Here is a 56,136-nt window from a genome sequence, read left to right on the forward strand (position 1 = left end):
AGATAAACCTCTCTGTTCCTAGAATGTGGTTGGCAAACCCACACTCTATTCTACGGGGAGGTTTCTCTTTGTCTAGGTCTAGGGCTAAAGCCGTTTTTATTCCACCAGCTTAGCTGGTGGTTGTCGCTCGCTCAAGCTACCCAATACGAGAAAAAGGCCACCTTTCGGTGACCTTTTTCTTTTCGGATAAATTGACCGCGCATTCGCCAGTCTTTCGATCATTAAAGAATAAATCGAAATTGGGCAAATGCGATCAATCTGCTATCAAAGAGGATTTTCAAGAGCCGCAAACCCAGTGTTTATGCGGGTTTGCGGGCTCTCATATCCACTTTTACCTTATTCGAACTCGATGGTTGCCGGGGGCTTGCCGGTGCAGTCGTACATGACGCGGTTGATATGAGGAACCTCGTTCACGATACGGCTGGTCACCTTGGCGATCAGATCCCAGGGCAGGTAGGCAGGCTCGGCGGTCATGAAGTCGGTGGTGGTCACCGCACGCAGGGCCACAGCGTAATCGTAGGTGCGCTCGTCGCCCATAACGCCCACGCTGCGCATGTTGGTCAGCGCCGCGAAGTACTGGCCTAGGTTCTTGTCCTCACCAGCGGCGGCGATCTCCTCGCGCCAGATGGCGTCGGCATCCTGCACCATCTTGATCTTCTCTTCGGTCACTTCACCGATGATACGGATGGCCAGACCGGGGCCCGGGAAGGGCTGACGGCTCACCAGGTACTCGGGAATACCCAGCTGACGGCCGGCATTGCGCACCTCGTCCTTGAACAGGTCGCGCAGGGGCTCGATGATCTCCTTGAAGTCCACATAATCCGGCAGGCCGCCCACGTTGTGGTGGCTCTTGATCACGGTGCTTTCGCCGCCGGCGCCGCTCTCCACCACGTCGGGGTAGATGGTGCCCTGCACCAGGAAATCCACGGTGCCGATCTTCTTGGCCTCTTCCTCGAATACGCGAATAAACTCCTCGCCAATGATCTTGCGCTTCTTCTCCGGTTCTTCCACGCCCTTCAGCTTGTCGTAGAAGCGCTGGCGGGCGTTCACGCAGATGAAGTTCAGGTCGTAGGGGCCCTCGGGGCCGAACACGCTGCAAACCTCTTCGCTCTCGTTCTTGCGCAGCAGGCCGTGATCCACGAACACACAGGTGAGCTGCTTGCCCACTGCCTTGGCCAGCATAACGGCAGCCACAGAGCTGTCCACACCGCCGGACAGGGCGCACAGCACCTTGCCATTGCCTACCTTGGCGCGGATGGCCTCGATGGACTTCTCCACAAAGGAATCCATGGTCCACTCGCCCTTGCAGCCGCAGACGTTGTACACGAAGTTGGAGAGCATCTTGGTGCCTTCCTGAGTGTGCAGAACTTCCGGATGGAACTGCACGGCGTACAGGTTGCGCTCGGGCCACTCCATGGCAGCCACGGGACAGTTGACGGTGTGGGCACTGATGGTAAAGCCGGGGGCCGCCTTCTCGATGTAATCGTTATGGCTCATCCAGCAGATGGTCTTTTCGCTCACGCCCTGGAACAGCTTGCTGCTGGTATCCACAGTGACCTCGGTCTTGCCGTATTCCCGCTCGGGGGCAACGCATACATGGCCGCCCAGCAGATGCATCATCAGCTGCGAGCCGTAGCAGATGCCCAGCACGGGGATGCCCAGCTCGAACACTTCGGTGCTGATGGAGGGGGAATCCTCCAGATAAACGCTGTTGGGGCCACCGGTGAAGATAATACCGGCGGGCTTTTTCTCCCGGATGGCCTCCATGGCCTTGGTGTAGGACACGATCTCGCTGTAAACGTGGCACTCACGCACACGGCGGGCGATCAGCTGGTTGTACTGGCCGCCAAAGTCCACAACTAAGATGGTTTCTGCCATTGATTTTCCTCCCTTTGCGACTGGTTTGCTTCACAGTTTACCCATGATTATAGCACATCTTTTGGGGCAAGAAAACAGCAAAACCGAAAATTTGCCGGTATTTCGCCGCTTTTTCCGTTTTTCCAGTGCACACAGCGTTTATCTGGCCGATACTGGTAAAAGCGCCCAAAATCGCCCCCATCCTGCGCTTGACAAAGCCACCTCATATCCTGTATTATCTAGGCATTCCCATAAAACCCGAAAAGGAGAGCTTTTGACTTATGGACGACGGCGACCCTGCCCGATGCCCCATTGCAACTGAATCAGACCGGCGATACAAGACACACCTGTTTTCTGCTTTTACGGGAAACGGGCGTGTCTTCTTGCGTTTTCGGCGGATGCTGCGTTAGGATTTCTTCTCCGCTCCGGGACGCCTTCCGCCCCCTGGCTTCCGGCCTGCTTTCATTTTTATCCTGATACACGAAAAAGGAGTTATATTCATTTATGAACCCCATTGTATGGCAGATTTTTCTGCAAATCATTCTGATCGCCCTGAACGCGGTGTTCGCCTGCGCTGAGATTGCCGTGATCTCGGTAAGCGATGCCAAACTGGCCCAGCTTATTTCCCAGGGCGACAAGCGTGCCATGCGCCTTGCCCGGCTTACCAGCCAGCCTGCACGTTTTCTGGCCACCATTCAGGTTGCCATTACCCTGTCCGGTTTTCTGGGCAGCGCCTTCGCGGCGGACAACTTCGCCGGTATTCTGGTGGATGGCCTGCTCCGTCTGGGCGTACCGGTGCCCGCCCAAACCCTGAACGCGGTTTCGGTGGTTCTGATCACCCTGATTCTTTCCTACTTCACTCTGGTATTCGGTGAGCTGGTACCCAAGCGTCTGGCCATGAAAAAAGCCGAGAGTCTGGCGCTGGCCATGTCCGGCATGATCTCGGCGCTGGCCCGGGTGGCCTCGCCCATCGTGTGGGTGCTTACTGCCTCCACCAACTTTGTGCTTCGGCTGTGCGGCCTGGATCCCAACGCCGAGGAGGACGAAGTGAGCGAAGAAGAGATCCGCATGATGGTGGATGCGGGCAGCAAAAAAGGCGTGATCGACCAGGAAGAACGGGAGTTTATCCAGAATGTGTTTGAGTTTGACGACCGCACCGTGGCCGAATTTGCCACCCACCGCACCGAACTGACCGTGCTCTGGCAGGAGGACAGCGACGAGGTTTGGGATACCACCATCCGGGAAAGCCGCTTCGCCAAATACCCGGTGTGCGGCGAGACTGCCGATGATGTGATCGGCGTGCTGAATGTACGGGATTATTTCCGTTTGCAAAACCGCAATCGCGCTCTGGTGATGGAGAAAGCCGTTCGCCCGGCTTACTTCGTGCCCCAGCATCTGCGGGCGGACGTGCTTTTCCGGGACATGAAGCGCACCCGCAATCATTTTGCCGTGGTGTTGGATGAATACGGCGGTGTGACCGGCGTGGTGACCATGAACGACCTGCTGGAGCAGCTGGTGGGTGATCTGGAGGATGACCTGGAAAAGGCAGCCCAGCCGCAGGAAATCGAATCGCTGGCTCCCGGCCGCTGGCGGATTCAGGGCTCCGCGCCTTTGAAAGAGGTAGCCCGCAGCCTTTCGCTGGATTTTACGGAAGAGGTGCTGGATACATACGACACCTTCGGCGGCTTTGTGTTCGGTCAGCTGGGCACAGTACCGGAGGATCAGGCGCATTTTTCCGTCAAGCTGCCGCCGGTGACCATTCACACCGCCCGTGTGCGGGAGCACCGTCTGGAGGATGCGGTGGTAAGCCCTCTGACCCAGCCGGAGCCTACCAAAGCGGATGAGAACGCCGAAAAGGTCTAATTTCTCCGTTCTTATCCTTTCATAAGCAATAACGAAAACGCCCGTGACCTGGCAAACCACACAGGTCACGGGCGTTCTTTGTTTTCTTATCCGATGCTTTAAAACTCCACGCCCTTGCGGCCCGGGATACCCCGGTCAAAGGGATGGCGATGGCAGCGCATTTCAGTGCAGTAGTCCGCCGCATCCAGCAGCCACTGAGCGGGCTCGTGGGCGGTGATCACCAGCTCCAGCCCGGCGGGCTTGTGCTCTACCAGCTGACGCAGGGTATTCATATCCTCCAGCATATCCAGCTGGCAGAGAGAACCTGCCTCATCCAGCACCAGCAGATCCACCTGACCCTCATCCACCAGACGGATGGCCTCGTTCAGCATCTTCTGCTGCACAGCCCGGGCAGCCTGCTTCTCCTCCTCGGTCATTTTAAACACGAACTTCATGGTCTCGGTGCTGCGGATTACTTTGGCGCCCAGCTTTTCCAGCCCGGCAACCTCGCCGCTGGGGTGGCTTTTCAGAAACTGGACCACCACTATCCGCCAGCCATTGCCCAGCGCCCGCAGCGCCAGACCCATGGAAGCAGTGGTTTTGCCCTTGCCGTTGCCGAAGTAAAGATGTGTCAAACGTTCTTTCATGTAGTTTCTCCTTTTTCGTTCCCGGTCAGCACAGATTGCAGCCGGGCACGGTTTTTCCAGTAGTATACAAAGCCCACCGCGTCTGCCAAAAACCAGCCGATGGGAACCGACCACCAGATGCCAACGACGCCGATGGCCGGGATCGCAGAAAGGCCATAGGCCAGAATCACCCGGGTGCCCAGCGAAAGGACAGTGAGCACCACCGACATGCCCGGCTTTTCCATGGCACGGTAAAGGCCGTACAGCAGGAACAGGCAGCCGATGCCGCAATAGAAGCTGCCCTCAATGCGCAGATACTGCACGCCGATGGACAGAATCTCGGTCTCTTCGGGGACCACGAAGATGAGCATCAGCGGCTTTGCGAACACAAATACCAGAACGCTCACCGCCACGCAGAACCCGGCCGAAATGGCCACTGCCCGCCGGATGCCCTTCTGGATACGGTCCGCCTTGCCCGCCCCGTAGTTTTGGGCCACAAAGGTGGAAAAGGCGTTACCCAGATCCTGCGCAGGCATATAGGCAAAGGTGTCAATCTTCACCGCGGCCGCAAAGGCAGACATTACCGCCGGGCCGAAGCTGTTCACCCTGCCCTGCACCATCAGGATGCCGAAGTTCATAATGGACTGCTGCATACAGGTGAGCAGCGAATAGCTGGCCACTTCCGCCAGACGGGCCCGGCCAAAGCGCCAATGCTTTCGCCGTGGCAGCAACTCCCGGGCAGCAAACAGGCTGTACACCGCCAGCCCGATACCGGACAGATACTGGCTGAGCACGGTGGCGAAGGCCGCACCTGCCACGCCCCATTCAAAGCGAAGAACAAACAGCAGATCCAGCCCGATGTTCATCACCGAGGAGATCCCCAAAAAAGCCAGCGGCACTGCCGAGTTCCCCACCGCCCGCAGCATGCAGGCAAAATAGTTGTACAGGAAGGTGGCGGGGATGCCCGCGAAGATCACCAGCAGATACACCCGCATCAGCGCCCAGACCTGCTCCGGCACCTGCAACAAAGCGAGAATGGGATCCACCAGCAGATAAACGCCCACGGTGAGCAGAGCTGCCAGCACACCGATCAGCGAGAAGGACGCCGCCACACAATAGCGCATCCGCTCGCCATCCCGCTGGCCCCAGCAGATGGACACCAGCGCCCCGCTGCCCATGGCAAGGCCAAGCAGAATCGAGGTGAGAAAGATCATGAGGGTGTAGGCCGAGCCCACCGCTGCCAGAGCATTCGCCCCCAGAAAGCGACCCACAATCAGAGTGTCGGCAATGTTATACAACTGCTGCAGCAGGTTGCCCGCAATCATGGGCAGGGAAAACAGAACCAGAGTCTTTGTGATGCCGCCCTGGGTCAGATCTTTCGTCAACGAAAACCGCCTCCATACCAAAACAAAAAGCACTCGCCCCGCGCGGGTCAAAGCCGGACATCTGGGCTGAGTGCTTTTTATTATAGCATACTTTTTCCAGTTGATACAGCGTGATCATAAACAATAAAATCCCCGCTGTGAAACACACAGCGGGGATACAACAGACATCGTTTTCTTTGACCGCTCAGCAGCCCAGATAGGCCTTGCGCACTTCGATGTTGTTGGCCAGCTCGTCGGCGGGGCCTTCCATCTTCACGGTGCCGGTTTCCAGCACATAGGCGCGGTCGGCAATCTCCAGCGCCATCTTGGCGTTCTGTTCCACCAGCAGAACGGTCACGCCGTCCTTGTTCACGTCCTCGATGATCTTGAATATCTCCTTCACCAGCAGGGGCGACAGACCCATGGAGGGCTCATCCAGCAGCAGCATCTTGGGCTTGCACATCAGCGCACGGCCGATGGCCAGCATCTGCTGCTCGCCGCCGGACAGGGTACCCGCCTGCTGCTTGCGCCGCTCTTTCAGGCGGGGCAGGCGGTCAAACACCATCTCCAGATCCTGCGCGATGGCGGAAGCGCCGTCCTTGCGGGTGAACGCACCCATGGACAGGTTCTCCTGCACGGTCAGATGGCTGAACACCCGGCGACCTTCCGGCACCTGGGCCAGGCCCAGCCGGATGATCTTGTGGGCTTCCATCTGACTGATGCGGCTGCCCAGAAAGTCGATGGTACCGCTCTTGGGTTTGAGCAGGCCGGAAATGGCGTGCATGGTGGTAGTCTTGCCGGCGCCGTTGGCGCCGATCAGGGTCACGATCTCGCCCTCGTCCACATGGAACGAGATATCCTTGATGGCATGGATGGAGCCATAGAACACATTCAGATCGCTTACGCGAAGCATCTCACCCATGGTCAGTCACCTCCCAGATATGCCGCAATAACCTTGGGGTTATTGCGGATGGATTCGCCGTTGCCCTGAGCGATGACCCGGCCGTAATCCAGCACATAGATGTATTCACAGATGCCCATCACAAAGTTCATGTCGTGTTCGATGAGCAGAATCGCCACACCGAACTCCTTCTGCACAAACTTGATGGTATTCATCAGTTCCTCACTCTCGCTGGGGTTCATACCGGCAGCGGGTTCGTCCAGCAGCAGCAGCTTGGGATTGGTGGCCAGCGCACGAGCAATCTCCAGCTTCCGCTGTTTACCGTAGGGCAGGCTGGAAGCGGGCAGATTGGCCTCCTTGTCCAGATCAAAGATCTTGAGCAGTTTCATGGCCTTGTAATCCATCTCCTGCTCCTTTTCACGGAAGCCGGGCAGGCGGAAAATTCCCGTCCACATGGAGTACTTGACCTGATTATGCAGACCGATCTTCACGTTATCCAGCACGGTCATCTGGCTGAACAGGCGAATGTTCTGGAAGGTACGGGCAATGCCGGCCTGATTGATCTTGGCCGGTGCCTTGCCGGTGATATTTTTGCCATCCAGAATGATATCGCCCTCGGTGGGACGGTACACGCCGGTAAGCATGTTGAATACGGTGGTCTTGCCCGCACCGTTGGGGCCGATCAGGCCATACAGGTGGCCCTTTTCGATCTTCATATCCAACTGAGCAACCGCCTGCAGACCGCCGAAAGCGATGCCCACGTTCATTACTTCAAGCAGAGCCATGGATCATGCCTCCCCCTTCGTTTGTTTTTTTGCCCGGGCCAGCTTCTGGAACGGGCCGGTGGCGGAGAGCTTTTCCCACACCTGATGACGCCAGGCGACCACCTGGGCGCTCTGGTTGAAGATCATCATAACGATCAGGATCACCGCATAGATCAGCATGCGGTAATCGTTCAGACCGCGCAGCAGCTCAGGCAGCACATACAGAACAGCTGCCGCGATCACCGAGCCGCGGATGTTGCCGATACCGCCCAGAACCACGAACACCAGAACCAGAATGGAGGTGTTGTAGTCGAACTTCTTGGCCGCCAGAGCGGACATATTCAGTGCATACAGCACGCCCGCCATACCGGCCAGGAAAGCAGAGGTGATGAAGGCCATCAGCTTGTACTTGGTCACGTTGATACCGGTGGCCTCGGCAGCGATACGGTTGTCGCGGATGGACATGATCGCACGCCCGGCACGGGAATTGATCAGATTCAGTACCACAAACAGGGTGATCAGCACCAGAATGATGCCGGCGGTAAAGCTGGAGGCTTTGGTCATGCCGCTGATACCGATGGCGCCATTGATGATGACCTCGCCATCCTCACCCATATTCAGAGAGGCAGCATCCTTCATGGAGAAGTGGAAGCCGTTGCTGTCCCACCCCAGGTAGATGGCATTCAAAATATTCTTGATGATCTCACCGAAGGCCAGGGTCACGATGGCCAGATAGTCGCCACGCAGACGCAGCACAGGGATACCGATCAGAAAGCCGAATACACCGGCCATCACGCCGCCAATGAGCATGGCTACCGCCAAGCCCAGAGCGGAAGGCAGGTTCTGCCCCGCGATCATCCAGTATACCGCACCGGAGAAGGCGCCAACGCTCATGAAGCCCGCATGGCCCAGGCTCAGCTCGCCCAGAATACCGACAGTCAGGTTCAGAGAGACCGCCAGCACCACATAGGTACAGATGGGCACCAGCATACCCTGCATGGAGTTGCTCAGCACGCCGCCGCTGGCCAGCAGCTGCATCACCAGATAAAACAGCACCACAATGCCATAGGTGATCAGGTTGCTGCGGGTGGACTTTTTCATGGTTTTCAGGATATTCATAACCGCCACCTCACACCTTTTCACTGATTTTCTTGCCCAGCAGACCGGTGGGACGCACCAGCAGCACAATAATCAGCACTGCAAACACGATGGCATCCGCCAGCTGGGTGGAAATGTAAGCCTTGCTCATGATCTCGATCACGCCCAGCAGGATGCCGCCCACAAAAGCGCCGGGAATGGAGCCGATACCGCCGAATACCGCGGCAGTGAAGGCCTTGATGCCAGGCATGGCGCCGGTGGTGGGCTGCAGAGTGGGATAAGCCGAACACAGCAGCACACCGGCCACTGCCGCCAGCGCAGAGCCAATGGCGAAGGTCATGGCAATGGTGGAGTTTACGTTGATGCCCATCAGCTGCGCCGCACCCTTATCCTCGCTCACGGCCAGCATGGCGCGGCCCATTTTGGTGTTGTTTACAAAGAAGATCAGGCCCGCCATGATAACGGCGCTCACCACAATGGTCACTATGGTCTCGCCGGAGATAACCAGCCGGCCGCCTGCCAGCTGCACCGGAGCCAGACCCACCACAGAGGTGAAGGACTTGGGATCCGCGCCCCAGATCAGCAGCGCCAGATTCTGCAGCAGGTAGCTCACACCGATGGCGGTGATCAGAACCGCCAGCGAAGAGGCGCTGCGCAGCGGCTTGTAGGCAAACCGCTCGATCACAATGCCCAGCAGCGTGCACAAAGCCATGGAAATGATAATGGCCAGCAGCGGCGGCATGCCCATCTGGTTCACCGCAATGAACACGATGTAGCTGCCCACCATGATCACATCACCATGGGCGAAGTTCAGCATCTTGGCGATGCCATACACCATGGTGTAGCCCAGGGCGATGATGGCATACACACTGCCCAGGCTGATACCGTTGATTAAGTAGGACAGAAATTCCATACTCGATTCCCCTTTTTTCGCGGCGGCGGACCGGTGCATGCCTACACCTGTCTGCCACCACCGCACAGAATATATGGATTATTATAGCACTGCTGTAAAGTGCGCACAAGAATCCCGCAGCATTTTCTGCCGGATCTTGCCGGATTTTTGAATAAAAAAGGGCTGCTGCGCCCCCGGCGAGCAGCCCTTTCAGCACCGGACCAGGCCGGACTGTTTGAATTACATTGCGGTGTAAGCGCCGTTCTGAATCTTAACGGCACGAGGAGCCTTGTTCACTTCGCCGGTGGCTTCCCACTTCATGCCCTCACCGGTCAGACCGTCCACAGTGATCTGAGTCATGGCAGCTTTCAGTGCATCGCAAACAGCGGAAGCGTCCATATCAGCGGTTACGCCGCCCTGCTCGCAGGCAGCCAGGATGGTGTATACGCCGTCGTAAGCGTCAGCAGCAAACTGGTTGGGAGTCTCGCCGTACTTCTCTTCATACTTGGAAACGAAGTTCTGGGTCTTTTCGTCCTGCGCGTCGGCAGCGAAAGGAGTCAGCAGCATTACGCCCTCGAACAGAGAGGTATCCGCGCCTTCGATGGTCAGCAGGCCATCCAGACCGTCACAACCGAATACGGAAGCGGTGCAGCCCTGCTTGTTCATCTCCTGGATAATCAGGTTGGCTTCGCTGTAGTAGATGGGCAGGAACACCAGCTCAGCGCCGGAGCTCTTGGCTTTCTGAACCTGCACGGAGAAATCGGTCTTGTTGTCGGCGGTGAAGGCCTCGTCGGCTACGATCTCCAGGCCCTTGGTAGCAGCCTCTTCCTTGAACTTGTCGTGGATGCCGGAAGAATAGGCGTCGGAGCTGTCGTAGATGATGGCAATCTTGGTGGCCAGGCCGTTCTCAGCGATGTAGTCTGCGGAAGCAACGCCCTGGTTGGGGTCGGTGAAGCAGACCTGGAAAGCATTGTCCTCCTTGATGACGTCTACCGCAGAAGCGGAAGGAGTCAGCAGGAACATATTGTCAGCAGCAGTCTCGGGCGCTACGGTCAGGCAGGGCTGAGTGGTAACGGTGCCCAGCAGAGCCTGCATGCCCCAGTCCTTCAGGTTGTTGTAAGCGTTCAGGGACTTTTCGGGGTCGTTTTCATCGTCCTGGAAGTTCAGTTCGAACTGCAGGCCGCCCTGTGCGTTAATTTCTTCCACAGCCAGCTCGGCGCCATTCTTAACAGCGTTGCCGTAGATTGCAGCGCCACCGGTCAGGGGGCCGATGCCACCGATCTTAATGGCTGCCCCGGAGGCAGTGCCGGAAGCGGTGGATGCTGCACCGCTGGTGCTGGATGCGCCGCCACAAGCAGCGAAGCTGAATGCCATTGCGGCCGCAAGGACCAAACTCATTGCTTTTTTCATGTGGATTCTCCTCCGATCTTCCCCCGCACACCCCTTATGCGTTTTCTGTGGGGGGAATTTTTTGCTTTTCTAAATTATACGGACATCAGTGCAAAATTGCAATTCGCTATTTTCACATACTTTTTATCGTTGTAAAGCGTAAACGTAGTGATAATGCACAGTATTCTTTGTTTTTTTGGACAAACAAAACTGTTCGTTTGGCAATTTGTAATGCTTTCGTTATTATTATTCTGCTAAAAAGCCGTTTTTTCGGCAAAAAAGAGCGTTTTAAGCATTGCAAACCCTTCGCTTTTCTGTATAATAGGTGTATTACCTTTTTCCGTGTGTGCATTTTGCCCGCGGTGGGGATACTTTTGTGTAGGGAGCGTTATGAAAGTATGAAACTGCTGGAAGAGCGAATTGTAAAGGACGGTCAGGTCCGCCCGGGCAATATTATTAAGGTGGATTCCTTTTTGAACCATCAGCTGGATGTGAACCTGCTGGACGAAATCGGCAAGGAATTCTATCGTATTTATAAAGACGACGGGATCAACAAAATCCTGACCATTGAGGCTTCCGGCATCGCCATTGCCTGCATGACCGCCCGTTACTTTGATGTGCCGGTGGTCTTTGCAAAAAAAGCAAAGAGCAAAAATCTGGACGGCGAAGTCTTTACTTCCACCGTGCATTCCTTTACTTACGGAAAAGATTACGATATTACCCTGGCCAAAAAGTTCCTGGGCCCCGAGGATCGGGTGCTGATTCTGGACGACTTCATGGCAGTGGGCAAAGCAATGCATGGTCTGCTGGATGTATGCGAGCAGGCCGGCGCTACCGTGTGCGGCATCGGCATCACCATTGAAAAGGGCTTCCAGAGCGGTGGCGATTCCCTGCGTGCAGCGGGCTACAAGCTCACCAGTCTGGCCATTGTGGAAGGCGTGGATGAAGAAGGCAATATCATCTTCCGCCCCCAGGAGGACTGAGGAATTTTTCTCTGCTGCACGGAGTGATTCTCCGAAGCGGCAAACCGCAAAAAATAAAAAGAACACCCGGCTTGCTCCGGGTGTTCTTTTTTGTACTTATCAGGAACCTGTCCGCTTATTCAGCAGCCGCTTCGCCTTCCGGCTGGGCATTCTGCTGCACACGATCGATAATCAGCTCGTAGCCGCCGTTGCCATACTGGATGCAGCGGTTAATACGGCTGATGGTAGCCGTGCTGATCTCCACGCTCTTCACGATCTGCTCATAGGTCTTGCCGTCCAGCAGCATCTTCGCAGCCTCCAGGCGCTGAGCCATATCGGCCAGCTCCTTCATGGTACACAGATCTTCGAAAAAGGTATAGCACTCTTCCATGCTCTGCAAAGAAAGGATGGCCTCGAACAACGCGGTGGTCGCGGGGTTTCTCAGATGATTCTTGTCAGCCATTACGCACCTCACAATTGCTTTCTTGTTTTATTTGACTAAAGTGTATCACATAAAATCCCAAAAAGCAAGCCCGCATCATGGAATTTTTACGTTAATTTACACAAAACTTTTGCTCATTTTGCCCAGTGGTAACGGGCAAAAAAACAGAGCCTGCCCCGCCTTCTTCAAACGGACGGCTCTGCTGTCTTATGAGCAGGAATTATTTTAGCACGACTTTTTGCCAATTGCAAGTGATTTGGTCGAATTAACACTTTATTATTGCAAATTAGTACATTGCAACAATGTGTATGTGCCAAAAGGACAAAAATTCCAATAAAAAATGGATCCGAAACGTTTTTCTCCTGTTACAGGCTCCGATCCGGATGCAGCTCACCCCCGGCAAATTACCTGGTCAGCCCTGCTCTTGCGCATGCCGTTCCGGCTTTTTCTCTCCTTTCGCCCGCTTCCGGCGTAGAAGAGAAAACTACGCCCTGCTTTTGTAAACTGGCCCCTCAATCAAAACCACCGGCTTAGCCGGTGGTTTGAGTAAGCCCTATAAGGGCATTATACTAGCAAAGCCCCTTAAGGGGCCACGAAAAATTCTGCCATCTGCATTTCTTGCCCTACGGCTCGTAAACGAGCAAAATCCCAAAACCATATTTTCTCTCTATATGGTAGGCAATTAGTTTGTCATCTCGCTTCGCTCGCAAACTAAATGCTAAAGCAAGTAATTCGCACCAGCGTAGCTGGTGGTTGCTTTACACTCAATGCAAAAAAGAGCGGTGCTCATTATGAGCACCGCTCTTTCACAGCTGTTGCCGGCCCTTTTGCGTTTGACTCGCGATGTGCGACTTAAAAACACCGCGAACGCCGGGCCGAAGCCGTTTTATTTACAATCGAATCGCCGCGCAGCACCGCTCCGCCTGTTCTCCCAAAGGCTTGCGCCCACAAAAACGGAACCGGCGCCACATGCGGCAGGATGAAAGCGATTGGTTGCGCCCCAACGGGGCAGAAATCAGCCAGATGTGAACGTTTCTCACATGTTGTCCAAGAGTGACGTCTAGTTTGTCCAAAGGCCAGAATGCCCTTGTAATACCTCGCAAAGAAAGAATAGCGGAGTCGAAGGAAGTAAATAAAGAAGGGAGCGCGAGGAAAAACAAGGGTAAATGGGCAGCCGGCAGAAGGAAAGAGAGCCGGGGGCCGAAGGAAAAACGAGGTGCAAATGAAAGAGGTAAGCTTCGAGGCTTCTCAAAGGCTCAGAGAGAGAAGGAAGAAAGCTAAGAGGAGGTTAAAAGAGGAAATGGGGAAAGGGTTGTGCAGCGCCAGAGAGGGAGCGGTGGTGTAGGGGGCACCAGCTAACCTCCTGGGCTGCTTCAAATCCCCAAAAAACCGCGAAAAGCGGTAATTGGTGGTGATAGCAGGGTATCTTAGACAATAAAAAAAGAGAGAGAAATGCTCCTCACGGAACACTTCTCTCTCTCTCGGTTATTCCAAACTGCCTCTACAAGGCAATCTGTGTTCTGATTCCTGTTATCCCTGTCAATGTCGAAACTCAGTTTTCTCTATTTTGGGCTTTTTCTCCCCAGTGCGCGACTTAAACACCGTGGAACCCATCAGATTTACCGGTTTCTGTTGCCTTCTTCCTCGACTTTTAATGGTTCACTCTGTTCTCCCATGGGTTTTCACCCTCAAAGTAACCCTGTCTTTGGACAAATTAGGCGTCATTCTTGGACAATCTGGATATTTCTGAACAAGACTGGCTTATTTCATCATGCTGGCAACTTCAGCAGCGAAGTCGTCGGACTTCTTCTCCAGGCCCTCGCCCTTCTCGTAGCGAGCGAACTTGGTGATCTTGATCTCGCCGCCCAGCTCCTTGGCCACCTTATCGGTGTACTTGGCAACGGTCAGGTCGTTATCCTTAACGAACTCCTGATCCACCAGGCAGTTCTCCTTGTAGAACTTGCCGATGCGGCCCAGAACCATCTTCTCCTTGATGGCGTCGGGCTTGTTGGCGTTCTTGGGATCGTTGGCGATCTGAGCCAGCAGGATCTCCTTCTCCTTCTCGATTACCTCGGCGGGCACGTCAGCCTCGCACAGGTAGCCGGGGTTGGCAGCAGCGATCTGCATGGCAATGTCCTTGCCGTAAGTCTCGAACTCGGGCTTCGCAGCGATCTCATCGCTGGTATCGAAGCCAACCAGAACGGCATGGGTGCCGCCGGCATGGATGTAGGCAGCGCATACACCTTCGTAACGCTCGAAACGACGGATCTTGATGTTCTCGCCGATGACCAGGATCTTCTCCTTCAGAGCAGCCTCAACGGTATCCTCGCCCATCTTGCAGGCCAGCAGAGCTTCCACATCAGCGGGGTTCTGCTCGGCAACAACATTGGCAACGTCCTTTACGAAGGTCTGGAACATATCGTTCTTGGCAACGAAGTCGGTCTCGGCGTTCACCTCAACCACAACGCCCACCTTGCCGCAGACAGTGGCGTAAACCATGCCCTCGGCAGCGATGCGGCCAGCCTTCTTCTGAGCGGCGGCCAGGCCCTTCTCACGCAGGTACTCAACAGCCTTGTCAAAATCGCCGCCGGACTCGGTCAGAGCCTTCTTGCAATCCATCATGCCGCAGCCGGTCTGCTCGCGCAGATTCTTAACGTCTTGTGCAGTAAAAGCCATTTTGATTATCCCCTTTCGTTATCGGTGGAAAATGGTGCTCAGGCCTCGGCAGCCTCAGCGGTCTCCTCAGCGGCGTTCTGCTCGCCCTGACGGCCTTCCATCACAGCGTCAGCCATGGCGCCGGCGATCAGCTTAACAGCACGGATCGCGTCGTCGTTACCGGGGATCACGTAGTCGATCTCGTCGGGGTTGCAGTTGGTGTCGACGATCGCAACGATGGGGATGTTCAGCTTGCGGGCCTCGGCCACAGCAATGCGCTCCTTGTGGGGGTCAACGATGAACATCGCCTTGGGCAGGCCGTGCATGTTCTTCACACCGCCCAGGAACTTCTCCAGCTTCTCGATCTCCAGCTCCAGCTTGGCAACTTCCTTCTTGGGCAGCAGATCAAAGGTGCCGTCCTCGCTCATCTGGCGCAGCTGCTCCAGGCGGTCGATGCGCTTGCGGATGGTGCGGAAGTTGGTCAGCATACCGCCCAGCCAACGAGCGTTCACATAGTGCATGCCGCAGCGGGTAGCCTCGTCCTTAATGGACTCCTGAGCCTGCTTCTTGGTGCCGACGAACAGGATCTCGCCGCCCTCGGAAGCAACCTCGCGAACAAAATTGTAAGCCTCGTCCAGCTTCTTAACGGTCTTCTGCAGGTCGATGATGTAGATGCCGTTACGCTCGGTGAAGATGTACTTCGCCATCTTGGGGTTCCAGCGACGGGTCTGATGACCGAAGTGCACGCCGGCTTCCAGAAGCTGCTTCATAGATACTACTGCCATGTTTAAATCCTCCAAAAAATTGTTTTTACCTCCGCATTGCATGCATGATCTCCCACCCTTGCGGGCACAGGGGAACAAAGCAATGCGTGTGTATTGCCGGTATAGTATACCACAAGGGATGCGGGAATACAAGCACTTTTTTCGTATTTTCCCGTTGAAATTCCAATAAAAAGGCGGCGAAAGCCCTGTGTGCCTCCGCCGCTCCTTTTCTATTCATTTTCCAGGGCGTATTCCTGGCCGAACATCAGATCATATTGCAGCATCCAGTGCTCGTCGAACCACTGACTCTGCTCGTCGGTCAGTTCCTCGGTATCGGCGGAACCGTCCGGCTGGATGGTCACGCCGTGGGTACGGCTGCGATAAGCCGACAGTTGATCGATCAGATGATCAAACAGTCCCGGCTGTTCCAGACCGTACAGTTCAAAGGTTACCGGACTGATGTTGTAGGCTGCCACCGTGCCGATGTCCACCGGTTCGTCCCAGTAGTTGGACCAGATCAGCAGCGGCATCTTGTGCAGTTCCGGCGCCTCGCTGTTGGATGCAGAGGAGTAGCCAGTGGCGGTGTAAACCTCATAACCGCTTCCGATGGGATTGTAGTGATCGCCCCAGAACACCAGGATCACAGGTTCGTCCACCTGAGAGAAGTAATCGGTAAGCTCGCCCAGCATGGCGTCCGCTTCCTTTACGCCGGTGGCGAAGTCCCGCAGCGCGCCCAGCGTCTTTTCGCTGATTCCCTCGGGAGCGCTCACAATATCCACCAGTTCCTCTTCCGGATAGTTGCCCTCGTTGTAGCTGGTGTGATTCTGCATGGTCACTGCGTGCATGAACAGCGGCGTATCCGTATCCCGTTCTTCCCATTCCTGAATGATGCGGCGGGTCATCTCCGCATCGGTCACAAGGCCGCTTTTCCACTCGGTAAAGCGCTTCTTCTCCGGGTTTTCAAAATCCTCCAGCGAGATGAATTCGTCAAAGCCCAGATTCGGGTAAGCGGTGTTACGGCTCCAGAACTTGGCGTAATAACAATGGATTGCCTGGGTGGCGTAGCCCTGTTCCTTTAAATAGGAAGCGATCGAGAACATGGGCCGGGTTACATGCTGCTGGAAGGGCTTGCATCCACTGGGCAGAAACTCCATCGAGTAGCCGGTAAGCGCCTCAAACTCCACGTCGCAGGTGCCGCCGCCGAAGCTGGGGCTGTAAGCCTTGCCATAAGCGGCGCTTTCCATCAGCCGGTGAAGATTGGGGGTGACCTCCTGATCGAACTCCACCCCGTATTCCTCCAGCTCGGCCACATCCCAAAAGGATTCGTTCATCACAAAAATGATGTTGGGCTGCTTCACGGCCCCATCACCCTCGTTTTTGTAGCTGCCCGCAAACTCCGGGCCCAGATCCTGACTGGCAGCCTTATCCAGAATCTCCTGCACCGCTTCCTCGCTGTATCCTTCGGGTTTATCCACCTGCAGGTTCTGAATATTGGTCAGAAAGCCGGCGATAACGCCATAATTGCGGTAGTAACGGTTCTGCATCCACATATCCGGCGTGATCCCCACCAGCTGGGAAACCGTGGGATTGATGAATACGCCAAACACCAGCACAAGCGCACCCGCTGCAGGAATTCCCGCGGCCAGCGCCCTTGTGCGGAGTGCGGTTTTAGGCTCCCGAATAAAGCAGGCCAGCACAAACAGCACGGCGAAAATTACCCCGCTGACCCACATGGAGGTCTGCAGCTCCAGACCGGCCTTTCCCATCACATCGCTGGCTTCCGAAACCTGAGACAGATCCCAGGGAAAGAACGGCTCGCCCCGCAGCTTCAGCTTATAATATGTAACCGCCGCCGGGATGCAACCCAGCGCCCCGGTGACCAGAACCGCCAGCGGATGCAGCCGTGTGGCTCTGGCCAGGGCCTGATAAATACAGCCCAGCAGCAGCCAGGTGAGCAAGAATGCCGGCAGGTGCGGCAGAACATTCTCGGTGAGCACTTCCGGGGTAAACTCCTCACCCCGATGGATCCATTCGGTGCACACAAGGGTGATCAGGCTTACAATCGGAGCCATAACCAGCCGCAGTGCACTCAACCGCCGGATTACTCCGGAAAGGTATGATGGTTTTGTTTTGACGTCTTGCAACGAATTGTTCCTCCTTTGGCCGGGCACACCGCCTGTACCGGTGCCCTTCCCCGCGCTTCGATGTTTCTGTTTACTTTGCTGAAAAAGAAAACGAAACAACAGCGGTATTTTTTTCATTTCCCGGGCAATCCCACCTTTGGGGGTGTTTTTCCTGCAAATCCCGTAGTAAATGGAAACGCTGTTTATTATACGCCGTGCCCTGTGGGCCGCGCAAGTTATCAGCTGCTTACAAAATTGTGAAAAATCGCCCGAAGCCCATCTTCCTCCGGCCGTGGAGGTAGATCCTGCACCGGGCAGTTCACCAGAATCACGTCCTCGCCTATGGTCTCAATCTGCTGCCAGGGGATGACCATATCCTCTCCCCGGCCCAGCAGCCCGAACCAGCGGGGCCGCCCCCGCAGAATCAGGCTGCACACCTGCGCGCTGCCCATCTCCAGCTCCAGATCATCGGCCCGGCCCAGTTTTACGCCGGAGCCCAGCTGCACCACATCCTTTTTACACAGCTGCCGCAATGTCATGGTCCATCGCCCCCTCTTTCTATTTTCTTTCATTGATATGCTCAAAACCGACGCCCGATTCCCAAAGTTTTGTCGGGGCATTGGCCCGGCGCAGAAAATCGTGTATAATAAAAACAATATCCCCGGGCCCTGCGCCCTTGGATGATTGCAAAGGAGAAAAAGGAGAATCTGGCCTTATGTATAAAAACATCATCTTCGACCTGGGGGGCGTTGTGGTTGATTTCAATCCCCGGGAGTTTTTGCTGGAACGCTTTTATAATGAGGAAATTGAGCACAAGGTGTTCGATCTGACCTTCGGCAGCGAAGAATGGACGCTGCTGGACGCCGGGCAGCTGAGCCGGGCCGAGGGCAACGCACGCATGCTGGAAAAAGCCAGGGCTGAGGGCTGCGCCTTTGAAGTACAAAGCGTACTGGACGACTGGGCCCGCATGCTCAAAACCCGCCGCAAAACCGTGGAAGTAATCAAGCGGCTGAAGAAAATGGGCTTTTCCATCTATTACCTGTCCAACATCCCGCAGGACGTGATCGACGAGATTCGCCAACGGGATTTCTGGCCCCTGTTCGACGGCGGTATCGCTTCCTGTGAAGTAAAGCTGACCAAGCCGGATCCGGCCATTTACAAGCTGCTGCTGGAACGCTGCCAGCTGATCCCCTCCGAGACCATTTTTGTGGACGACAGCAAGCCCAACACCACTGCCGCCTTTGATCTTGGCATCACCGGCATCCACTACAAGGGCAGCTCCTCCTTCATCCGGGCGCTGAACACCTGCGGCATTCCCATCAAGGAACATCTGCTCTGGTAATCCCCCCAAAAACAGCAGGACGCTGTGCACTTTCCCTCTCATCGGGAAGGCGCATGGCGTCCTGATTTTTTTGACAGTTTTTTCTCCGCTGCCGCGCTACAATCGAAATCACAGCGGGTGAACATGCCCTGTGAAAGGAGCGGGATGCAGCCGTGAAAACCGTGATCTATCTGGATGTCCTGTTGCTGGTGAATTTTCTGGTGGCATATCTGCTTTTGCGTGCCGTGGGGTTTCTCTGCGGCGCGCCCCCGGGCTTTCTGCGCACCTGCGCCGGGGCTGTGCCGGCCGCGCTGTCCACCCTGATTCTGCTGGCTCCGCCCATGCCCGCTGCCGCGTGCATCCTCTATCAGGCGGTCAGTGCCGCCGGAATATGCCGGGCAGCCTTTCCTTTCCGGGGCTGGCGGGGCTTTGCCCGCCAGACAGTGTGGTACTTTCTTCTGAACATGGGGCTGGCAGGGGCGGTACTGCTGGCTTTGAGCCGGGATCTGCCACTGGGCGTTCAAACCAACAATCTTGCCGTATACTGGGCGGTTTCCCCCACCCTGCTTGTGGGAAGCGCCGCCGGGGTATATTTTGTTCTGCGACTGGTGCTGGCGCTGTTCGGCGCGCCCAAAGACACCGAAAACTGGCAGCTGCGCCTTTCGCTGAACGGGGCAAACGCCCCGCCACTGAACGCCCTGCTTGACACCGGCTTTCTGCTGCGGGATCCTTTGAGCGGTCAGTCCCCGATACTGGTGAGTTATAGCAGCCTGCGCGGCACGTTGCCCCCGGCCATTTCCGTCTTTCTGGAGCGTTATTTTGCCGGGGCCTGCCCGGAGTTCCCTCCCGGGATACCGGTACGGCTGATTCCCTGCAAAACCGCCGGGGGCATGCGCACGCTTCCCGCCGTGGGGGGATTTTTTGCCCGGCTTTCCGGCCCGGGGAACCCCCGTCAGGCCGAACGGGTGCTTGTGGTGTTCACCGACCAGACTCTGGCAGACGGTTCGGTGCAGGCACTGTTTGGCAAAGAATTTTATCACACCACCCGGCCCCTGCGAGAGCCTGCCGCATCGGCCGGACGGGAAAGGAGTGCTGTTGAATGAAATGCAGTTGGTTTTTGCGCGTCTGGCACGCATTGCTTCGCTGGCTTTGCCTTCCGGACGCAGTCTACTACATAAACGGGCCGGAAACTCTGCCTCCTCCCCTGACCCCCGCCGAGGAAAAGCTGGTGTTCGCCGGGCTGGAGGAGGGCCGCCAGAGCTGCCGGGACATCCTGATCACTCACAACCTGCGGCTGGTGGTATACATTGCAAAAAAATTTGAGGGCAGCAATGTTTCGGTGGAGGACATCATCTCCATCGGCACCATCGGGCTGATCAAGGCGGTAAACACCTTTGTGCCCTCAAAAAACATCAAGCTGGCCACCTATGCCAGCCGCTGCATCGAAAACGAAATTCTGATGTATCTGCGCAAAAGCAGCAACCGCCGCCAGGAGGCCAGCATCGACGAGCCTCTGAACACCGACGGCGACGGCAACGAGCTGCTTCTCTCGGATGTATTGGGAAGCGACCAGAACCAGATCAGCGCTCAGCTGGAACAGGACGCGGAAAAAGACATGCTGCGTCAGGCGGTGGCCCGGCTGGCGCCTCGTGAGCGGCAGATCATGCAGATGCGCTTCGGTTTGGCCGACGGCATTGAGCGCACCCAGAAGGAAGTGGCAGATGCCATCGGCATCTCGCAGAGCTATATTTCCCGGCTGGAAAAGCGGATTATCCTGCGGCTGCGCCGGGAGCTGGAAAAATCCCTGTGAACATCAGAGCCGGGGCCGGGCAGAAAGATTTGCCCGGCCCCGGTTTTCAGCGGGTAATTTCACACCGGCAGTCCGCTGCAAAGAGCTCCAGCAGACTGCCCGCAAGGCCCATTTCCCCCGCCGGCAGATACAAACCGTAGCAGAAGCCGTCCCGCTGCCAACAGGCCAGCGCCCCGCCGCCCGGTGCCTGCCGCAGCTCGGTGCGCACCCCGCTCACCGGCCGCACCGTAAGCTGGTCGTATTCCGGCAGATCCAGCTCCCACATCCGCAGCTCCTCATTTTCCGGAGCTACCCGCAGCACCGCCGTCCAGTTGGGCTGGATAAAGAACTCCAGCTGCCCCACGCGCCGCCCCAGAAGATAGACCCGGTCCAGCCGCAGATAGGGGGCACCGGGCAGCCGCGTCACCGCAAAGCCGGCCTTTTCGGTGAAATCCGGTCGTTCCAGCATCCGTTTTTCCTTTGCGCAGCGGTCATAAAACACCGCCCACAGAAAGGCCAGCCCCGCCGTGAGCAGAATCACCACAGCCATACAGCATAAAAGCCAGAGTTCCGAGGTCATATTTGCATCCACTCCCTTGCATCGTTTGTGTTCACAGTATGCCGGAAAACGCTTTTATGTGAACGCTATACGTATATTCCTGCTTTTTTGCGGCTGTGCGCCCTGATTTTGCCAGCCACTACGCTGACTGCTTTTCTCCTGGCGCGGCCATACTCTGAACAGGCACCCTTGCCTGTTTGGAGTGTGAATGAGCTTGTATTACAACAAAGTGGAGCTGTGCGGCGTGGATACCTCCCGCCTGCCGGTGCTGACCGAAGCGGAGAAACGGCAGCTGCTGCGTGCCGCACACGAGGGCGACGACAACGCACGGCAGACCATGATTCGCGGCAACCTTCGGCTGGTGCTCAGCGTGGTACAGCGTTTTTCCGGCCGGGGCGAGTGCATGGACGATCTGTTTCAGGTGGGCTGTATCGGGCTGATCAAGGCCATCGACAACTTCGACCCGGAGCTGAACGTGCGTTTTTCCACCTATGGTGTACCCATGATCGTGGGCGAGATCCGCCGCTTTCTGCGGGATAACAATCCTCTGCGGGTGAGCCGTTCCATGCGGGACACCGCCTATCGGGCCATGCAGACCAAGGAGCAGCTGCAAAAGGAGCTGGGGCGGGAACCCCGCATCCGGGAAATTGCCGCCCGGCTGGAAATGCCCGAGCGGGCAGTGACACTGGCGCTGGAAAGCGTGGTGGAGCCGGTAAGCCTGTACGAGCCGGTCTACAACGACGCGGGCGACGCCATGTATGTGATGGATCAGGTGGGCGAAAACGACGGTGAGGACAGCTGGATCAGCGAAATTCTTTTCAGGGACACAGTGCACCAGCTCAGCGAGCGTGAGAAAAAAATCATGGCTCTGCGGTATCTGGCGGGCAAAACTCAGATGGAGGTGGCCCGGGAAATCGGCATCAGTCAGGCCCAGGTGAGCCGACTGGAGAAAAACGCGCTGGGCCGTATCCGGGAACAGCTGTGAAATGCCTGGCCGCAAGCAATCGGAACACGAAAAAAGGGTGTGCCCCGAATTCCGGGGCACACCCTTTTGCCATTCAATTTTATTCTTCGTAATAATAGCAGCCCACACCCAGCGCACCCGGGCCGGTGTGGCAGGCAATGCTCAGGCCCAACGCACTGCACTGCACCTTGCAGCGGGGGAAGCGCTCCTGCACGTACTTCTGCCATTTTTTGCCCACCTCCGGTGCGCCGGAATAGGCCACGCCGATGTGCATGGGCATCCCGGCAAAACGTCCGGTCAGATCGGCACAGATGGCATCCAGCAGCTTGTCCTGTGCCTGTGCCAGCCCGCGCACCTTTCCGTAGGCATCGATGCCGCCGCCCTGAATCTGCAAAAGAGGCTTGATGTTCAGAACGGTGCCGATGGCAGCCGCCGCCGGGGTAACCCGACCGCCCTTTTTCAGATATTTCAGGGTATCCACCGTCAGATAAACGCTGGCCTTTAACGCGTTCTCCTCCAGATTCTGCTTGATCTGAGCCGCAGTCAGGCCGCGCTTTGCCAGCACCTGCGCATCCAGCACCGACTGGCGCTGGGGCAGCGAAATGCGCTTATTATCCACCACCTGCACCCGGCCACCATATTCCGTTGCCAGTGCTGCCGCGGTGGCGGTGGTTCCGCTCAGCCCACTGCTCATGGGAATGTGCACCACCGCCTCATAATCGTTCAGAAGCCGATCCCACAGGTTGGTCACCGTTTCCGGGCTGGGCTGACTGCTGGTAATGTTGGCGCCGGCCGCCTGCAGCCGGTAGAACTCCTCCGCTGTCAGATCCACGCCCTCCAGCATCCACTGCCCGTCCACCGAAAAGGGCATGGGCAGGCAGTAAACCCCCAGCTTCTGGGCTTCCTTTTCCGAAATGCCACTGTTTGTATCGGTCACGATTGCGATCTTCATCTTCTCTATCCGCCTCTCCGCCCCGGCGCGGGCACTGGTTTCCCCTACTGCCGTTCTATAAATAAATGGTACACGTCCCGGGCCGGTTTGTCAATTCGTCCTCCTTTGCCACCCCTTTCTCCCGGCTTTTTTTGCCGTCTGGCACTGGTCAGCACAGCGATTTTGTGGTATGCTTTATGATGTATTTTTATGGGCTGCCGGCGGCTTTGCCGTATGCCCGCCGCATTCCATGCCTGTTTGAACAAAAAGGAGCCCTTGCCCTATGACCTACCGCCTGCGCAGCCAGACCGGCGATTCCATCGCCGTGCCACAGCTGATCTTCACCAACCTCACCCGTGCCACCGGCGACCACATGCGGGTGGCCCTTTACATTCTGGCCACCCACAGCACCGATCCCAAGGACATTGCCCACGCTCTGGCCCTGAAGAACGTGCAGGCCGCCCAGAAGGCACTGGATTTCTGGCATGGAGTAGGTCTTCTGGAGCTGGAGCGGGACGCCACCCCTCCCGCCCCTCTGCCTGTCAAGCAGCCGCCGCTCACCGCTGAGGAGCTGCGCATGGCCGCCATGCGTGACCCCATGGTGAGCACTCTTGCCACCGAGGCGCAGACCTATCTGGGCCAGAGCCTGGGCCAGAAGGACATCCAGCGGCTGGTGTCGCTGTATGTGAATGAAAGCATCCCGGTGGATGTGATTCTGCTGTGTGCAGCCCACATCGCCAGCCAGGGCCGCCATTCGGTGACCCAGCTGGAACGGGAGCTGGATCGCTGGGCGCAGGAAGGCGTGACCACCGGTCAGGAGGCGGAAGAATACCTCCAGCGGCTGAAGGAGCGAAGCCAGCGGGAGGAAAAAGCCGCCGCCATTCTGGGCATGCCTGTGGGCGCGCTTACCCTGGCGGACAAGCGGTGCATCCGCCGCTGGTATGAGGAATTCGGTTACTCGGACGCCATGGTGGAGGAAGCGGTGCTTCACGGCAACGGCAGCAAGGACCCCAAATACATCAATGGTATTCTGAAAAGCTGGTACGCCAAGGGCTGGCGCACCCCCACCGACGCCCGGGGCGGCGGATCGCTGGCTGGTGCAAATGTGCGGGTAGACCGTCAGGCCCCCAGCGGCAACGACATCCTGCAGCGGCCCGCACGCCGTCCGCTGCGCCTGAAACGGGAGGAATAAGCCATGCGCACCAAAAATGAACTGTATCGGGAAGCTCTGCGCCAGGTGGCCAGCCGCCGCCAGCGGGCGGTAACTCAGGCCCAGGAACGCCGGGCCGGAGCACTGGCTGCTCTGCCCCGGCTGGGTGAACTGGAAGCGCAGGTGCGGGCTCTGGGGCTGCGCACCATGGAGCTGGCCGCAAAAGGCGCACCGGAAGCCGAGCGTCAGGCAGTGGCCGAACAACGCCGCCAGACCCAGGCAGACATCAACCGGCTGCTTGCCGAAAACGGCTACGGCCCCCAAAGCCTGGAACCCCGCTATGTATGCCCGGACTGCCAGGACACCGGCATGGTGAACGGCCGCCTGTGCCCCTGTGTGGGCAAGCTGGCAAGGCAGCTGCGCTGGCAGGAGATCAGCGAGGAAACACACCTGAGCCTGTGCAGCTTTGAGAGCATGGATCTTTCGCTTTATCCGGATGCCGTCGACCCGGCCACCGGCGAAAATATCCGCGCCCTGATGCGGGACAATTTGAACTATCTGCAGGCATACGCCCGGGAGTTTGATCTGAAAAGCGCAAATCTTCTTCTGTATGGCAACGCGGGGCTTGGCAAAACCCATGCCGCGCTTTCCATCGCCAAAATCGTTCTGGAAAAAGGCTTCAATGTGGTGTATATCTGCGCCCAGAATCTGTTCAGCCAGCTGGAACGGGAACGCTTTGCCGACAGCTGCCCTCTGCTGGAAGCCGTGATGGAAGCGGATCTTCTGATTCTGGACGATCTGGGCACCGAATATGTAAACCCCTATATGTCCAGCTGCTTCTATAACCTTTTGAACACCCGCATTCTGGAAAAGCGGCCCACCATCTACACCACCAACATTGTGGACGGCAAGGCCTTTGAAGCCCGCTATACCGAGAAGATTGCCAGCCGTCTGGGTGGCAGCTGTGAGCCGGTTCTCTTTCTGGGTCAGGACATTCGGGGACTGAAAAGCCGGATGTGACCAAAAACGGGGCGCACTGCCCCTATCTGCTTGCAAAAAAGGAAACGAGCCTTCGGGTCCGTTTCCTTTGTTTTGCCCCAAATCGGGGCGCTGATTTGTGTGAGAAAACGGAGGATTGTGAAATGAAGGAAAACATCATGGGAACCAAGCCGATGACCCCGCTTTTGCTGGGCATGGCCTTCCCCATCATGATCAGCATGCTGGTGCAGGCGCTGTATAACGTGGTGGACAGCATCTTTGTGGCCCGTCTCAGCGACGCGGCCCTCACCGCTGTGAGCTTCGCCTACCCGGTGCAGATGCTGACCATCGCGGTGTCGGTTGGCACCAGCATCGGCGTAAACGCTCTGCTCAGCCGCCGGCTGGGCGAGGGCGACCGGCAGGCAGCTGACCGGGTGGCCCACAACGGCCTTTTGCTGATGGTGGCAAGCTGGGCGGTATTCGCCGTATTCGGCCTGTTCTTTTCGGAGCTGTTTTTCAGCTTCTTCACCAAAAATCCGGAGGTTGCCGGAGGCGGCGCGGCCTACCTGCGCATCTGCCTGGTGTTCAGCCTGGGCATGTTTTTACAGATCTGCCTGGAGCGGCTGATCCAGGTGACCGGTAAAACCGTTTACCAGATGGCCAGCCAGCTCACCGGCGCTGTGGTGAACATCATTCTGGACCCCATCCTGATCTTTGGCATGTTCGGTATGCCGAAGATGGGCGTTGCCGGCGCAGCCGCAGCCACCGTGATTGGTCAGTGGATCGGCTGCGGCGTGGCTCTGGTGCTGAACCTGCGCCACAACAACGAGGTTCGGCTCCGTGCCAGCGCCCTCCGCTTTGATTTGCCCACTGTAAAGAGCATCTATTCGGTGGGGCTGCCCAGCATCATCATGCAGAGCATCTCCAGCGTGATGACCTTCGGCATGAATTTCATTCTGGCCGGCTTTTCCGAAACCGCCGTCTCTGTGCTGGGAATTTATTTCAAGCTGCAGAACTTTGTGTTCATGCCCGGCTTCGGCCTGACCAGTGCTCTGGTTCCCATTGTGGGCTATAACTATGGCGCAGCCAAAAAGCAGCGCATTCTGGCCTGCACCAAAACAGCCATGATTTCCATTACCGTAATCATGATCTTTGGCACTGCTCTGTTCCAGCTGTTCCCCGGCCAGCTGCTGGCACTGTTCAGCGATGGTGGTGATCTGGCCCGCACCGGTGAGCCGGCGCTGCGCATTATCTCGCTGAGCTTTGTGTTCGCGGGCATTGCCATTGTGCTCAGCAGCCTGTTCCAGGCGCTGGGTGAAGGGCTGCACAGCCTGCTTATGAGTGTATTCCGCCAGCTGGTGCTGCTTTTGCCCATCGCCTGGCTGCTGTCGCTTTCCGGCAATGTGGATCTGGTGTGGTACTCCTTTTTGATTGCTGAAGCAGTTTCGCTGTGCTTTGCGCTCACACTCTTCCGGCGCAGCTACAACAAAAAGATCAAACATTTAGCCGGCGTTTGATTTCCGCCTTTTGCCCGGAGCGGTTCCTGTTTGGCAGCCGCCCGGGCTTTTTTGTTGCGCAACCGGGCCGGGCTGTGCTATACTTTTTCTAAAGTATGATTTATTTGTGTGCAGGAGGCAATTGGATATGGCAAAAGCAAAAACCGGTGAAGCGGGGCCGCTGGGCGGTGCGGTGATCAGTCAGCAGATCGCAGCCCAGCTGCTGCGCGAAATGCGCACCGGCCCCTACGAAAGCTGTGAGCGGCTGCCCGCCGAGGTGGAGCTTGCGGCCCGCCTGGGTGTCAGCCGCACCGTGATCCGGGACGCACTGGCCGAACTGGAGCGGGAGGGCTATGTGGAACGGGTACGCGGCATCGGCACCGTGGTAAACCGGCGCATCGTTGCACTGGATAACCGTCTGGACCAGAAATTTGAATACAGTGCCATGATCCGGGCCGCCGGCTACACGCCTTACGCGGACAGCATCTCGGTGCAGCAGCTCACGGCAGACAGCCACCTGGCTCACCAGCTGGAGCTGGAGGTGGGTGATCCGGTTCTGATGGTGCGCAAACGGGTGCTGGCAGGCGAGATGCCGGTGATCTACTCGGTGGACTATCTGCCCGCAAAGCTGCTGGATCATGAAAGCGCCCAGCGGCAGGATTTTGCCCGCCCCATCTTCGATATTCTGGAGGAGGTATGCGGCGTTTCGGTGACCAGCACCGTCACCCACACCAGCGCTGTGCTGGGCGATGCTGCCATCCGGAAAACGCTGGAGGTGCCGGACCACGAAGCGCTTCTTCTGATGGATGAGATCAGTTTTTCAAAGCTGACCCGGCCGGTGATGTATTCCCTTTCTTATTACACCAACTTCTTCTCCTTCTCGCTGCTGCGCAAGAAGGTCTGAAAACGCAAAAAGGCAGGTCTGCATGACCTGCCTTTTTCGTTACACCTGTACCGGTTGAGGGGTGTCTGCCTGCGGCTGACCGGGCAGAAGGCACACCTGCCCCTGCTGCACACAGGCAGTATAGCTTGAGCCTGGCTGAGCCTGCCCGCTGGCAATGCTGTCGGCCAGAGCCTGCTCCACCGCCCGGCTCACCTGACGGCGCAGCTCCCGGGCTCCGTAGGCGCTCCGCCCCCGCCGGGCAAGCTCCTGCGTCAGCTCCCGGGTATGGCTCAGCCGGTAGCCGCTGCGGCCTGCCCGCTGCTCCAGTTCATCCAGAAGCTGTTCGGTAATCTGTTCCAGTGCCGCCCCTTCCAGTGGCGAAAAGACCACTGCCTCATCCATCCGGCCCAGCAGCTCGGGCCGGAAAAAGCGTTTTGCTTCCTCCAGCGCCAGCTCCTTCTGCCGGGCAAGCTGTGCCGCCTGCCCGGCCGCAAAGCCCAGTGCTCCCGCCTGCCCGCACAGATGCCGTGCGCCCAGATTGCTGGTGAGCAGCACGATGCAATGGCAAAAGCCGGTTTTTCGGCCCTCACTGTCGGTCAGCTGGCCTTCCTCCAGAATCTGCAACAGCAGGTTCTGCACGTCCGGGTGGGCTTTTTCGATCTCGTCGAACAGCACCACACTGTACGGGCGGCGGCGCACCGCCTCGGTGAGCTGGCCACCCTCACCATGCCCCACATAGCCCGGAGGCGCACCGATGAGCCGGGCAGCAGCATGAGCCTCCATATATTCGCTCATGTCAAAACGGATCAGTGCCTTTTCGCTGCCGAACCACTGGCTGGCCAGTGCCCGGGCCAGATGCGTCTTGCCCACGCCTGTGGGCCCCAGAAACAGAAACGCCCCCATGGGCCGGGTCTGATCCCGCAGACCGGTGCAGGCCCGGCGCACCGCTCCGGCCACCGCGTGCACCGCCTGCGGCTGCCCCACCACCGCCTGGGCCAGCCGCTCTTCCAGCTTGTCCAGCTTCTGGCGCTGGTGCTCGGTAATGCGTTCGGCAGGCACTCCACTGGCTCTGGCCACCACTGCCGCCAGCTGATCCGGTTCCAGCGTGGGCATACCCGGCTGGCCCTGATTCTGAATGTGCAGCGCGGCGGCGGCTTCGTCGATCAGATCGATGGCCTTGTCCGGCAGAAAGCGCCCCGGCAGATATCGGACCGACAGCTCCACCGCCGCCTCCAGCGTGCGCTGGGGCAGCACCACCTGATGAAACCGCTCATATCGGGAAGCCAACCCCTGCAAGATCTGCACCGCCTGCCGGGGTTCCGGCTCCTCCACCAGCACCCGGCCAAAACGCCGTTCCAGCGCCGGATCCTTCTGCATGCAGCGGCGATATTCCTGCTGGGTGGTGGCGCCGATCATCCGCAGCTCGCCCCGGGCCAACAGCGGCTTCAGAATATTGGCCGCGTCGATGGCGCCTTCCGCTGCGCCCGCCCCCACTACCGTGTGCAGTTCATCCACAAACAGGATGGTGTTGCCCTCCCTGCAGATTTCTTCCAGCAGGTTTTTCAGCCGCTCCTCAAAATCGCCCCGATATTTGGTGCCCGCCACCAGGCTGGCCATGTCCAGACTGAGCAGCCGGCGGCCCTGCAATGTATCCGGCACCCGGCCTGCGGCAATTCGCTGGGCCAGCGCCTCGGCCAGCGCGGTTTTGCCCACCCCCGGCTCACCCACCAGACAGGGGTTATTCTTCTGGCGGCGGCAAAGGATTTCAATCATCCGTTCCAGCTCGCTTTCCCGGCAGAACACCGGGTCCAGCCCGCCCTCCGCCGCAATCCGGGTCAGATCCTTGCCGTATTTATCGCTGGCCCGGCTGCTCCGGCTGGGGGCCGGGGTACTGAATTTTGGCTGCAGCGGCAGCACCAGCTGGCCCGAAAGCTGGCGACACTCCTTGGCGGCGGCATTCACGTCCACCCCCAACTCAGCCAGCCAGCGACTGGCAGTACAGGTGGGGTCCTCCAGTATGGCGCAGAGCACATGCTCGCACTGGGCCTCCTTCATGCGGGCAGCATGGGCCCCCAGCACCGCAAAATCCAGTGCCTTGCAGCTTTCCGCCATCATATTTTTCGGGCTCAGGCGGCAGGCGGCATCCCCCGACTGCTGCTCCACCCTTCCCAGAATCTTTGCCGGAGTCACACCACGGGCCGCCAGCAGATTGGCCGCCGGGCTTCCCCCCTGGGTCAGAATCGCCAGCAGGATATGACCGGTGCTCACCTGCCGCTGCCCCCGCTGCCCTGCCAGCGAAAGGGCCAGATTCAGCATTTTCGCCGCGCTGCGGGAAAAGCCTTTGAACCGGTAGCTCATTGCCATCGTTCTCCCTTCGTTTGTTCGTTCCGGCAAGAGTATGGCCCGCCGAATACACGTTTTAAACCGGAACGATGCAAAAAGCCCGCCTTCCGGCATCCGCATACCGGAAAGAGGACTTTTTTCCTGCTTGCTGAGCTGTTTTGAATCACACGCAGATATCCCGACGGAAAAAAACCATCACACCGGCGACAAAGAGAGCCAGTGCCCCCAGATACAGCCCCGCCAGTGGAAAAATGTTTTCTCCATTTGCCAGCGCCACCGGGTCATACATCGTCACCGGGGTAAACCAGCGCAGAAACTCCGCTTCTTCCCCCACACCGGCCAGCATATCCAGCAGAACAAAGGCCACACACAGGCCTCCACCCGCCCACAGGGCCGGGCTGCTGCTCTGAAACAGGCAGGCCGAACAGAAGCACAGCCCCGCAAAGAACAGCAAAAGCCCCAGATCGCCCAGATTCACCAGAGCAAAACGGTCGAATTCCAGCTCACCGGGGAACAGTACTTCCGCCAATCCCCCGCACAGGCCGGTCATATAGCCCACCAGCAGCACCACTGCCGCCACAAGCACAAAGGCCTGAGTAACAGCCAGCTTCCAGCGGGGCACCGGGCTGGCCAGCAGCCAGGCCATGGCTCCGCGCTCCATATATCGCACCAGCAGCCGCTGCACCAGAATCAGAATCATTACCAGCGGCAGCGCAACCAGCAGAAAGCCGTAAAGATAATTGGCCAGAAACTGGGTCAGACTGGCTCCCGGATTGCTCATGCCAAAAGCCGCAAACAGCTCCGGCATGCTCTCCATCATGGTATTCAGGCTGTCGCCCAGTTTTGGGTCGAACATGCTGGTGATCATGGATCCGTACAGAGTGACCACCCCAAGGAAAATCACCACCAGCAGGCCGTTTGCCCGCAGCTCCTTTTTCAGCAACGCTCCGCTCATTTGTCCTGCCCCCCATACATCCGCAAAAACATATCCTCAAGGTTTTCCTGCCGGGTCTGCAGATCCTGCACGCCGCTTTGCGCCGCCTGTGCCAGCAGCCGGGCCACCGGTTCACCCCGGCCAAGGCGCAGCTGCACCCACTCGCCCTTTGCCGCCGCACCGGGCCAGCCCTCCGCAAACACCGCCGCCCGCGCCGCAGTTTCAAACCGCAGCTGATACGCCCGGCTGGCCTTGGTTCGCAGTTCGCCCAGCTGTTCCACCGCCGCAACACGTCCGCTGCGCAGAAGGGCCGCCCGATCGCACAGGCGCTCCACCTCTTCAAAGATATGACTGGACAAAAGGATCGTTACGCCCTGCTGTTTTTCCGCCAGAAGAATTTCCCACAGCTGGTTTTGCATCAGCGGATCCAGGCCGCTGGTGGGTTCATCCAGAATCAGCAGCCGGGGACGGTGCATCAGCGCGCACACCAGCCCCACCTTCTGTTTGGTTCCCTTGGACATTTTTCGAATCTTCTGATTCGCATCCAGCCCGAACCGGGCGCACAGCTGCAGGGCATGGGAAAGATCACGCTGCCCCCGCAGCCCCGCCATCAGCCGGATAAAGGCCATACCGGTCATATCGTCCATCAGCGCCAGTTCTCCGGGCAGATATCCCACCTGCCGCTGTACCCGGGCTGCCTGTGTAAAACAGTCTTTTCCGAAAATACGGGCGCTACCGCTGTCCGGCCGGACGAAACCCATCAGCTGGCGGATGGTTGTGGTCTTGCCCGCGCCATTCGGCCCCAGAAGGCCAAACGCTTCGCCCTGCTTCACCTCAAAATCCAGCCCGAACACACCCCGACCCCTGCCGTAATCTCTGGTCAGATTGCTGACTGTGATCACCGATTCGCTCATTGATATTCCTCCTTGTAGGCATAGCTGCGCAGAATGCCCCGCCACACCATGTATTCCCTTACCAGCTCCTCCAGTTCCAGAGGTTTCTGCTCCATACGGCGGCAGTGGATGTAACCGTCGGTCAGATAGACCAGCATATCCAGCACCTGCCGCGGCTGCACACCGGGGCGGAATTTCTCCAGATCCACTCCGGTGAAGTACCGCTCCCACAGCTCCTCCAGCACCCGCACCTGGTATTTTTGCAGCGCCGGGCCGATATCCCGCTCAGCGGTGTAGTACATCCGCACCGAGAATTCCAGCGCCCAGGGCAGCTTTCGCAGAATGGCCAGCTTTTCCTCCATGCCGTAATCCAGCAAATCGAAAAAGTCGGTGATGCCCACCATCTGCTCCATCTTCATGTTCTGTTCAATAAACGACTGCAAGTACCGGGCCAGATATAAGTACAGTGTCTGCTTGTTTTTGAAATAATAGAACAAAAGCCCTTTGGAAATGCCTGCCTTGCGGGCAATCTCCTCGGTGCTGGCCCGTTTATAATCGCTTTGGGCAAACACCTCCATGGCGGCGTGCATCACCGCCTTTCGTTTTTCTCTGGGCAGCTGACGCATCCGGTCCATTCTGCCATCCCCTTTCCCTCTTCGTCCCCTTGACCTGCCGGTCAGGGTTTCTGGCTTCATTGTACCCCATTGACTCGATTTTACAAGACCCCTTCCGCGCACAAAAAAGCCCGCCCCTGTTTCCACAGAGGCGGGCTTTTTCAGAACTTTTTCAAACGCCGGCTTTACAGGCCCTCTTCCTGCAGAGCGGCCTTCAGGGCCTTGGCGATCTGATCCGGGCAGGAAGTGGCACGGGGGCCGCAGGTGGTGCCCTCCATGCGGCGGATGGCTTCGGCAGCGGGCATGCCCTGCAGCAGCTGGCAGATGCCCTTCAGGTTGCCATTGCAGCCGCCCACCACGCTTACTTCCTGAATAATGCCATTTTCACTCAGGGTAACAGTGGTGCTGCGGGAACAGACGCCCCGGTTCTGATAGGTATGGGTCATGTTGGGTTTCTCCTTTTATTGTGCGTAACTGTGTGTTCTATCAAACGGGCAGGCACGCAAATACCTCTCCCGTTCCAACCGGCGGATACTGCAGAGCAGCCCGCCGGGTATGGCTTGATTATGGGCAGCGACGCCGGAAAATACGCGCCGCTTCTGTATTTTCATCCCTTCCGGGCCTGCGCCAGCTGTTCCAGCCGCTCCAGTGCATCGTCACCGGTACGGCACATGCCCAGCGCCCGTGGGCTGCCGGTGTTGCGGCCGTGAAAATCGCTGCCACCGGTGACCAGCAGATTGCACTGAGCCGCCAGTTGATACAGCACCTTTTTATCCTCAGGGGTATTGCGGGGATGCTCAATCTCAATACCGTCAATCCGGCCCGCCAGTGCCAGCTCGGTGACCAGCTCCATGCTCTGGTACACACTGGGGTGGGCGAACACCGCCACACCCCGGGCCTTGCGGATAACTTCCAGCACCTGATCCACCGTCTGGTAGTCCGGATCGTGGAGCACCTTGCCCCCCTTACCGAACAGCGGCTTATAGGTTTCCTTATAAATGCCGTCCGCCAAGCCGTAGTCGCACAACACCTGCATCAGGGTGGATTTATACAGCACACCGCCGTCCTGAGCCAGGGCCAGCGCGTCCTCCAGCCGGAACTGGGGATAGATCTGTTCCAGTTCCCGGCCGCTCTGGCGGCAAACCGCGTTGCGCCGGTCCGCCATCAGCTGGCAGTGCGCAATCAGATCCGGGCAGCTTTCGTCCGGCCAATAGCACAGAATATGCACCCGCCGCCCCCGCTCAAAATCGAATGCGGTGAGCTCGGTGGCGGGAATCAGGCGCACATTCTCGCGCATCCGGTTGGCATAGCCGTACCGCACCGAGTGCATGGAATCGTGGTCCGAGATGGCCAGATGGCTTAAACCGACACGCGCTGCCAACCGGGGCAGCCAGTCCGCCTTCAGCGAACCGTCGGAAAATGTGGTATGAGTATGCAGATCGCCGGGCATGGGCAGTTCCCTCCTTTGACCGGAATGGCAGATACGCCGCACCGGCACCGGCCGTGGGCGTGAAAAACGTATTATTTTGCAATTAACTTTTATTATAGCATACTTTTTGCGTCACGCAAACAATTCTTGTGTCGGATACCTCCGGACGCAAAACGCCCCGGTGGCTGCGTTTGGGCAGCACCGGGGCATAAAGCGGCCAATCAGCCGTGCTTATAATAGTTGATCAGGCAGCCGTCCAGCAGAATCTGCCGTTCATCCGCAGTCAACGGAGCCAGGCTCATGTGGAATTCCAGCGGCCCTTCCAGGCTGAGCACATAGGCTTTCACACAGGAAAGATCACCGGCCAGAGCTTCCCGCACATTGGGAACCAGCACATAGTCACCAAGGCCGAAGGGGGTGGGGCCGGCCAGCTGGAAAGGCAGCATACCCCAGTTGATCAGGTTGGAACGATACCGCTTGGTGGCATATTCCACCGCGATGTTTGCGCCTGCACCCAGCACGCGCTGGCAGCTGGCAGCCTGCTCACGGGCAGAACCGTCGCCGGGCTTCACCGCGTAGATGCTGGAGGCAATGCCCAGCTGTTTCCAGTCAAGCTCACCGCAGCCAGGCACCTGATGGATGCGCTCCAGCAGATCCGCATTGCCCTCACCGGCAGCACGGGCAGCCTCCTCGGCCTGAACCGCTTTGGCGCGGCCCACATATTCCGGATCCTTGCGGCTGAGGGTGAACTCGGCCAGACCCAGAGGATTGGAGCGGTAGGAGCTGGTCTCACCGCTGGGAATCAGCTCATCGGTGGTGGTCACCGGATCGGTGATGTAGCTGCTGATCTTCAGCAGCAGATTCTCGGGCAGAGGCTGGATGGCCGGCCAGTCCTTGATGTTGGGCCCAAGGCGCAGCAGCTCGTCGTAATTGCCCTTGCCGTAGCCGGAATAAACGCGGCTGCGGTAGCTGGAATCGTCGAACTCATAGGGCGGAATGGTGGGATCGTAATCGATGTCGGTGGCGGGGGTCAGGATGCCACCGTTGCGGGTGGTGGCCGCGATGGAACGGGCGTCCATCAGAGCCACACCGGCAATCTGGCCGCTGCCCGGCTTGGAGCCTTCCCGGCTGGGGAAGTTCCGGGTGGTGTGACGGATGCTCAGCGAACCATTGGCCGGCACATCGCCCGCACCGAAGCAGGGGCCGCAGAATGCGGTACGAACCGTGGCGCCGCCTGCCATCAGGCTGGCCAGAGCACCATTCTTCATCAGAGCCATCATGGTGGGCTGGCTGGAGGGATATACGCTCAGGGCATACTCCCCATTGCCGCCGGTGTGATCCTTCAGGATGGTGGCTGCCTCGCAGATATTGGAGTACATACCGCCTGCGCAGCCGGCGATCACGCCCTGATCCACCCGCAGCTTGCCGTTCTCGATCTTGCTGACCAGATCCAGCCGGACCTTGCCGCCCATCAGGGCTGCGCAGTCCTCCTCGGTCTTGTGCAGGATGTCCTCCAGATTCTGGTTCAGCTCCTCGATGGTATACACATTGGAGGGGTGCATGGGCAGGGCAATCATGGGGCGAACCTTGGAAAGATCCACCTCTACCAGGCCATCGTAATAGGCCAGGTCCGCCGGGGCCAGTGCTTTATAATCGCCGCCGCGGCCGTGCACGGTCAGGTAATCGTGGGTGACCTCGTCGGTGCACCAGATGCTGGACAGACAGGTGGTCTCGGTGGTCATCACATCAATACCACTGCGGTATTCCAGAGGCAGCTCAGCAATGCCGGGGCCCACAAATTCCATCACCTTGTTCTTCACATAGCCGGTTTTGAACACCGCGCCGATGATGGCCAGCGCCACGTCCTGCGGGCCCACACCCACTGCGGGCTTGCCGGTCAGATACACTGCCACCACACCGGGGCGGGCCACATCGTAGGTGCGGCCCAGCAGCTGCTTGGCCAGCTCGCCGCCACCCTCACCAATGGCCATGGTGCCCAGCGCACCGTAACGGGTATGGCTGTCCGATCCAAGGATCATCTTGCCGCAGCCGGCGTACATCTCACGCATATACTGGTGGATAACCGCCAGGTGAGGAGGCACATAAATGCCACCATATTTTTTGGCAGCGGAAAGACCAAACAGGTGGTCATCCTCGTTGATGGTGCCGCCCACTGCACACAGACTGTTGTGGCAGTTGGTGAGCACATAGGGCACCGGAAACTTTTCCAGTCCGGAAGCCCGGGCGGTCTGCACAATGCCCACGAAGGTGATGTCGTGGCTGGTCATGGAATCGAATTTCAGCTTCAGCATCTCCGGGGCGCCACTTTGATTGTGTGCCTGCAAAATGCCGTAGGCAATGGTGCCGGTATGAGCATCCTTCACCGCATTTTCATCAAAGCCCAGAGCCGCCAGCTTTGTGGGGGCCTCGCCGTCTGCCTGCACCCACTGACCGCGGGCGTAGTACATGCCGGTCTTGCTGCAAGTTACCATTGAAAAAACCTCCTTAAACAGGGTTTCGGTGTCTGCACGGCGTTTGGCTTTTTGCTTCCCACCCGATCTGTTCCGGTTTTATCCGCGCCGTGCACACTTCACCGGGCAAAAGCCTGTATGAATCGATTATAGCACAAAGGGCCCGGCAGCGCCAACCGCTCACCGGGCCCTTTGGGGCAATTTTTTCGTTTTTTCGCGCCTTTTTCCCGCCCGTTCTGCCCGCTGCCCTGCGGCACGGGCTCACAGATAGAGATTCATCAAAATAAAGTCGATCCATTTACCGTCAATCTTGAAAAAGCCGGGGAATCGACCGATTTCTTCAAAGCCGTATTTGCGATAAAGAGCCTGTGCGCGGGTGTTGTCTGCCCGTACTTCCAGCGAAATGATCTCAACCCCCGCATTGTTCTTCGCAAAATCGATCGCCGCCTCCATCAGCCGGCTTCCTACCCCCTTGCCCCAGCACTCCTTCAATACCGAAATGCCGATCTCAGCCCGGTGGCTGGCCCGGGCCAGAGTCATGGCCCGAAAACTGAGAGAGCCCACCATACGTCCATCCAGCCGGGCCACAAAAAATGCACTGGTGGGGTTTTCCGCCATGGCCCGCAAATACTCCTGTTCCTGTTCCACCGTGGTGGAAGGCCCTTCTGCACCAAAGGTCAGGTTATCGGTTTCCGAGCCCACCTGCCGCAGCACAGCCAGCAGCTCTTGGGCATCTTCCGGGCGGCCCTGCTCCACACAAAGCCGCTCGCCACAGTGTTCACTCATGGTCGATTCCTCCCTGAATCATTTATTTGCAAAGGTTTCCATTCGCATCAAAATAGCCATTTTCCATTACGTCGTTCAGACTGTTCAGCACCCGCTGCCTGTCCGCATCTTCTTCCAGAAGGCTCACCCGGCCGCCGGTCTGAATGCAGGGCAGCAGCTGTACCGTGGCGCCTGCCGCCCCCGGTTCACTCACTGTTACCTTTAAAAGGGCGGAGTCCAGTGTTTCCATATTGAACCAGAAGTTGCCCAGGCTGTACAGCACCGGGGTATCCTGCCGCCAGCCCGCTCCCTGCAAAATGTGGGGATGTGCGCCCACGATCAGATCCGCCCCTGCCTCGGTAAAACGGGTTGCAAGATCGGTCTGGGCCTGCTCCAGCACAGTGGAGCCTTCGGTACCCCAGTGGACGTAGACCACCAGATAATCGCACTGCTTGCTGGCCGTCTGAATGGCCTGCACTGCAAGCTCCGGGTCATAACAGCGCAGCACACCGGGGCTGGTTTCCCCCGCCTCCGGGGTAAGAATGTATTTTTCCGCACGGGTACAGGCAACGTATCCGATCTTCATACCGCCCACCAGAAAGAACTGGGGCTGCATGGCTTCCTCCAGATTTTTGCCCGCCCCCACATAGGGAATATTCGCACCTTGCAGGGTGGACAGAGTATCCAGAAAAGCATCCTCGCCATAATCAAAGCAGTGGTTGTTGGCAAGGCCCACAATATCTGCCCCCAGCTGCTGCCACATGGAAACATTGGCGGTTTTGGCCCGGAAGGTGAACTGCTTGCCCGGCATGGGGCTGCCCCGGTCGGAAAAGGCGAACTCGTTGTTGCACAAAAGCACATCCGCCGCACGCATTTCGGCCAGCAGGCTTTCGCCAAAGCAGTCCTCGATACCGGCAGTCTTTGCATAGTGGAGCATGTTATACCAGTCGTCGGCAAAGTTCACATCGCCGGTGAAGGCCAGCACCGCCGGACCATCCGTCACACCGGTATCATGCACATTTTCCGCCATGGGCTGGGTGTAGAGCGCCTGATAATAGAGGTAGCTTTTGCCGCTGACCTGCCAGAACAGCTCCTCGCTGTATCCTTCGGTTTTCACTGCGGCCACCAGCGCGGTGCAGATGCCCGGGGACTGCTCCTCGCAAAAGCGCAGAAAATCGGCAGCAAGGTCTTGCGGCGCACCGGCTGCATGCAGAGCTTCCAGCGCAGCTTCGGCCTGCTGCTGCGGGGTCGGGATTGCCGTGGGCACAGCGGAAGCGGACGCTTGCGAAGCGGCGCTCTGGGGCGGCAACACCACCCGGACACCGGTATTCATTAAGTAATGGGGCACGCCCCAGCTGACCACGAGCAGCGCGGCGGCACACGCAGCCACCGCCAGAACACGGGCAGGGGTTTTCATAACTTCAGCCCTCCTGTTTGGTTGGTATAATAGTGCTTTCAGTATACGTTTTTTCGGGCAGTTCGGCAAGCATCGACCGAAAAAACCATTTGACTTTTGGGGCACCATGCTGTATACTGAATCTTGTTCCATAATTGCAGATTCCGTGCAGATGTAGTTTAGTGGTAGAACTCCAGCTTCCCAAGCTGGCTGTGTGGGTTCGATTCCCATCATCTGCTCCATCCAGAAAAGCCCGGCTTTTACAGCCGGGCTTTTCTGTTTCCTGCTTTTCTTTTTGGCCGGTACAAAGGGCTTCATGGGCGGCAGAAAAATTTTTTCAAAAAAAATTCAAAAAAACTCTTGCATTTTCTAGAATGCGTGATATAATAAAACACGTCGCTGAGGTACAGCACCGATGCGAAAGAGAATATGCGGATGTGGCGGAATTGGCAGACGCGCTAGATTCAGGTTCTAGTGGTAGCGATACCGTGGGGGTTCAAGTCCCTTCATCCGCACCAAAAACCCGGCTCATTGAGCCGGGTTTTTCTTTTGTCTTTACGCAGCGCTCTGCCAAAGAATTACTCAGCCAGCTTCCATACCATTACCGATGCCGCCCCGGAACGGCTGGTCACATTACTGTTGTAATGCAATCGCAGCACCATGGGCTCCGTGCCGGTCAACAACAGAAAATTGGCGCCCCCCGCCGTTACAAGCGGGGCAGCGGTTTTGGCATAAACCCCATAAGCAAGCCGTGGGCTTCCCTGTTGCGATGGGGTAACCTGAAAATACCCTTCCTTTTCCAGCACTGCGGATACCGTGTACCAGACAGCATATCTGCCCTGCTCCAACTGAATACGGGTCTCATCCACCAACCGGATCTGACCGGTCTCATCTGCCATGCCGGTCACCAGCGGAATGGGCTTACCATTCTCAAACCGCCGTTCAAAGGCAAAAAAGGATGCCGCCGCCAGAACGCTGTTTTCGCCCGGCTGACCGGTTTCCCCCTGTGGCCCCCGCTCGCCTTGCGGCCCTTGCTCTCCCTGCGGCCCCCGACAGCAGCAACCGCACGGGCGGGGCCTCGGGCAGCGGCGCCCTTCCTCCCCGCTTTTTTGACTGGATTGATCCCATTTCATTTTTCCTCCCCCCTTTCTGTTTCAGCCTATGCAGCAGATGGCTCTCTGGTGTAAAGTGCCCTCTTTTCCCCGCTGCGGAAATATGCTATGATGAATCCAGTTCGGCCACCATACCGATAATTTCCCAGTTTTCCAGCAAGGAGAATCGTTATGAAACAGTTTTTGAAAGAGTTTAAAGAATTTGCCATGCGTGGCAATGTGATCGACATGGCCGTAGGTGTTGTGGTAGGCGGCGCATTCAGCAAAATCGTAACCAGCCTTGTGAATGATATCGTAATGCCGCTGATCAGCCTTGCCACCGGTCAGGTGAACTTTACCGTACTTTCCTATGTGTTCCACTCGGGCGACAACGAGGTGGTACTGGCCTACGGCAATTTCATTCAAACAGTGGTGGAATTTGTCATCCTTGCATTCTGCGTGTTCTGCGCCGTGAAGCTGATGACCAAACTGCGCATCGAAAAGAAAAAAGAGGAAGCCAAAGCTCCCGCGGCACCTCCTGCTCCCACCAGCGAGGAACTGCTGACCGAAATTCGCGACCTGCTCCGGGCGCAGGCCGGCCAGAATTCCACTCCCGAAAGCTGATTTTGTTTCTTTTTCCCCTGCTGCCCATAAAAGCAGGGGAATTTTTATTTCCTTTGTAAAATTAGCCCGGAATCACACTTTACTTTTCATTCGTTACGCTTTATCCTTATAATATAGAAGCAAAAAGGCCCTGCTGCGGCGGGGCCAATTTTTCAGGGAGCGTTATTGTTATGAATGAACAACCAATTGTATTCTGCAAGGGTGGCGGATGCACTGCCAAACTGGGCCCTGGCGCATTGGCCCATGTGCTGGACAAACTTCCTCCCTTTACCGATCCCAATCTGCTGGTAGGCTTCGACCATTCGGACGATGCCGCGGTGTACAAGCTCACCGATGACATTGCCATGGTACAGACGCTGGATTTCTTCCCGCCCATGGTGGAGGATCCGTATATTTTCGGCCAGATTGCGGCTGCCAACGCCCTCAGCGATATTTACGCCATGGGCGGCACGGTAAAAACCGCGCTGAATATCGTGTGTTTCCCCGAGAAAATGGATCTGAACATTCTGGGCCGCATCCTGCAGGGTGGCGCGGAGAAGGTACGGGAGGCCGGTGGTGTGCTGGCAGGCGGCCATTCCATCGCGGACAGCGACGTGAAATACGGCCTGTCGGTCACCGGCATCATCCACCCGGACAAGGTGCTGGAAAACAACGCCTGCTGCCCGGATGATGTTCTGATTCTTACCAAGCCACTGGGGGTGGGCATCGTGTGTACCGCCGACCGGGTGGGCCAGGCCAGCGAGGAAGCGATGGCCGCTGCCATTGCCAGTATGACCACACTGAACAAGTATGCCGCCGAAGCTCTGGCGCCCTTTGCGCCCCACGCCTGCACCGACGTGACCGGCTTTGGCCTGCTGGGCCACCTGAACGAGATGCTGGCCAGCCGCTGCGGGGCGCAGCTGCACTGGAAGGCGCTGCCCCGCATTCCCGAGGCGCTGGACTATGCGGACGAATTTTTGCTGACTGCCGCTGCTCAGCGCAACCGGAACCATCTGGAAGGCAAGGTGGAGTTCCAGAACATCCCCTTTGCGGCGGAGGAGCTGCTCTTCGACCCCCAGACCTCCGGCGGACTGCTGGTAAGTCTGCCTGCTGACCGGGCGGACGAAGCTCTGGCCGCTGTGCAGGCTTTGGGGCTTGGCTGCGGCATTATCGGCCGGGTAACCCGCGAGCATCCGGGCATCATTTGCGTCACGGAGTGACCACCTCTATCCCCTATTCACAATTTACTTCTCACCGGAATCGAGGTTTTATAACATGCAATATCAGGTAAACGCCATGGGCAAGCCCTGCCCCATCCCCGTTGTGGAAACAAAAAAAGTGCTGGCAAAAATGACCGCTGGCGACAGCGTGACCGTATCGGTGGACAACCCCATTGCGGTACAGAATCTGTTGAAGATGGCTGGTCAGAAGCAGCTGGCCGCCGAAAGCCGCACACTGGCATCCGATCATTATGAAGTGGTGCTGGCTCTGACCGAAGAGAGCCTTGCCGCCGCCCAGGCTGCCGAGCCTGCTCCCGCCTGCATCCCGGACGCCCGGGCAAAAGGCACCGTGGTAGTGCTGGCCAGCGACGAGATGGGCAGTGGTGACCCGGTGCTGGGCAAGGCGCTGATGAAAGCCTTCGTTTACGCTCTCACCGAACAGGACACCCTGCCGGACACTATTCTTTTATACAACGGCGGCGCGAAGCTGTCAGTGGAGGGCGCGGCCACACTGGCCGACCTGAAGTTGCTGGAAAGCCAGGGCGTGGAGATCATGACCTGCGGCACCTGCCTGAACCACTACGGTCTGACCGAACAGCTGGCAGTGGGCAGCGTGACCAACATGTACGCCATTGCGGAGAAGCTGATGGGTGCGGCCCGGGTGATTCGGCCGTGATTTATCTGGACAACGCGGCCACCAGCCTGCATCGGCCCGCCTGTGTGGTGCAGGCTGTAACCGAGGCCCTGAACGGCTTGGGCAACTGCGGCCGGGGCGCCCACTCGGCCAGCCTGGCCGCCGGGCGCACCATTCACGAAGCCCGCAGCCGTATTGACAGGCTGTTCCACGGCTACGGCCCGGCTCAGGTGGCCTTCACCGTCAATTCCACCGCGGCGCTGAACCTTGCCCTTTCCAGCCTGCTGGCGGGCGGCGGCCATGCCATCACCACCGCGCTGGAGCACAACAGCGTGCTGCGCCCGCTTTACCGCAGCGGAGCGGAACTGACCATTCTGCCCGCGGATGCAAACGGTCAGCTTTCGCTGGACGGACTGGAAGCTGCCTTTCGGCCGGACACAAAACTGGTGGTCTGCACCCATGCATCCAACGTGACCGGAGATCTTGTGGACATTGCACACATCGGGGCGGTATGTGCCGCCCACGGTGTGCCCTTTGTGATGGATGCCTCCCAGACGGCGGGCTGCTTTGCCATCGACATGCAGGCGGCGCACATTGACGTGCTCTGCTTCACCGGCCACAAAAGCCTGCTGGGGCCGCAGGGCACCGGCGGATTGTGTGTGTCCCCAAAGCTCCGGCTTGCACCACTTTGCGTGGGCGGCAGCGGGGTGCACAGCTTTGATCGGGAGCACCCCAGCCAGATGCCCACCGCCCTGGAAGCCGGCACGCTGAACGGACACGGCATTGCCGGTCTTGCCGCCGCACTGGAATGGCTGGAGGAAACCGGGCTGAACACCATCCGCCGCCGGGAACAGGCGCTGGCCGACCGGTTTTACTGGGGCGTGAAGGACCTGCCGGGTGTAAAGTGTTACGGAGATTTTTCCGTCAAAGAGCGCTCCCCCATCGTGGCGCTGAATCTGGGCGACTGGGACTCAGCGCTGGTGAGCGACGAACTGGCCCAGCGGTTCGGCATTCTCACCCGACCGGGGGCCCACTGTGCCCCGCTGATTCACAAGGCAATGGGCACTGTGGAGCAGGGTGCTGTGCGGTTCAGCTTCGGCTATTTTAACACGGAAGAAGAAGTGGACACAGCCATTCGCGCTGTGGAAACCCTTTGCATGGAGGACGCATGAGACCCAGAAGCTTACAGCTTGTGATCGCCTTCGACACCACCGCGGCGGCCCTCGCCTTTGAGGCGGCGGCTCCGGCGGCAGGGCTGACCGGGCGATTGATCCCGGTGCCCACTGCCATCACGGCAGGGTGCGGCCTTGCCTGGCGGGATGACCCGGCCAGTCGGAACGCAGCCCGCGCCCTGCTGGAACAGGAGGGCATTGCCGGGGCCAGCCTGTACGAGCTGGTGATTTGAAAGCAAAAAGGCACGCAGCCCGAACAATGGGGCTTGCGTGCCTTTTCTTTTCTGTGGTTTTTTCGGCTTATTCGATGCCGGTCACTTCGTAGCCCGCATCGGTCACCGCAGCGGCCAGCGTCTCGTTGGGCACATCCGCGCTCAGGGTCACCCTGGCGCACTTGCCCTCCAGATCAGCCACGGCCTGCACGCCTTCGATGGCGTTTAGGGCCTTTTCCACATGAGCGGTGCAGTGGTTACACATCATGCCCTCGATATGAATGATTTTTTCCATGTGTAAAACTCCTTTCGGCGGCTGTGCCGCGGGAATATGAGGCATTGCCTCTTCGCTGGGCAGAGCGGCGGAATCCGCCCTGCTTGCTTTGAAGAAATTGAGCCGCAGCGCGTTGGACACCACACACACGCTGGAAAGGCTCATGGCGGCGGCCCCGATCATGGGGTTCAGCACCAGCCCAAGGCTGTAAAACACACCGGCCGCCACCGGAATGCCGATGCTGTTGTAGAAGAACGCCCAGAACAGGTTCTCCCGGATGGTGCGGATGGTAGCCCGGGACAGGCGCAGCGCGTTCACCAGATCCCACAGATCGCTCTTCATCAGCACCACGTCGGCGCTGTCGATGGCCACGTCGGTGCCCGCGCCGATGGCGATGCCCACGTCCGCCCGGGCAAGAGCCGGGGCGTCGTTCACACCGTCGCCTACCATGGCCACCCGGCGGCCCTGCGCCTGCAAAGCGCGCACCTGGGCTTCCTTATCCTGGGGCAGCACCTCGGCCACCACCTGTTCAATTCCAAGTCGGCTCTGGATGGCTGCGGCGGTGCGGGCGTTGTCGCCGGTGAGCATGACCACGGTCAGCCCCATGGCCTTCAGCTGACGGATGGCCGCCGCGCTGGTGGGCTTGATCGGGTCTGCTGCCGCCACGATACCCAGCAGCTTTTTGCCGCTGGCAAAGAACAACGGGGTCTTGCCCTGCCGGGCCAGCTCCTCGGCCCGCCGGTCGGCATCGCCCATCTCCACACCGGATTCCTGCATCAGCCGGGCGTTGCCCGCCAGATACTCCACACCGCCCAGCGTGGCCTTCAGGCCACGGCCGGGCAACGCTTCAAAACGTTCCGGGGCAGGCAGTTCGACACCCCCGGCAGCATTCAGAATGGCTTCGGCCAGCGGGTGCTCACTGGGCTTTTCCAGGCTTGCGGCAAGACCTAGCAACTCACCTTCGCTCTGGCCCGCCAGCGGGATCAGATCGGTGAGCACCGGCTTGCCCGCAGTGATGGTGCCGGTCTTGTCCAGCACCACGGTGTCGACCTTATGGGCATTTTCCAGCGCCTCAGCGTTCTTATAAAGAATGTTCAGCCGGGCCCCCTTACCGGTGCCAACCATGATGGCCACCGGGGTGGCAAGGCCCAGCGCACAGGGGCAGCTGATGACCAGCACGGAAATGGCCCGGGCCAGTGCAAATTCCAGCCCCTGCCCCAGCGCCATCCAGACCAGGAAGGCCAGCAGCGCAATCCCCATAACCACCGGCACGAACACACCGCTGACCCGGTCGGCCAGCTTGGCGATGGGCGCCTTGCTGGCAGCGGCATCCTGCACCAGTGCAATGATCTGGGCCAGAGTGGTATCCTCTCCCACCTTTTGGGCCCGGAAGGTGAAGCTGCCCGCCTTGTTCAGCGAGGCGGCGATGACCTTGTCGCCGGGGCCCTTTTCCACCGGGATGCTCTCGCCGGTCACGGCTGCTTCATCCACACTGGAAAGGCCCGCCAGCACCACACCGTCCACCGGGATGCGCATGCCCGGCTTGATGACCACGGTATCCCCCACGGCCACTTCAGCCGCCGGGATTTCCATCTCCTGCCCCTGCCGAAGCACCAGCGCGGTTTTGGGGGCAAGATCCATCAACGCTTTGATGGAAGCACTGGTGCGCCCTTTGGCCCGCGCTTCCAGATATTTGCCCAGCGTAATCAGGGTGAGGATGGTACCGGCAGACTCAAAGTACAGATCCATCCGGTAGCGGTCCACCAGCGCCAGATCGCCGGTGCCCAATCCCCAGCCGATGCGGTAAAGGGCAAACACACCGTAAATCACCGCCGCACCGCTGCCCAGAGCAATCAGGCTGTCCATATTGGGGGAGCGGTGCCACAGGCTTTTCAGTCCCACCTGATAAAACTTCCGGTTCAGATACAAAATGGGCAACACCAACAGCAGCTGGGTCAGGGCGAAGGGTACCGCCCCCGCCTGACCGTGCATCCAGCCGGGCAGCGGCAGCCCCATCATGTGCCCCATAGAGACGTACATCAACGGCACCAGAAACGCCAGCGATGCGATCAGCCGGTGTTTCATGTCTGCCAGTTCGGCAGCCACCGGGTCCGGCCCTTCGACCTGCTTGCCGGTATTTTTTGCCGCGGCTGCATTGGCCGGGCTTGCGCCGTAACCTGCCTGCTCCACCGCCTTGCAGATGCCCGCGGCATCCAGCACGGTCTCGTCGTACTCCACCTGCATGGAATTGGCCAGCAGATTCACCTGCGCGCTTTTTACGCCGGGCAGCTTGTTCACCGCCCGCTCCACTGCCGCCGAACAGGCTGCACAGCTCATACCGGTCACATTATATTTTTCCTTCACGGGTCTCTCCCCCATTTCTGCGATTTATTCCGGTTCTATTATAGCCCTTCCGGTTCTTTTCATACAATGGATGTGCAGTTTGAATTCAGCTCTGATTTTTCAACCTTTGCTCCAGTTTTCTGCCGATGTTCCTCCTCGCGGGCATTTTTCACTGCCTGCTCCAGCCGCTCCACAGCCTGCTTCCAGACAGGACTTTCGGTAAGCGGAGCAGGAAGCGGGCGTTCGGTGAGCATTTGCAGCGCATTTTGCAGCAGGAAGGCCCGGCTTGCTCCGCCGCTGCAGGCCGGGCACTCATCGCCGCAATCTCCCTGGGGGGCATGGATGACGTCCTCCACAAAACGCTCCGTCTCCCGCTGGGCGTCCTCCCAGCGGCCAAGGCCCGCATACAGCTCTATCCGGCGCACCGCGGCCACCCGGCCGATTCCCTGCCCGCCTTCCGGGTCCGGGAACTGTTCGGTCAGTCGGTCGATCTGATCCAGCAATTCCAGCGCTTTGGCCTCATCACCCTGCTTTTTGGCAATGTTCGCAAGCCCCAGCAGGCTGAGCTGGGCGTTGTGAAGATGGATGGACAGGTTTGCAATCTCCAGCTGTTGGGCTTCCTCCAGCTTGCCCTGCTGTAGCAGGATGGACGCCCGCATATTCCGGGCATCCTGATTGCAGCCGGGCAGTCGATCCAGCGTGGACATGGCATCCTCCAACCGACTGCTCAGCACATACAACCCCGCCAACGACAGCAGCGCCGCCCTCTGGCTCTCTTCATCCGTCAGTTCGCAGGCCCGCTCCATTAACTGAATGGCCCGTTTCAGCTGCCGCCCGGCCTGTTCCTCCTGATCGCTCACCGAAAGATACTTGGCGTACAGCCCACCACAGCAAAACGCCAGATACAAATCGCCGGGATATTCCCGCAGCCGGCCCTCGCAGAAATCCCAGGCCTTCTGCCACTGGCCTGCCTGAAACATACATTCGGCAGTCTCGCGCAGGGCATTCACTTCCTGCTCGGTGAGCTGGGGTTTGAAATCCAGCAGCTCATCCGGCGTGCAGTCCAGCGCACGGGCCAGCGGGCAGAGCAGCGCCACATCCGGCAGAGCGCTGGCCGTCTCCCATTTGCTCACCGCTGCGCTGCTCACCCCCACCAGTTGGGCCAGCTGCTCCTGCGTCATGCCTTTGGCACGGCGTTTTGCCTGAATCACCTTTCCCATGGTCTGTTCCATTCTGTTCTCCCCTTTCCCGGCATCTGGCCGCTCAGCGTTTATCTCTTGTTCCGATTTTATCCTACCACGATTTTTCCTCCCGCACAATGGAGCTGTTTTCGGAGTGCCAGTTGAAAAATCAGAACTAGATTCCAGAACTGTTTCGCTCAAGGTGCAGAAAAGGCACAGGGAAACTTCCCTGTGCCTTTTGTTTTTTCCTTCAAGCCGCAAATACGGATTATACATCCTGCAGCTCGTTCCGGCTGGCCGCCTTCAGATAGGCGTTGATAAAGCCATCCAGATCGCCATCCATCACGGCCTGCACGTTGCCGCTCTCGTAGCCGGTGCGGTGGTCCTTGACCATGGTGTAGGGCATGAACACATAGCTGCGGATCTGGTGGCCCCAGGCGATCTCCTTCTGGACGCCCTTGATGTCGCTGATCTTGTCCAGATGCTCCTGCTCCTTGATCTGATACAGCTTGGAAGCCAGCATCTTCATGGCAGTGTCGCGGTTCTGGAACTGGCTGCGTTCGGTCTGGCAGCTCACCACAATGCCGGTGGGCTTATGGATCAGACGCACCGCAGAGGAGGTCTTGTTGATGTGCTGACCGCCGGCGCCGGAGGAACGGAACACCTGCATCTCCACGTCCTCGGGGCGGATTTCCACCTGAATGCTGTCGTCCATCTCGGGCATTACTTCCAGAGAAGCAAAGCTGGTCTGGCGGCGGCTCTGGCTGTCGAAGGGCGAAACACGCACCAGACGATGCACGCCATTCTCGCTCTTCAGCATACCGTAGGCGTTGGGGCCCTCCACCAGAATGGAGGCGCTCTTCAGGCCAGCCTCGTCGCCGTCCTGATAGTCCAGGGTGGAAACCTTGTAGCCATGCGCCACACCCCAGCGGTTGTACATGCGGAACAGCATGTCGGCCCAGTCCTGCGCCTCGGTGCCGCCGGTGCCCGCGTGGAAGGTGAGGATGGCGTTGTTCTTATCGTATTCACCGCTGAGCAGGGTGATCATCTGCAGTTCGTCCACCGCATGGGTCACTGCCTCCACGGCGCTCTCGGCCTCGGGAATCAGATCCGGGTCGTTCTCCTCCTCGCACAGCAGCAGCATGGTCTCGGCGTCATCATACAGGCCCTTCAGCTTGGTGTAGCGCTCCAGCTTGCCCTTCAGCGAGCTCATCTCGGCAAACACCTTCTGGCTGGCCTCGGTATCGTCGTAGAAGCCGGGCATGGTCATCTTGTGCTCCAGCTCCGCCACGCGCTTCTCGCTGGCAGCGATGGCAAGGGCGTCGCCCAGTTCGTCCACCGCATTTTTGTGGGCGCCCATCTGCATCTTCAACTCGTCGATCGTGATCATATAGGAAAAACCTCTCTGTTATAGATTTGAACAAAATTATACAGTTAACAGTATAGCGAAAAACCCTGTCAAAAGCAAGGGGGAAGCCGCTTTGCCCCGGGATTTTTGTTTTGCAATTTGCCGGGATTTGCGTTAGAATAGGGATACATGTATTTTTCCCCATCTGGGAGGTTCATTCTTATGTCTAATTATACCGGCTGCAAGTGCCCTGTGTGCCAGCAGCCCTTCACCGAAACCGACGATATCGTGGTCTGCCCCGAGTGCGGCGCGCCCTACCACCGGGCCTGCTACCAGAAGCAGGGCGGCTGTGTATACGAGTCCAAACACGGCACCGGCTTTGAATGGAAACCGGACCCGGCCGCCAGCCAGGCCGCTGAAGCAGGCCGTGCAGATTCCACCCGCTATTCCGACCCGCAGCTGGCCTGCCCGGTATGCGGTGCACCTAATCCGGCCACCGGCCTGTTCTGCGAAAACTGTGGCGCACCGCTGCGGGGAGCTCCCCAGCGGCCCGGTCAGACCCCGCCGCCCTATGGCTATGGCTATGGCAATGGCCAGACTCCGCCCCAGTACGGTCCCGGCTCCGGTCAGATTCCTCCGCAGTATGGTCCCGGTTCCGGCGGGCAGGATCCGTTTGCCGCCCGGGAGCCGGACTATTCCAACCCCTTTGGTGCATTCCAGGCCAACTTCATGCCCGGCGGCCTGCGGGTGGACCCGGAAGAGGAACTGGAAGGTGTGAAAGCCCGTCACTGGGCGTCCTATCTGGGCAAAAACGCCGCCTACTATCTGACCAATTTCAAGGCAATGCAGGCCACCGGCCGTAAGGTTTCGGCCTCCTTTGCCGCCTTCTTCTTCGGCCCCTTCTACTTCTTCTATCGCAAAATGTGGACCGAAGGACTGGTGCTTCTGGCCATCAATGCAGTGCTTCGCATTCCCATTGTACTGCAGCTTATGGCTTATGCAGGCCATCCCATGGCAGCTGCCATTCCGGAGCAGCCCCTGAACGTTCTTCTGGCCGTATGCAGCACACTGAACATTGTGCTGATGTTCCTGCAGGGCATGTTTGCCCTGTGGCTTTACCGTCGGCGGGGTGCCGCAAACATCCGCCGGGTGCTGGAATCCCAGCCTGCGGATCCCGCTGCAGCATTGGCCAAAGCGGGTGGTGTGAGCGTACCGGGTGCGGTAATCAGTGTGGTCGCCTGCATTGTGGTGATCTATGCGATTTCCATGTTTGCCCTTTGGCCGGTGCTCACCACCATGATTTAATTGCTGACCATAAAAATCCCCTGCAGAGGCTGCGTGCGGCCTTGCGCGGGGATTTTTATTGTGCACGGATAATAAGAAAGCGCCCGTTCCAGTCAATCGGAACGGGCGCTTTTGCTTGCTTTTGGGTTATTTCCATAGCCGATTCAATGAAACGGCATCAGGCAGCAGAAGTCTCGCTGTTTTTGCGGGCGGCCGCATAGGCACGCAGCGAGTTGATCACAATGGTCAGGCCCAGAGCAATGAGCAGCACGGCCAGAATCAGCTGCAGACCCTCCACCAGGAAAGTGGCGCTGCCTGCCTGATACGCATTGATCAGAGCGATGAGCCGCTGCACCAGAGCGGTGAAGGTAACGCAGAGCATAATGATCAGCGGCGGGAACAGCATCTTGTTGCTGCGGCCGGTAACCTTCAGGAACACACACAGGGTGACCAGCACCAGCGCGCTGAGCAGCTGGTTGGCGGAACCAAACAGGGGCCAGATGTTGGAGTAGCCGATGCGGGTGAGCACAAAGCCACCGGCCAGAGTGATGATGGTGGCAAAATAGGTGTTGCACAGCAGCTTGCGCCAGCCCTCGGCTTTGCTCATGTCATCCACACTGAACAGTTCCTGGAAGCTCATTCGGCCAATTCGCGCAACTGCGTCCAGGCTGGTCAGCGCCAGAGCAGACACACACATGGTCATGAAGCACTGAGCCACATAAACAGGTACACCGAACATCTGGAAGAAACCGGCTACACCGTTGCTGAACACCTGGAAGGGCGTGCCGGCTGCAGGGGTGCCGTCCGCCGCGGCGGCAGCACCGGCCACACACAGGGCCAGAACAGCCAGCAGGCTTTCCAGTACCATGGCGCCGTAGCCCACCTTCAGCATGTCCTTCTCGTTGCTCACGGTCTTGGAGGAGGTACCGGAGGACACCAGGCTGTGGAAGCCGGATACCGCACCACAGGCCACGGTAACGAACAGGATCGGGAACAGGGTGCCCAGGCTGGCGTTGTTGAACCCGGTGTAAACAGGCAGATTCATGGTGGGATGTGCCACCAGCAGGCCCAGCACCGCACCGGCGATCATGCCGATGAACATAAAGGTGGTCATGTAGTCACGGGGCTGTTTCAGCAGCCACATGGGCAGCACCGCCGCAAAGAAGATATAAATAAAGGTGATGTAGACCCAGGCTTCCTTGCCCGCAATCAGAGGCATCGCCATGCCCAGCGCCAGAGCGGCTACGGTGCATACCAGCCCCACCGCGCCTTCTTTCCAGCCGGTAAAGGCAAACTTTTTCTGCAGCAGACCGAATACCATGGCAAACACGATAAACAGCAGGCTGATGGTACCGGCTGCGCCATTCACCTGAGCGGCTTCGGCCAGTACACCAGGCTCGGTGTAGGCATTGAAGGTACCAGCCACCATATCCGCGAAAGCGGCGATGACCAGCAGGGTGAACAGCCAGCAGAACAGCAGGAACAGCTTGCGGCCCAGCTTACCGATGTATTTTTCGATCAGCAGGCCCATGGAGCGGCCCTCATTCTTCACACTGGCATACAGTGCGCCGAAATCGGTAACGGCACCGAAGAAAATACCGCCCAGCAGGATCCACAGCAGCACGGGCAGCCAGCCGAAAGCAGCTGCCTGAATGGCGCCGGTAACCGGGCCGGCACCCGCAATGGAGGAAAACTGGTGGCTGAACACAGTCCAGCCGTCGGTGGGCACATAGTCTTTGCCGTCCTTATGGCGTACGGCGGGCGTCTCGGCCTTGGGATCAATGCCCCAGGTCTTGGCCAGCCAGCGGCCGTAAAGAGCATAGGCGGCCACAAGGCACACCGCAGCGATCAGCACGATGACAAGCGTATTCATGATTCGTTTCTCCCCTTCTATGAAGTGTCTGCCCACAGCACGTCCGCCCGCATTCGCACGTTGCTGCGGTAGTGATTTCTAAGTTTATTCAATTAAAGCACAGTTGTCAACGGGTTCCTCCATTTTTTAGAGAAACGCCATTAGTTTTGCTCTTACGGACTTTTCCGATTGTCCATTTCGACAATAATTTTTGTCTGTATTTTCGACATAAAGGTTTCCATATAAAAAAGCCAGAGAAAATCTCCGGCTTTCGGCCTGTATACTGCAAAATACGGTTTATTGTTCCAGAAATCTGCTCAAAGCCCTTCCCAGCAGCCAGGAACCAGGCACAAGCAACACCGGCACCCCAAGTAAGGCAAACAGAAACAAAACATTTTCCCATGCAATTGGCTGCCCGCCACACAACAGGCCGACCAATGCCCAATAAATTCTCCAGAGCACCAGAAAACCTGCCGCATAAAGCAGTGCCATGAGCTTTTGTTTATTTACCTTCATTTATGGCCCGTGCCCCCTTTTCTTTTATCTGTTTTTATTGTATCATGGAAATCAGTTCGTTGTATCAGCGGCCGCCAGAAAAAAGCTGTTGTTTTTTCAAAAAACAGCTTGACACTGACGTCATGTGTTTGATATAATGAATTGCTGCCTTGTGAAGGGCAGTGATCCTTGCCCGGTTTTACCGGGCCATAAGTCCAAAAGGAGGTGCACAGAAATGGCAAAGTATGAGACCATGCTGGTTACCAGCGCTGCTCTCGATGAGGAGGCTTCCACCGCTCTGGTTGGCAAGTTCAAGAGCCTGATCGAGGCCAATGGTACCATCGATTCTGTTGACGATTGGGGCAAGCGCCGTCTGGCTTATCCCATCAACGACGAGGAAGAAGGCGTCTACACCGTGATTAAGTTCACCAGCGAGCCCTCTTTCCCCGCCGAGCTGGATCGCGTTTACAAGATCACCGATGGCGTACTGCGTACGATGATCGTGGCCGAGGCTGAATAAGGAGGCATTTTTCAATGCTGAATGTTGTAGCTTTGATGGGCCGGCTTGTGGCCGACCCTGAACTGCGCCACACCCCTCAGGGCGTTAGCGTGACCACCTTTACCATCGCCGTGGACCGCAGCTTTGTGCGGCAGGGCGAGCAGCGTCAGGCCGATTTCATCGACATCGTTGCCTGGCGTTCCACCGCTGAGTTCGTTTGCAAGTATTTCCAGAAGGGCTCCCTGATCGCCGTTGACGGCAGCATTCAGACCCGGAGCTATCAGGATAAGAACGGCAACAACCGCAAGGCGTTTGAGATCGTTGCAAACAACGTGAACTTCGCCGGCGGCAAGGGCGGCAGCGGAAACGGTAATGGCGGTGCTTACAGCAGCGCCCGCCCGGAATACACTCGCGAGGCTCCCATGGAGGCAGCCCCCACTTACTCCGCCGGCAGCAATGATGATTTTGCTGTGATCGACGAAGGCGAGGATCTTCCGTTCTAACATGAATCGATTCTAACAGGAGGTAACAAGCCATGGCTTTTGAGAGAACCGAAGGCCGTCCCCAGCGCCCCATGCGCCGCGGCCGTAAGAAGGTTTGCAGCTTTTGCGTAGACCGTGTTGAGCACATCGATTACAAGGATGTTGCCCGCCTGCGCAAGTACGTCAGCGAGCGTGCGAAGATCATTCCCCGCCGCGTGACCGGTACCTGCGCGTTCCATCAGCGTGAACTGACTGTCGCTATCAAGCGCGCCCGTCACGTTGCTCTGATGCCCTACGTGAGCGACTAATCGTTGCACCGAATCCCCTGCCCATCCGGGCAGGGGATTTTTTTATTTTCTAATACACAAAAAAGGCACGGCGTTCGCTGCTTGTTGCAGGAACGCCATGCCTTTTATTTGCTTTTCAGCACCCTCTCTTACTGCCGATTCATCCAACCGGAGGAGTCGGGCTGGGAGCAGGCGTTTGAGTCGGGCTGGGGCTGGGTGTTGGTGCAGGCGACGGAGTGGGTACGGGAGTTGGATCCGGCACCTGGGGAATATCCCGTTCCTTGGCGATATACACGTTTACCGTGGTGGTTCCTGCATCAAGTTCCGTGCCCGCCTCCGGGTCTGTATAAACCACACAGCCGCTGGCGTATTCGCCATTGTTATCGATCATGGAAAAGCTGGCCTTGATATGCATACGTTCCAGCTCCTGCTGTGCCGCATCCTGAGTAAAGCCCTTGATGTCCGGCATTTCCACCAATTCCGGCCCCATGCTCACCACAACACTGATGAGCGGTCGCTCTTCGCTGGTTTCGGTGCCCGCCTGAGGCGATTGCTCCAGAATGGTGCCTGCTTCATACTCCGAACTGTATTCCTGGGCCACGGCAATGAAACGGAATTGCGCCGTGTATTCCAGATCCGTCTGCACATCCTCATAAACAAGGCCCACCACATTGGGCACCGTAAGCACCTGAGGCGTACTTTGGCCGGAGGAGGATGTTGCCGCACTGCTGGAAACAGGAGGCGGAGCTTCCCGCCCCAGAATACTCCACATCAGCAGGAAAAACAACACCACAATCACCAGCAGTGAACCGGTGAGCAGAGTTCGAGTGCTGATGCTGATATGCTGTTCCCGCACCGCGCTGCGCTCCGGCTGGCGCTGGGGCGGAGTAATACTGTCTGCCGCTCGCTGGCTGGTGAGCGCCCCCATCAGTTCCGGCACATTCTGAATCCGGCTGCCCGGATCCATGCGCAGAGCTGCGGAAAGCACCACTGAAATATAGCCGGGAACCTCCGGCTCCAGCGCCCGGGCTGCCTGCAGGCTGTCGTTGACACGGCGCTGATTGGCAGGCACCGGAGCCTGCCCGGTAAGCAGCCGATAAAAGACCGCGGCAAGGCCGTACACATCGGTATAGCGGCCCTCGAATTCAGCAGCAGAATACTGTTCCGGCGCGGAATACCCGTCGTACAGCTGGCTTTTCAGCTCACTGCCCGCCGTTCTCAGGCCCAGCGTTGCATAGCCGCACAATCTGGCCTGCGCACCACCGGGACTCAGAATGATATTATCCGGGCAGATGCCCCGGTGCACCAGCCCTGCCTTGTGCATGGTGGCCACACCTTCCATGATCGGCTGCAGCAGACTGCGCGCCTGGGCCGGATCCAGATTCTGGCTGTGTTCCGACAGATAACGGCTCAGGCTTTCGCCTTCCACCTGCTCCAATACAGCGTAAACGGTGTTGTTTTCCTCCACCACGTCCAGCACGGCGGCAAGACCGGTGGCCGGGGTGATGCGCTGAATGCTCCGGTACAGATCTGCAAAGTCCATCCGGGTGGTTTTGAACAGCACTTCCCTGCCCTCTTTCGGCATGACAAGACCGCTCTCATCCCGGCCAATGCTCAGGGTAACCGGATAGTATTCCTTTACCATCACCCGCACGCCGCCGGTGTTTTCCACCGCTTCGTACAGGATGCCTTCGCCATCCGTAGCCTGATGACGGCCAATGGTATACCGCTCCGCCAGCAGCGACGCAAAGGGCAGCGTGCCCGGAGGGTTCATGTTGTTCAGCTCTTTGCCGCAGAAGGGGCAATCCGGCCGGCCCAGGTCCACCTTGGACAGGCAGTATGGGCAGAGAATGGTTTGACCCATGGGTCAGAAGCCTCCTATTACAATATATTTACGGTTTAAGGCACGGCAGCCAGCCGTGTCTTTTCCGTATCGTTGCCTAAGCTGTTAGAATGAGAGTGTCTTGGCCTGATGCAATCCTCCAAGGATCATCGCGTCCGTAACGAAGTCCGTCAGCCAGCCTCTCGTTCGCAGCGTTCGATTTATGCAGGTTGAGCCGCCACACCGGTGCGCCCGTGTCATCAAATAGATTGGATCGGCAATGATGAAATGGTTGGTCGCCAAAGACAAATCCATGATGAGGAGCGTTGTACATGAGCAATGTGGCAGGGATTGATATTTCCAAGGGAAAGAGCACGGTGTCTGTTCTCCGTCCCTTTGGGGAAGTGGTGGCAAAGCCGTTTTCTGTTGGTCACACCGGCAGTGAACTCAAAGAGCTGGCAGACTACTTGAAAAGCTTGGATGGTGAGACACGGGTGGTCATGGAGCACACCGGGCGGTACTATGAGCCGGTGGCCCGCTTTCTCCACGATCAGGGCATCTTTGTCAGCGCGATCAATCCAAAGCTCATCAAGGACTACGGGAACAACACCCTGCGCAAAGTGAAAACAGACAAGGCGGATGCCAGGAAGATTGCCCGCTATGGGCTTGACAACTGGGTGGAATTGCGCCAACATACTCCTATGGACACGATTCGAATGCAACTGAAAACGCTGAACCGGCA

At 58.1% G+C, this 56,136-nt stretch carries 51 protein-coding genes and 2 tRNA genes (1 of these 53 only partly in view); 22 read left to right on the top strand and 31 right to left on the bottom strand.

The features are described from left to right. Positions 1-336: 336 nt before the first annotated feature. Positions 337-1,878, bottom strand: a complete 1,542-nt coding sequence (gene guaA / locus ACESYO_RS11265; RefSeq protein WP_058966444.1) for a glutamine-hydrolyzing GMP synthase — start codon at positions 1,876-1,878, stop codon at positions 337-339. 483 nt (positions 1,879-2,361) lie between these two features. Between guaA and ACESYO_RS11270 the strand changes: the two genes are divergently transcribed. After that, positions 2,362-3,720 (top strand): hemolysin family protein, encoded by a 1,359-nt coding sequence (locus ACESYO_RS11270; protein WP_058966446.1) that lies wholly within the window; start codon positions 2,362-2,364, stop codon positions 3,718-3,720. Positions 3,721-3,818: 98 nt separating this feature from the next. On the opposite strand, the gene ACESYO_RS11275 is transcribed toward ACESYO_RS11270, so the two are convergent. The 7 genes from ACESYO_RS11275 to ACESYO_RS11305 all read right to left on the bottom strand — a co-directional run bounded on the left by ACESYO_RS11275 (position 3,819) and on the right by ACESYO_RS11305 (position 10,754). Next, positions 3,819-4,346 (bottom strand): cob(I)yrinic acid a,c-diamide adenosyltransferase, encoded by a 528-nt coding sequence (locus tag ACESYO_RS11275; protein ID WP_058966448.1) that lies wholly within the window; start codon positions 4,344-4,346, stop codon positions 3,819-3,821. Then, positions 4,343-5,710 (bottom strand): MATE family efflux transporter, encoded by a 1,368-nt coding sequence (locus ACESYO_RS11280; RefSeq protein ID WP_058966450.1) that lies wholly within the window; start codon positions 5,708-5,710, stop codon positions 4,343-4,345. Before ACESYO_RS11280 ends, ACESYO_RS11275 begins: the two co-directional genes overlap by 4 nt. A gap of 184 nt (positions 5,711-5,894) precedes the next feature. Beyond that, positions 5,895-6,611: an ABC transporter ATP-binding protein gene (locus tag ACESYO_RS11285; protein ID WP_058966452.1), complete on the bottom strand. Its 717-nt coding sequence runs from the start codon at positions 6,609-6,611 to the stop codon at positions 5,895-5,897. A 2-nt stretch (positions 6,612-6,613) separates the two neighbouring features. Then, on the bottom strand, positions 6,614-7,375 hold the full coding sequence (locus tag ACESYO_RS11290) for an ABC transporter ATP-binding protein (RefSeq protein WP_058966454.1): 762 nt from the start codon (positions 7,373-7,375) through the stop codon (positions 6,614-6,616). Positions 7,376-7,378: 3 nt separating this feature from the next. Next, the gene (locus tag ACESYO_RS11295) at positions 7,379-8,473 is read right to left on the bottom strand and encodes a branched-chain amino acid ABC transporter permease (RefSeq protein WP_283129155.1); all 1,095 of its coding nucleotides are present in this window, start codon (positions 8,471-8,473) and stop codon (positions 7,379-7,381) included. A 10-nt stretch (positions 8,474-8,483) separates the two neighbouring features. Further along, the gene (locus tag ACESYO_RS11300) at positions 8,484-9,365 is read right to left on the bottom strand and encodes a branched-chain amino acid ABC transporter permease (RefSeq protein ID WP_283129154.1); all 882 of its coding nucleotides are present in this window, start codon (positions 9,363-9,365) and stop codon (positions 8,484-8,486) included. A gap of 219 nt (positions 9,366-9,584) precedes the next feature. Further along, positions 9,585-10,754, bottom strand: a complete 1,170-nt coding sequence (locus ACESYO_RS11305) for an ABC transporter substrate-binding protein (protein WP_346672098.1) — start codon at positions 10,752-10,754, stop codon at positions 9,585-9,587. Positions 10,755-11,131: 377 nt separating this feature from the next. On the opposite strand from ACESYO_RS11305, the gene ACESYO_RS11310 reads away from it, so the two are divergent. After that, a complete protein-coding gene (locus tag ACESYO_RS11310; RefSeq protein WP_283129522.1) occupies positions 11,132-11,716 on the top strand; it encodes a xanthine phosphoribosyltransferase in 585 nt (194 codons plus the stop codon). A 115-nt stretch (positions 11,717-11,831) separates the two neighbouring features. On the opposite strand, the gene ACESYO_RS11315 is transcribed toward ACESYO_RS11310, so the two are convergent. The 5 genes from ACESYO_RS11315 to ACESYO_RS11335 all read right to left on the bottom strand — a co-directional run bounded on the left by ACESYO_RS11315 (position 11,832) and on the right by ACESYO_RS11335 (position 18,218). Then, positions 11,832-12,158 carry a YerC/YecD family TrpR-related protein gene (locus ACESYO_RS11315; protein ID WP_058966468.1) on the bottom strand — a complete coding sequence of 109 codons (327 nt, stop codon included), beginning with the start codon at positions 12,156-12,158 and terminating at the stop codon, positions 11,832-11,834. A 1,740-nt stretch (positions 12,159-13,898) separates the two neighbouring features. Then, the gene (gene tsf / locus ACESYO_RS11320; RefSeq protein WP_058966472.1) at positions 13,899-14,813 is read right to left on the bottom strand and encodes a translation elongation factor Ts; all 915 of its coding nucleotides are present in this window, start codon (positions 14,811-14,813) and stop codon (positions 13,899-13,901) included. A 38-nt stretch (positions 14,814-14,851) separates the two neighbouring features. After that, complete coding sequence (gene rpsB, locus ACESYO_RS11325; protein ID WP_058967216.1) at positions 14,852-15,577, bottom strand: 30S ribosomal protein S2; 726 nt, start codon at positions 15,575-15,577, stop codon at positions 14,852-14,854. A gap of 209 nt (positions 15,578-15,786) precedes the next feature. Beyond that, the gene (locus ACESYO_RS11330) at positions 15,787-17,700 is read right to left on the bottom strand and encodes an LTA synthase family protein (protein ID WP_373210044.1); all 1,914 of its coding nucleotides are present in this window, start codon (positions 17,698-17,700) and stop codon (positions 15,787-15,789) included. Positions 17,701-17,918: 218 nt separating this feature from the next. Further along, positions 17,919-18,218, bottom strand: coding sequence for a YlmC/YmxH family sporulation protein (locus ACESYO_RS11335; protein ID WP_346672024.1), 300 nt, complete (start codon positions 18,216-18,218; stop codon positions 17,919-17,921). Between the two features lie 176 nt (positions 18,219-18,394). Here ACESYO_RS11335 and ACESYO_RS11340 point away from each other — a divergent pair, with 176 nt between their 5' ends. From ACESYO_RS11340 to sigE, 3 genes are all read left to right on the top strand, one after another. Then, positions 18,395-19,021, top strand: coding sequence for an HAD family hydrolase (locus tag ACESYO_RS11340; RefSeq protein WP_283128746.1), 627 nt, complete (start codon positions 18,395-18,397; stop codon positions 19,019-19,021). A gap of 152 nt (positions 19,022-19,173) precedes the next feature. After that, positions 19,174-20,103, top strand: a complete 930-nt coding sequence (locus tag ACESYO_RS11345) for a sigma-E processing peptidase SpoIIGA (RefSeq protein ID WP_346672025.1) — start codon at positions 19,174-19,176, stop codon at positions 20,101-20,103. Further along, the gene (sigE, locus tag ACESYO_RS11350; RefSeq protein WP_058966480.1) at positions 20,100-20,810 is read left to right on the top strand and encodes an RNA polymerase sporulation sigma factor SigE; all 711 of its coding nucleotides are present in this window, start codon (positions 20,100-20,102) and stop codon (positions 20,808-20,810) included. The genes ACESYO_RS11345 and sigE overlap by 4 nt, the downstream gene beginning before the upstream one ends. Before the next feature lie 46 nt (positions 20,811-20,856). Here the strand turns inward: sigE and ACESYO_RS11355 are convergent, their stop codons facing one another. Beyond that, positions 20,857-21,369, bottom strand: a complete 513-nt coding sequence (locus ACESYO_RS11355) for a hypothetical protein (RefSeq protein WP_058966482.1) — start codon at positions 21,367-21,369, stop codon at positions 20,857-20,859. A gap of 187 nt (positions 21,370-21,556) precedes the next feature. Between ACESYO_RS11355 and sigG the strand changes: the two genes are divergently transcribed. Continuing rightward, complete coding sequence (gene sigG / locus ACESYO_RS11360) at positions 21,557-22,333, top strand: RNA polymerase sporulation sigma factor SigG (protein ID WP_317407570.1); 777 nt, start codon at positions 21,557-21,559, stop codon at positions 22,331-22,333. Between the two features lie 79 nt (positions 22,334-22,412). Here sigG and ACESYO_RS11365 read toward each other — a convergent pair whose 3' ends face one another. Next, positions 22,413-23,264 (bottom strand): DegV family protein, encoded by an 852-nt coding sequence (locus ACESYO_RS11365; protein WP_058966484.1) that lies wholly within the window; start codon positions 23,262-23,264, stop codon positions 22,413-22,415. Positions 23,265-23,526: 262 nt separating this feature from the next. Between ACESYO_RS11365 and ACESYO_RS11370 the strand changes: the two genes are divergently transcribed. The 4 genes from ACESYO_RS11370 to ACESYO_RS11385 all read left to right on the top strand — a co-directional run bounded on the left by ACESYO_RS11370 (position 23,527) and on the right by ACESYO_RS11385 (position 27,771). Beyond that, positions 23,527-24,435, top strand: coding sequence for a DnaD domain protein (locus tag ACESYO_RS11370; RefSeq protein WP_132587461.1), 909 nt, complete (start codon positions 23,527-23,529; stop codon positions 24,433-24,435). A 3-nt stretch (positions 24,436-24,438) separates the two neighbouring features. Continuing rightward, positions 24,439-25,413, top strand: a complete 975-nt coding sequence (locus ACESYO_RS11375; RefSeq protein ID WP_346672028.1) for an ATP-binding protein — start codon at positions 24,439-24,441, stop codon at positions 25,411-25,413. Positions 25,414-25,535: 122 nt separating this feature from the next. Then, positions 25,536-26,888, top strand: coding sequence for an MATE family efflux transporter (locus ACESYO_RS11380; protein ID WP_373210043.1), 1,353 nt, complete (start codon positions 25,536-25,538; stop codon positions 26,886-26,888). A 127-nt stretch (positions 26,889-27,015) separates the two neighbouring features. Beyond that, complete coding sequence (locus ACESYO_RS11385) at positions 27,016-27,771, top strand: GntR family transcriptional regulator (protein ID WP_283128739.1); 756 nt, start codon at positions 27,016-27,018, stop codon at positions 27,769-27,771. 39 nt (positions 27,772-27,810) lie between these two features. Here the strand turns inward: ACESYO_RS11385 and ACESYO_RS11390 are convergent, their stop codons facing one another. The 9 genes from ACESYO_RS11390 to ACESYO_RS11430 form a co-directional block, all read right to left on the bottom strand. Further along, entirely contained in the window at positions 27,811-30,108 is a 2,298-nt protein-coding gene (locus ACESYO_RS11390) for an ATP-dependent Clp protease ATP-binding subunit (protein WP_373210042.1), read from the bottom strand. 148 nt (positions 30,109-30,256) lie between these two features. Then, positions 30,257-31,048 (bottom strand): ABC transporter permease subunit, encoded by a 792-nt coding sequence (locus tag ACESYO_RS11395; RefSeq protein ID WP_283128606.1) that lies wholly within the window; start codon positions 31,046-31,048, stop codon positions 30,257-30,259. Next, on the bottom strand, positions 31,045-31,941 hold the full coding sequence (locus ACESYO_RS11400; protein ID WP_283128607.1) for an ABC transporter ATP-binding protein: 897 nt from the start codon (positions 31,939-31,941) through the stop codon (positions 31,045-31,047). The genes ACESYO_RS11395 and ACESYO_RS11400 overlap by 4 nt, the downstream gene beginning before the upstream one ends. Continuing rightward, positions 31,938-32,555: a TetR/AcrR family transcriptional regulator gene (locus ACESYO_RS11405; protein WP_283128608.1), complete on the bottom strand. Its 618-nt coding sequence runs from the start codon at positions 32,553-32,555 to the stop codon at positions 31,938-31,940. Before ACESYO_RS11405 ends, ACESYO_RS11400 begins: the two co-directional genes overlap by 4 nt. 164 nt (positions 32,556-32,719) lie before the next feature. Further along, positions 32,720-32,980: a TIGR03905 family TSCPD domain-containing protein gene (locus ACESYO_RS11410; protein WP_058966503.1), complete on the bottom strand. Its 261-nt coding sequence runs from the start codon at positions 32,978-32,980 to the stop codon at positions 32,720-32,722. 161 nt (positions 32,981-33,141) lie between these two features. Further along, positions 33,142-33,984, bottom strand: a complete 843-nt coding sequence (locus ACESYO_RS11415; RefSeq protein ID WP_283128609.1) for a PHP domain-containing protein — start codon at positions 33,982-33,984, stop codon at positions 33,142-33,144. A 200-nt stretch (positions 33,985-34,184) separates the two neighbouring features. Continuing rightward, positions 34,185-36,455, bottom strand: coding sequence for a hydratase (locus ACESYO_RS11420; RefSeq protein ID WP_283128610.1), 2,271 nt, complete (start codon positions 36,453-36,455; stop codon positions 34,185-34,187). A 240-nt stretch (positions 36,456-36,695) separates the two neighbouring features. Further along, on the bottom strand, positions 36,696-37,220 hold the full coding sequence (locus ACESYO_RS11425; protein ID WP_346671885.1) for a GNAT family N-acetyltransferase: 525 nt from the start codon (positions 37,218-37,220) through the stop codon (positions 36,696-36,698). A gap of 22 nt (positions 37,221-37,242) precedes the next feature. Continuing rightward, positions 37,243-38,616 (bottom strand): CapA family protein, encoded by a 1,374-nt coding sequence (locus tag ACESYO_RS11430; RefSeq protein ID WP_283128612.1) that lies wholly within the window; start codon positions 38,614-38,616, stop codon positions 37,243-37,245. 147 nt (positions 38,617-38,763) lie between these two features. Between ACESYO_RS11430 and ACESYO_RS11435 the strand changes: the two genes are divergently transcribed. Then, positions 38,764-38,837: transfer RNA gene (locus ACESYO_RS11435), tRNA-Gly, on the top strand. A 189-nt stretch (positions 38,838-39,026) separates the two neighbouring features. After that, positions 39,027-39,113, top strand: a tRNA-Leu gene (locus tag ACESYO_RS11440). 60 nt (positions 39,114-39,173) lie between these two features. Here ACESYO_RS11440 and ACESYO_RS11445 read toward each other — a convergent pair. Continuing rightward, positions 39,174-39,728: a hypothetical protein gene (locus ACESYO_RS11445; RefSeq protein ID WP_283128613.1), complete on the bottom strand. Its 555-nt coding sequence runs from the start codon at positions 39,726-39,728 to the stop codon at positions 39,174-39,176. 150 nt (positions 39,729-39,878) lie between these two features. Here ACESYO_RS11445 and mscL point away from each other — a divergent pair, with 150 nt between their 5' ends. From mscL to ACESYO_RS11470, 5 genes are all read left to right on the top strand, one after another. Further along, positions 39,879-40,310 (top strand): large-conductance mechanosensitive channel protein MscL, encoded by a 432-nt coding sequence (gene mscL / locus ACESYO_RS11450; protein WP_283128614.1) that lies wholly within the window; start codon positions 39,879-39,881, stop codon positions 40,308-40,310. 170 nt (positions 40,311-40,480) lie between these two features. Beyond that, complete coding sequence (selD, locus tag ACESYO_RS11455; RefSeq protein ID WP_283128615.1) at positions 40,481-41,509, top strand: selenide, water dikinase SelD; 1,029 nt, start codon at positions 40,481-40,483, stop codon at positions 41,507-41,509. Between the two features lie 55 nt (positions 41,510-41,564). Continuing rightward, positions 41,565-42,185: a sulfurtransferase-like selenium metabolism protein YedF gene (yedF, locus tag ACESYO_RS11460; RefSeq protein WP_058966552.1), complete on the top strand. Its 621-nt coding sequence runs from the start codon at positions 41,565-41,567 to the stop codon at positions 42,183-42,185. Then, the gene (locus tag ACESYO_RS11465) at positions 42,182-43,315 is read left to right on the top strand and encodes an aminotransferase class V-fold PLP-dependent enzyme (protein WP_373210041.1); all 1,134 of its coding nucleotides are present in this window, start codon (positions 42,182-42,184) and stop codon (positions 43,313-43,315) included. The genes yedF and ACESYO_RS11465 overlap by 4 nt, the downstream gene beginning before the upstream one ends. Then, on the top strand, positions 43,312-43,548 hold the full coding sequence (locus tag ACESYO_RS11470; protein ID WP_058966556.1) for a DUF3343 domain-containing protein: 237 nt from the start codon (positions 43,312-43,314) through the stop codon (positions 43,546-43,548). The genes ACESYO_RS11465 and ACESYO_RS11470 overlap by 4 nt, the downstream gene beginning before the upstream one ends. Positions 43,549-43,615: 67 nt before the next feature. Here ACESYO_RS11470 and ACESYO_RS11475 read toward each other — a convergent pair whose 3' ends face one another. The 3 genes from ACESYO_RS11475 to prfB all read right to left on the bottom strand — a co-directional run bounded on the left by ACESYO_RS11475 (position 43,616) and on the right by prfB (position 48,715). Continuing rightward, on the bottom strand, positions 43,616-46,165 hold the full coding sequence (locus tag ACESYO_RS11475; protein WP_373210040.1) for a heavy metal translocating P-type ATPase: 2,550 nt from the start codon (positions 46,163-46,165) through the stop codon (positions 43,616-43,618). 59 nt (positions 46,166-46,224) lie between these two features. After that, positions 46,225-47,376: a helix-turn-helix domain-containing protein gene (locus ACESYO_RS11480; protein WP_373210039.1), complete on the bottom strand. Its 1,152-nt coding sequence runs from the start codon at positions 47,374-47,376 to the stop codon at positions 46,225-46,227. A 217-nt stretch (positions 47,377-47,593) separates the two neighbouring features. Further along, positions 47,594-48,715: a peptide chain release factor 2 gene (gene prfB, locus ACESYO_RS11485; RefSeq protein ID WP_346672502.1), complete on the bottom strand. Its 1,122-nt coding sequence runs from the start codon at positions 48,713-48,715 to the stop codon at positions 47,594-47,596. Between the two features lie 180 nt (positions 48,716-48,895). Here prfB and ACESYO_RS11490 point away from each other — a divergent pair, with 180 nt between their 5' ends. Further along, the gene (locus tag ACESYO_RS11490; RefSeq protein ID WP_373210038.1) at positions 48,896-49,978 is read left to right on the top strand and encodes an RING finger protein; all 1,083 of its coding nucleotides are present in this window, start codon (positions 48,896-48,898) and stop codon (positions 49,976-49,978) included. 157 nt (positions 49,979-50,135) lie between these two features. On the opposite strand, the gene ACESYO_RS11495 is transcribed toward ACESYO_RS11490, so the two are convergent. Together ACESYO_RS11495 and ACESYO_RS11500 are read right to left on the bottom strand one after the other, a co-directional pair. Then, positions 50,136-51,830, bottom strand: a complete 1,695-nt coding sequence (locus tag ACESYO_RS11495) for a carbon starvation CstA family protein (protein WP_373210037.1) — start codon at positions 51,828-51,830, stop codon at positions 50,136-50,138. 276 nt (positions 51,831-52,106) lie between these two features. Continuing rightward, positions 52,107-52,325: a hypothetical protein gene (locus ACESYO_RS11500; protein ID WP_058966574.1), complete on the bottom strand. Its 219-nt coding sequence runs from the start codon at positions 52,323-52,325 to the stop codon at positions 52,107-52,109. A gap of 214 nt (positions 52,326-52,539) precedes the next feature. Between ACESYO_RS11500 and rpsF the strand changes: the two genes are divergently transcribed. The 3 genes from rpsF to rpsR are packed head-to-tail and all read left to right on the top strand — an operon-like array spanning position 52,540 to position 53,593. Continuing rightward, entirely contained in the window at positions 52,540-52,824 is a 285-nt protein-coding gene (rpsF, locus tag ACESYO_RS11505; RefSeq protein WP_058966576.1) for a 30S ribosomal protein S6, read from the top strand. 14 nt (positions 52,825-52,838) lie between these two features. Next, positions 52,839-53,306 (top strand): single-stranded DNA-binding protein, encoded by a 468-nt coding sequence (locus ACESYO_RS11510; protein ID WP_058966578.1) that lies wholly within the window; start codon positions 52,839-52,841, stop codon positions 53,304-53,306. A 32-nt stretch (positions 53,307-53,338) separates the two neighbouring features. Next, positions 53,339-53,593 (top strand): 30S ribosomal protein S18, encoded by a 255-nt coding sequence (gene rpsR, locus ACESYO_RS11515; RefSeq protein WP_187120513.1) that lies wholly within the window; start codon positions 53,339-53,341, stop codon positions 53,591-53,593. A 139-nt stretch (positions 53,594-53,732) separates the two neighbouring features. Here the strand turns inward: rpsR and ACESYO_RS11520 are convergent, their stop codons facing one another. Then, on the bottom strand, positions 53,733-55,436 hold the full coding sequence (locus ACESYO_RS11520) for a PASTA domain-containing protein (protein WP_373210036.1): 1,704 nt from the start codon (positions 55,434-55,436) through the stop codon (positions 53,733-53,735). Between the two features lie 290 nt (positions 55,437-55,726). On the opposite strand from ACESYO_RS11520, the gene ACESYO_RS11525 reads away from it, so the two are divergent. After that, positions 55,727-56,136: the 5' portion of an IS110 family RNA-guided transposase gene (locus ACESYO_RS11525; RefSeq protein WP_373210035.1), read on the top strand. The gene runs 805 nt beyond the window's last position; 410 of the gene's 1,215 nt are visible here — the first part of the coding sequence; the start codon lies at positions 55,727-55,729; its stop codon lies beyond the right edge, outside the window.

This window comes from Allofournierella massiliensis (assembly GCF_964241245.1).
Classification (GTDB): domain Bacteria; phylum Bacillota; class Clostridia; order Oscillospirales; family Ruminococcaceae; genus Allofournierella; species Allofournierella massiliensis.

What these genes read in the sequence shown, in the direction of transcription:
- guaA (WP_058966444.1), bottom strand. Translation starts at nt 1,878, where the DNA reads ATGGCAGAAACCATCTTAGTTGTGGACTTTGGCGGCCAGTACAACCAG.
- ACESYO_RS11270 (WP_058966446.1), top strand. Translation starts at nt 2,362, where the DNA reads ATGAACCCCATTGTATGGCAGATTTTTCTGCAAATCATTCTGATCGCC.
- ACESYO_RS11275 (WP_058966448.1), bottom strand. Translation starts at nt 4,346, where the DNA reads ATGAAAGAACGTTTGACACATCTTTACTTCGGCAACGGCAAGGGCAAA.
- ACESYO_RS11285 (WP_058966452.1), bottom strand. Translation starts at nt 6,611, where the DNA reads ATGGGTGAGATGCTTCGCGTAAGCGATCTGAATGTGTTCTATGGCTCC.
- ACESYO_RS11290 (WP_058966454.1), bottom strand. Translation starts at nt 7,375, where the DNA reads ATGGCTCTGCTTGAAGTAATGAACGTGGGCATCGCTTTCGGCGGTCTG.
- ACESYO_RS11295 (WP_283129155.1), bottom strand. Translation starts at nt 8,473, where the DNA reads ATGAATATCCTGAAAACCATGAAAAAGTCCACCCGCAGCAACCTGATC.
- ACESYO_RS11300 (WP_283129154.1), bottom strand. Translation starts at nt 9,365, where the DNA reads ATGGAATTTCTGTCCTACTTAATCAACGGTATCAGCCTGGGCAGTGTG.
- ACESYO_RS11305 (WP_346672098.1), bottom strand. Translation starts at nt 10,754, where the DNA reads ATGAAAAAAGCAATGAGTTTGGTCCTTGCGGCCGCAATGGCATTCAGC.
- ACESYO_RS11310 (WP_283129522.1), top strand. Translation starts at nt 11,132, where the DNA reads ATGAAACTGCTGGAAGAGCGAATTGTAAAGGACGGTCAGGTCCGCCCG.
- ACESYO_RS11315 (WP_058966468.1), bottom strand. Translation starts at nt 12,158, where the DNA reads ATGGCTGACAAGAATCATCTGAGAAACCCCGCGACCACCGCGTTGTTC.
- tsf (WP_058966472.1), bottom strand. Translation starts at nt 14,813, where the DNA reads ATGGCTTTTACTGCACAAGACGTTAAGAATCTGCGCGAGCAGACCGGC.
- rpsB (WP_058967216.1), bottom strand. Translation starts at nt 15,577, where the DNA reads ATGGCAGTAGTATCTATGAAGCAGCTTCTGGAAGCCGGCGTGCACTTC.
- ACESYO_RS11335 (WP_346672024.1), bottom strand. Translation starts at nt 18,218, where the DNA reads ATGACATTGCGGCAGCTGTGTAAAAAGGATGTGGTGCAGCTGGGCTCC.
- ACESYO_RS11340 (WP_283128746.1), top strand. Translation starts at nt 18,395, where the DNA reads ATGTATAAAAACATCATCTTCGACCTGGGGGGCGTTGTGGTTGATTTC.
- sigE (WP_058966480.1), top strand. Translation starts at nt 20,100, where the DNA reads ATGAAATGCAGTTGGTTTTTGCGCGTCTGGCACGCATTGCTTCGCTGG.
- ACESYO_RS11355 (WP_058966482.1), bottom strand. Translation starts at nt 21,369, where the DNA reads ATGACCTCGGAACTCTGGCTTTTATGCTGTATGGCTGTGGTGATTCTG.
- sigG (WP_317407570.1), top strand. Translation starts at nt 21,557, where the DNA reads ATGAGCTTGTATTACAACAAAGTGGAGCTGTGCGGCGTGGATACCTCC.
- ACESYO_RS11365 (WP_058966484.1), bottom strand. Translation starts at nt 23,264, where the DNA reads ATGAAGATCGCAATCGTGACCGATACAAACAGTGGCATTTCGGAAAAG.
- ACESYO_RS11370 (WP_132587461.1), top strand. Translation starts at nt 23,527, where the DNA reads ATGACCTACCGCCTGCGCAGCCAGACCGGCGATTCCATCGCCGTGCCA.
- ACESYO_RS11375 (WP_346672028.1), top strand. Translation starts at nt 24,439, where the DNA reads ATGCGCACCAAAAATGAACTGTATCGGGAAGCTCTGCGCCAGGTGGCC.
- ACESYO_RS11380 (WP_373210043.1), top strand. Translation starts at nt 25,536, where the DNA reads ATGAAGGAAAACATCATGGGAACCAAGCCGATGACCCCGCTTTTGCTG.
- ACESYO_RS11385 (WP_283128739.1), top strand. Translation starts at nt 27,016, where the DNA reads ATGGCAAAAGCAAAAACCGGTGAAGCGGGGCCGCTGGGCGGTGCGGTG.
- ACESYO_RS11390 (WP_373210042.1), bottom strand. Translation starts at nt 30,108, where the DNA reads ATGAGCTACCGGTTCAAAGGCTTTTCCCGCAGCGCGGCGAAAATGCTG.
- ACESYO_RS11395 (WP_283128606.1), bottom strand. Translation starts at nt 31,048, where the DNA reads ATGAGCGGAGCGTTGCTGAAAAAGGAGCTGCGGGCAAACGGCCTGCTG.
- ACESYO_RS11400 (WP_283128607.1), bottom strand. Translation starts at nt 31,941, where the DNA reads ATGAGCGAATCGGTGATCACAGTCAGCAATCTGACCAGAGATTACGGC.
- ACESYO_RS11405 (WP_283128608.1), bottom strand. Translation starts at nt 32,555, where the DNA reads ATGGACCGGATGCGTCAGCTGCCCAGAGAAAAACGAAAGGCGGTGATG.
- ACESYO_RS11410 (WP_058966503.1), bottom strand. Translation starts at nt 32,980, where the DNA reads ATGACCCATACCTATCAGAACCGGGGCGTCTGTTCCCGCAGCACCACT.
- ACESYO_RS11415 (WP_283128609.1), bottom strand. Translation starts at nt 33,984, where the DNA reads ATGCCCGGCGATCTGCATACTCATACCACATTTTCCGACGGTTCGCTG.
- ACESYO_RS11420 (WP_283128610.1), bottom strand. Translation starts at nt 36,455, where the DNA reads ATGGTAACTTGCAGCAAGACCGGCATGTACTACGCCCGCGGTCAGTGG.
- ACESYO_RS11425 (WP_346671885.1), bottom strand. Translation starts at nt 37,220, where the DNA reads ATGAGTGAACACTGTGGCGAGCGGCTTTGTGTGGAGCAGGGCCGCCCG.
- ACESYO_RS11430 (WP_283128612.1), bottom strand. Translation starts at nt 38,616, where the DNA reads ATGAAAACCCCTGCCCGTGTTCTGGCGGTGGCTGCGTGTGCCGCCGCG.
- ACESYO_RS11445 (WP_283128613.1), bottom strand. Translation starts at nt 39,728, where the DNA reads ATGAAATGGGATCAATCCAGTCAAAAAAGCGGGGAGGAAGGGCGCCGC.
- mscL (WP_283128614.1), top strand. Translation starts at nt 39,879, where the DNA reads ATGAAACAGTTTTTGAAAGAGTTTAAAGAATTTGCCATGCGTGGCAAT.
- selD (WP_283128615.1), top strand. Translation starts at nt 40,481, where the DNA reads ATGAATGAACAACCAATTGTATTCTGCAAGGGTGGCGGATGCACTGCC.
- yedF (WP_058966552.1), top strand. Translation starts at nt 41,565, where the DNA reads ATGCAATATCAGGTAAACGCCATGGGCAAGCCCTGCCCCATCCCCGTT.
- ACESYO_RS11470 (WP_058966556.1), top strand. Translation starts at nt 43,312, where the DNA reads ATGAGACCCAGAAGCTTACAGCTTGTGATCGCCTTCGACACCACCGCG.
- ACESYO_RS11480 (WP_373210039.1), bottom strand. Translation starts at nt 47,376, where the DNA reads ATGGAACAGACCATGGGAAAGGTGATTCAGGCAAAACGCCGTGCCAAA.
- prfB (WP_346672502.1), bottom strand. Translation starts at nt 48,715, where the DNA reads ATGATCACGATCGACGAGTTGAAGATGCAGATGGGCGCCCACAAAAAT.
- ACESYO_RS11490 (WP_373210038.1), top strand. Translation starts at nt 48,896, where the DNA reads ATGTCTAATTATACCGGCTGCAAGTGCCCTGTGTGCCAGCAGCCCTTC.
- ACESYO_RS11495 (WP_373210037.1), bottom strand. Translation starts at nt 51,830, where the DNA reads ATGAATACGCTTGTCATCGTGCTGATCGCTGCGGTGTGCCTTGTGGCC.
- ACESYO_RS11500 (WP_058966574.1), bottom strand. Translation starts at nt 52,325, where the DNA reads ATGAAGGTAAATAAACAAAAGCTCATGGCACTGCTTTATGCGGCAGGT.
- rpsF (WP_058966576.1), top strand. Translation starts at nt 52,540, where the DNA reads ATGGCAAAGTATGAGACCATGCTGGTTACCAGCGCTGCTCTCGATGAG.
- ACESYO_RS11510 (WP_058966578.1), top strand. Translation starts at nt 52,839, where the DNA reads ATGCTGAATGTTGTAGCTTTGATGGGCCGGCTTGTGGCCGACCCTGAA.
- rpsR (WP_187120513.1), top strand. Translation starts at nt 53,339, where the DNA reads ATGGCTTTTGAGAGAACCGAAGGCCGTCCCCAGCGCCCCATGCGCCGC.
- ACESYO_RS11520 (WP_373210036.1), bottom strand. Translation starts at nt 55,436, where the DNA reads ATGGGTCAAACCATTCTCTGCCCATACTGCCTGTCCAAGGTGGACCTG.